Origin of the sequence: Microbacterium sp. 8M (assembly GCF_902506375.1) — a bacterium.
Taxonomy (GTDB): Bacteria; Actinomycetota; Actinomycetes; order Actinomycetales; family Microbacteriaceae; genus Microbacterium.
This window is the reverse complement of the sequence record NZ_LR733284.1, coordinates 2,281,032-2,337,263: the sequence shown is the minus strand read 5'-3', so window position 1 is coordinate 2,337,263 and position 56,232 is coordinate 2,281,032. Positions and strand designations below refer to the sequence as shown.

Below are 56,232 nucleotides of genomic sequence, written 5' to 3'. Positions count from 1 at the left end.
TGGCCGAGCTGGAGCACGCCGAGGCGGCGGTCGCGTTCTCCAGCGGCATGGCGGCGATGACCGCGGCGATCCTGTCGCACACGACCGGGTCCGGCAAGCGCCACATCGTCGCGGTGCGGCCGCTCTACGGCGGCACCGACCACCTGCTCGACTCCGGCCTGCTGGGAGCCGAGACGACCTTCTGCACCGAGGACGAGGTGCGCGCGCACCTGCGCGAGGACACCGGCCTCATCGTCGTGGAGACCCCGGGCAACCCGACGCTCGACCTCGTCGACATCGCCGCAGTCGTCGCGCAGTCCGGCGGGGTCCCGGTGCTCGTGGACAACACCTTCGCCACGCCGCTGCTGCAGAACCCGCTGGATCTCGGAGCGGCGATGTCGCTGCACAGCGCGACGAAGTACATCGGCGGGCACGGTGACGTGATCGCCGGCGTCATCGCGTGCTCGGAGCACACCGCGCAGGCGCTGCGGCGCGTGCGGGCGATCACCGGAGCGCTGCTGCACCCCCTCGGCGCCTACCTGCTGCACCGCGGGCTGGCCACCCTGCCGGTGCGGATGGAGCGTCAGCAGCGCTCGGCGGAGCGGGTCGTGGCGTGGCTCGCCGAGCACCCGGCCGTCGCCGAGGTGTTCTATCCCGGGATCGGCGACGATCGGGGCCTCATCCCGCGCCAGATGCGCGGCGGCGGTGCGATGATCGCGGCCCGGCTGCGCGACGGCTACGCGGCTGCGGAGGCGCTCACCGGATCCGTGCGGCTGTTCACCCACGCCGTGTCGCTCGGCGGCGTGGACTCGCTCGTGCAGCACCCCGCAGCGCTGACGCACCGGCCGGTGGCGGCGGAGGCGCGCCCTGGGGCGGACATCGTGCGGCTGTCGATCGGACTCGAAGACCCGGAGGACCTCATCGGCGACCTCGCGCAGGCGTTCGCACGAGTCGCGGCCGCCGTCCGCTGACCTCGGCCCGGCGTCGCGTCGCCGCCGTCCACGCTCGCGACACGCGGCAGGCGACGGGAGTGTCGGTGGCCTCCGGCAGACTTGTGCGGTGACCGGTATGCGAACGTTCTGGACCGCTCTGCCCGTGGAAGGGCGCTGGCTGCTGTCCACCGTCGCGATCCAGACGCTGGGTCGCGGGTTGACTCTGCCTTTCACGATCATCTACCTGCACGAGGTGCGCGGGTTCGACCTGAGCGTGTCCGGGGCGCTGATGAGCATCATCGCCGTCACCGGCCTCATCGTGACGGGCCCGGGAGGCACGCTCATCGACCGCTACGGCGCCCGCCGGGTGCTGCTGGCCGGGCTCACGGCCATGATCGCGGGCTGCGTCCTGCTGGCCTTCGCCACGACGCCGGTCATCGCGGCGATCGGGCTGGTGATGATGGGCGTGAACTTCGGCGTGTCCTGGCCCGGCTTCAATGCGGTGATCGCGGCGATCGTCGACGGGGATCTCCGTCAGCAGTACTTCGGTGTGAACTTCGCCCTGATCAACCTCGGCATCGGCGTCGGCGGCATCGTGGGCGGCTTCTTCATCGACGTGCACCGCCCGGAGACCTTCACCGCCATCTTCCTCATCGACGCCGCGTGCTCCCTCATCCCGATGGCGCTGCTGCTCGGGCCGCTGCGGCATGTGCGCACCCATGCAGACCCCGCCGAGGCGCACGAGGAGCCGGCCGAGGGGTACCGTCAGATCCTGCGCCGCCCGGCCGTGCTGTGGATGACGCTGCTGACCTTCCTCGCGGTGTTCATCGGCTACGGCCAGATGGAGGGCGGCTTCCCCGCCTTCGCCCGCCAGGTGTCGGGCGTCTCCACGCAGATCATCGGATTCTCGTTCGCGGTGAACACAGCCGTGATCGTGCTGCTGCAGTTCGCCGTGCTGAGGCTCATCCGCGGGCGCCGGCGCACCAGGGTCATGCAGATCATGACCCTGACCTGGGCGCTGTCCTGGGCCGTCCTCGGACTCACCGGGCTGCTGCCGGGATCGGTCGCCGCGGCTGTCGGGGTGCTGCTGTTCATGGGCGTCTTCGCGTTCGGGGAGACCATGCTGCAGCCCACGGTGCCGGCGATCTACAACGATCTGGCGACCGACCGCAGCCGCGGACGCTACAACGCGATCAACGCCGCGGCCTTCCAGGGCGGTGCCATCGCCGGCCCGATCGCGGCGGGCCTGCTGCTCGGGGAGGGGCGTCAGGCGTGGTTCATCGTGGCGATGGTCCTGGGCGCCCTGCTCATCTGCGTGCTAGCTCTCGCGCTGGAGCGCCGTATCCCGTCCGAGGCCAACGGGCTCCCGGCTGCGCAGCCGGCGTCCGACGCGGAGGCTCGTTGACCCATGCGTGCATGATTTCTTTGCACAACTCTTGTGCAAAAAATCTGTGCATGTGATCCTGGGGGCATGGACGAGACTGAAGCGCCGGTGGGAATGCGCCTGGACGAACGGGCCGTGCGCGTGCTGGCGCATCCGCTGCGCTCCCGCATCCTCGGCCGGCTGCGCCTGCACGGCCCTGCGACCGCGACCGAGCTCGCCGCCGCCCTGAGCACCAACAGCGGGGCGACCAGCTATCACCTGCGCGCACTCGAGGACGTCGGACTCGTCGCAGACACCGGCGACGGGGCGGGCAAGCGGCGGATCTGGCGGGCGAGCACCGACTATCACTCGTGGAGCAACTCGGACTTCGCGGACGACGAGGACGCGCAGACCGCCCTCGGCTGGCTGCGGCGCGACTACGTGCGGCAGTACGCCGCGCGCGCGGAGCAGTGGCTCGACGCCGAGGCGGGCTGGCCCGTGGAGTGGGTCGACCGGCTCGGCTTCGGCGACGCGCTGCTCACGGTCACCCCGGGGCAGCTCGCCGCGTTCCAGGACGAGCTGGAGGCCCTCACCGAGAAGTACCGCCGCGCCGGTGAGGGGGATCCGGCCGCGCGCCGGGTGCAGCTCATCGTGCAGAGCATCCCGGTCGACCTCGACCCGACGGTGCAGCCGTGACCACGCGGACGTCCGGGACCCCCGTCGGAACCGGGACGCCGCCGGCCATCCCCGCGGCGCAGCGGCGATTGGTGCTGCTCACGGCGCTGCGGTGGCTGCCCGTCGGCGTGACGCTGGGGCTCACCGTTCTGCTTCCGCTCGAACGCGGGATGTCGATCGCGGCGATCGGATCCATCCTCGCCATCCAGGGCTTCGTCGCGCTGGCCCTGGAACTGCCGACCGGTGCGCTCTCCGACACCCTCGGACGCAGGCCGGTGCTCGCGGCCTCCGGTGTTCTCGCGGTCGTGGCGAGCGTGCTCTTCCTGATCGCCGACTCGTATGCGCTGTTCGCGATCTCGCTGCTCCTGCAGGGCCTGTTCCGCGTGCTCGATTCGGGATCGCTCGAGGCGTGGTTCGTCGACACGGTCCACGAGCACGATCCCCGCGCCGAGGTGGCGCAGCCCCTCGCCCGCGCGGGGACGGCGGTCGGGGTCGCCATCGCGGGCGGCGCGCTGTGCGGTGGCCTCCTCGTGGCCTGGCATCCGCTTGCCGGCCTGTCCGCCCTGATCCTGCCCATGCTCGTGGCGATCGCCCTGTACCTGGGGTACACGGTGCTCGTCGTCGTCCTGGTGCGGGACCCGGCGGTGCGCAGCGCGGGATCCGTCCGGCCTCTCGCAGCGATCGCAGGAGCCGCGCGGCAGACCCCGCGCACGATCGCCGACGGGCTGCGCCGTGCCGTCCGCTCCCGGGTGCTCCTCGGGCTCGTGCTCGTCGAGGTGTTCTGGTCCGTCGCGATGATCGGCTTCGAGACGCTCACGCCGCTCCAGCTGGAGGGGATCCTCGGGGGAGAGGACGCTGCAGCCGCCGTGTTCGGACCGGCCTCGGCCGCCGCATGGGGCCTGTTCGCGGTCGGGTCCCTGCTCGCGAGCCGGTTGAGCGGCGTGATCGGCGTGGCCTGGACCGCGATCCTCAGCCGAATCCTGAACGGCGCGTTCGTGGTGCTGATGGGGCTGTCCTCGGGCGTCGTCGGTCTCCTGATCGGCTACGGCCTCACCTACCTCGCGCATGGCGCGGCCGGACCCATGCACGCGGCGCTGCTGCACCGCGAGGCCGACCGTGCCACCCGGGCGACGATCCTGTCGCTCAACTCGATGGTCTCCGGTGGCGCGTACAGCATCGGGCTGCTCGTGATCACCGCCTTCGCCGGCGCCACGTCGCCCGCCGTGGCGACGGCGGTGGCAGGCGCGTTCAGCATCCTCGGCGCCCTGTGCTACCTGCCGGCTCTGCGCCAGGAGCGGGCGTCGGGCGCGGTGGGGCCGTCCCGGATCGCGGATCCGGCCTGATTCGTCCAGCGCCCGCGGGCCGGGCGCTGTTAGCGTGAACCCATGAGCGAGAACGGCCGGATCGGGGAAGCGGAACCGGTGACGGGCGAATCCTCCGCCGATGGCGGGCCCACCGCGACGACCCGTGCTCCACTCACCGCAGCCGAGGTCGCGGACCGCCGTGCTCGTGGCGAGGGCAACGTCATCGAGGCCCGCACGAGCCGCAGCTTCGGCGAGATCTTCCGCGCGAACGCCTTCACGCGGGTCAACGGCATCTACCTCGTGATGTTCCTGCTGATCCTCGGCACCGGCTACTTCATCGACGGGCTCTTCGGCCTGCTCATCGTCGTGAACAGCGTCGTCGGCATGGTCCAGGAGGTGCGGGCCAAGCGCACCTTGGACCGGCTCGCCCTGCTGAGCAAGGCGCCCGCCAGGGTCGAACGCGCCGAGGGCGTGTCCGACATCGACGTGGAGCAGCTCGTGCTCGACGACGTCGTGCTCGTCGCGGCCGGCGACCAGATCCCGGTGGACGGCATCGTGCTCGATGCCACGGGCCTCGAGGTCGACGAGTCGCTGCTCACCGGGGAGTCCGAGCCGGTGCTCGCCGGCGCCGGCTACGAGCTCAAGTCCGGCAGCTTCGTGGCCGCGGGATCCGCCGCTTTCCGTGCGACGGCGGTGGGGGAGCACGCCTACGCCGCCCGTCTCGCCAAGGAGGCCTCCGAGTTCCGCAAGCCGACCTCGCAGCTGCGCGCGGGGATCGATCAGATCCTGAAGTACGTCACCTGGGCGCTCATCCCGGTCGGCGTGCTCACGATCATCAACCAGATCTGGGGGCACTCGGAGGACTGGCGCAAGGCCGTCCGGGGTCTCGTCGCCGCGCTCGTGCCGATGGTGCCGGAGGGGCTCGTGCTGATGACGAGCGTCGCGATGGCCGTGGGCGTGATCCGCCTCGGCCGCCGCAACTGCCTCGTGCAGGATCTGCCGGCGATCGAGCAGCTCGCCCGCGTCGACGTGGTGTGCACGGACAAGACCGGAACCCTCACCGAGGACGGCATGCGGGTCGGTGCGGTGGAGCGGCTCGGCGAGGCGGACGACCGCATCGAGGGCGCGCTCGCAGCGCTCGGGCGAGCCGAGGGCAAGCCCAACGCGAGCATGGCGGCGATCCTGGAGCACGTGGGCGATGCGCCCGCCCTGACGGTGCAGACCTCCGTCGCCTTCTCCTCCGCGCGCAAGTGGGCCGCCGTGCAGTGTCCCGCCGCCGGCACGCAGCCCGTGGAGAGCTGGGTGCTCGGCGCGCCGGACGTGCTGCTCGCGGACGGCGACGCGGTGCGCACGCGCTCCGACGCGCTCGCGTCCGAGGGGCTGCGCGTGCTCGCCCTGACGCGCACCGATGCGCCGCTGCCGGCGACGGATGCCGCGGGCGACGGGCTGCCGGACGGCCTGAGCGCCGCGGCGCTCGTGATCCTGGATCAGCGCCTGCGCGCCGAGGCCCCGGGCGCGATCGCCTACTTCGCGCAGCAGGACGTGGACATCAAGGTCATCTCCGGGGATAACGCCGCCGCGGTCGGCGCGATCGCGTCCGAGGCCGGAGTGCCGAACGGCCGCGACGCGGTGGATGCGCGCGCGCTGGATCCCGACTCGGCGCACTTCGACACCGAGGTGCAGGAGCGCACCGCGTTCGGGCGGGTGACGCCCACGCAGAAGCGCGCCATGGTGCACGCGCTGCAGCGGGACGGACGCGTCGTCGCGATGACCGGCGACGGCGTCAACGACGTGCTCGCCCTCAAGGACGCCGACGTCGGGGTCGCGATGGGCTCCGGGTCGCCCGCGGCGCGCGCCGTGTCGCGCATCGTGCTGCTGGACAACTCTTTCGCCACGCTGCCGCATGTGGTCGCGGAGGGCCGCCGGGTGATCGGCAACATCGAGCGGGTCGCCACGCTGTTCCTCACCAAGACGCTGTACTCGATCCTGCTCGCGCTGCTCGTCGCGGTCACGGCGGTGCCGTTCCCGTTCCTTCCCCGGCATGTCACCCTCATCGCGTGGTTCACGATCGGGATCCCCGCGTTCTTCCTCGCGCTCGCGCCCAACACGGCCCGTGCGCAGGACGGCTTCGTGCGACGGGTGCTGGATGCGGCCGTGCCGGGCGGCATCGGCGCCGCGCTCGCCTCCTACGGGGCGTATCTCACGGGGCGGGCGGTGCTCGGGACGGGACGCGAGGTCGAGAAGCTCACCGCGTCGACCGCGTTCCTGGCGCTCGTCGTCGTGGCGTTCTTCGTGCTCATCACGGTCGCCCGCCCCTTCCGTCCGTGGAAGATCGTCCTCGTCGGCGCCATGATCGGCGGGATGCTCGTCGCCATCCTCACGCCGTTCGGATCCCGGCTGTTCGACGTCGATCTGCACGATCCGCGCGCCGTCCTCATCGCGTGCGCCTTCGGCGCGGCGGGCATCGGCGTGCGCTACGCGACCCGGGCCGTGCTGCGTGCCGTGTACGGCGCGGTCACCCGGCGCCGCGCGCGGCGCGAGGCGGCAGCCGTCCACTGAGCGGCGATCCCGGAGCCCGCCCGGGCGCTCCCCGTCATTGTCGGGCGAGCGCCGCCTGCCGGGCGGTGCGGATGCGACGCACCGCGGCACGGTCGGCGAGAGCGGCGCCGATGGTGCCGGCCCGGCGTGCGAGCTCCTGCGACTGACGCTCGACGAGCGCATGGAACGCTGCCGCGACGGCGAGGCTCAGCGGCACGCCCACCAGGCACGCCAGCCACCACTGCTCCGCGCCGAGGAGGTAGCAGAGCGTGGCCAGGATCGGCGCGTGCACGAGGTAGAGGCTGAACGACACGCGGCCGAGCCACTGCATCGGGGCCGTGCCCAGGGCGCGCTGGGCCTGAGGCCAGACCACCGCGAGGATCACGAGCAGCGCCGCTCCCGCGCCGGCGAGGGCCCACAGCAGGTCGGCGGCGATGGTGCCCGCGGTGAGGGGCCGGGCGAGCCAGCTCGCGATCAGCAGCGTGCACGCGACCACGGCGACCCAGGGCAGCACGCGCCGCACCTGCGGCCGGGCCGCCCAGTCGCGCAGTTCGGAGAAGCGCACCGCGATGAGCGTGCCGAGCAGGAACACCGGCAGGTAGGCGAGCGCGGAGTTGCCGCCGGCCCGACCGAGGAACATGAGGACGACGGTCAGCGCAGCCACGGGCACGGCGAAGCGACGCACCCGCAGCGCCAGCCACACGTACACGGGGAGCAGCAGCGAGAAGAACAGCTCCCAGCGCAGCGACCACAGCACGTTGTCGATCGGATAGTCGGAGCGCAGCAGCGTCATCTGCGAGAGCACGTCCGCCGCGGAGACGTGCGTCGCCTGGGTGTCCTGCATCCACGAGTCCTCGGGCATCGTCGAGGCGTCGCGCGGCACCAGGCGCACCAAGAGCGTCGCGGCGCCGAGCGCGGCGATCACCGGCACGTAGAGCCGCACCAGCCGCGCAGGGAAGTACCGCGCCCAGGAGAAGCCCGGCCGCAGCGCCGGCAGCGCCACGACGAGACCGGACAGCACGAAGAACACCATGACCGCTTCGGATCCGGCCAGCAGCAGCTTCAGCGGCGACTGCGTGAGCAGCGCCCAGCCGGCCGGATCCAGCCAGGGCTCCGCGATCAGGGAGGCATGGTGGATGAGCACGATCCCCGCGGCGAGGCCGCGGAGGCCGTCGAGCGAACTGATCCTGTTACCGTTCCGTGACATCCCTTTCCACGCTAGGCACGGAGTCTGGACGCCCCCTGAGCCGGGGCCCAGGGCTTGCGGAATGCGGCGCGATCAGCTAGCCGCCACCTCGACGACCTCGCCGCCGGTGAGCGCCACGAGCTCGTCGAAGGTCATCGGCATCACGGTGTGCGGCGTGCCGCCGGCCGTCCAGACCACGTCGTAGTCGCGCAGCGCGGCATCGACCACGGTGCGCACCGGCGCGGGATGGCCGACCGGCGCGACACCGCCGATCGCCTGCCCGGTCACCTCGCGCACGGTGGCCGCGGGCGCCATCGCGACGCTCTCCGCCCCGACCGCCGCAGCGAGCACATCGACGTCGACCCGGTGCCGCCCGCTGGTCATCACCAGCAGCGGCTCGCCGTCGGCGAGGAAGAGCAGGCTGGATCCGATCGCGCCGACCTCGCAGTCCAGCGCGGCGGCGGCCTGCGCCGCGGTGCGCGCGGAATCCGGGAGCTCGCGCACCTGCGACGCCAGCCCGGCGGCGCGCACGTGCTCTTGCACGATCCTGCTGCGTTCGGGAAGGGATTCGGTCGTGGCCTGCTCAGTCATGCGACCATGCTGGCACAGCGTCCATGCCGGAGGCGGAGCATGGAACGATGGATCCATGACCACCGCCAATCTCACCCGCACCGAGACGGCCGCGCGATCCGCGAGCGTCACTCTGCTGCGTTCCCGCCTCGAGCTCGACGTGACCGGCGCCGTGGACGCCGCGACCACGGGGTTCGCCACGTCGAGCACGCTGGAGTTCGACGCGACGGCGCCCGAGACCTGGGTCGACTTCCTCGGCGAGGCGGTGCAAGAGGTCGTCCTGAACGGCACGACGCAGGACGTGGAGTGGGACGGCGCCCGCATCCGGCTCCGCGGGCTGGCCGCGCACAACACGGTGGTGATCCGCGCGACCGGCGCCTACAGCCGGTCGGGTGAGGGACTGCACCGCTTCGTCGACCCGGTGGACGGCGGCGTGTACCTGTACACCCACGACGAGCCGGCCGACGCCCGCCGGTTCATGGCCTGCTTCGAGCAGCCGGACATGAAGGCGCCGCTGACTGTCGTCGTGACCGCACCGGCCGAATGGGAGGTGCTGGGCAACCAGTCGCCGGTGTCCACACGCGTCGAGGACGGCGCGCAGACCGTGGAGTTCGCGCCCACGCTGCCGCTGTCCAGCTATCTCACGTGCATCGCGGCGGGGCCGTACGTGCGCGTGTCGTCCGAGTGGCGTCGTGATGGGCTCGTGGTGCCGCTCTCGGTGCTGAGCCGAGCCTCGATGGCGGAGCACCTTCCCGCGGACGAGATCCTGGAGGTCACCCGCCAGGGGCTGGACTTCTTCGCGGACGCGTTCGCCTTCCCCTATCCCTGGGGCAAGTACGACCAGATCTTCGTGCCGGAGTACAACATCGGCGCGATGGAGAATCCCGGGCTCGTCACCTTCACCGAGGCGTACCTGTATCGCGGCGCGGCCACGCGCGCGCAGCGGCAGGCGCGGGCGAACACGATCCTGCACGAGATGGCGCACATGTGGTTCGGCGACCTCGTGACCATGCGGTGGTGGGACGACCTGTGGCTGAAGGAGTCGTTCGCCGACTACATGGGCTCGCACGCCTCCGTCGCCGCCACGGAATTCACCGACGCCTGGGTCGCCTTCGCCAACCGCCGCAAGGCCTGGGCGTACACGCAGGACCAGCTGCCCACCACGCACCCGATCGTCGCCGACATCACCGACCTCGAGGCGGCGAAGCTGAACTTCGACGGCATCACCTATGCCAAGGGCGCCGCCGTGCTCAAGCAGCTCGTCGCGTTCGTCGGCGAGGACGCGTTCTTCGACGGCGCCCGCCGGTACTTCGCGCGGCATGCGTACGGCAACACGACGCTGGAGGACCTGCTCGTCGAGCTCGAGCAGGCCTCGGGCCGTGACATGCGGGCCTGGGCGCAGGCGTGGCTGCAGACGACCGGCATGAGCACGCTGCGTATCGAGCGGGATGCCGACGGCGCGGCCGTCGTGGTGCAGAGCGACCCCCGACCGCACCGACTGCAGATCGGCCTGTACGACCTTCGCGGCGATGCGCTCGTGCTGCGGGAGCGGGTGCCGGTCGAGCTCGTCGCGGAGCGCACCCCCGTGACGCTGCCGGACGCCGACCTCGTGCTCCTCAATGACGGCGATCTCACCTACGCCAAGGCGCGCCTCGACGACCGCTCTCTGGCCGCCGTGGAGCGCGGGCTGTCCTCGCTCGACGATGCGCTGGCGCGCGGTCTCATCTGGGCGGCACTGTGGAACGCGGTGCGGGACGGAGACCTCGCCGTGGCGCGCTACCTCGAGATCGTCGTCGCCCATGCGCCGGCCGAGAGCGACAGCGCTCTGCTCGGCGGCGTGGTGCTGAACGCCGCCTCCGCCATCGGGCACTACCTGCCGGAGGCGGACCGCGCCGCGGCACGCCGGGCGTGGCTCGACGCCACGTGGCGGGCGCTCGGGGGCGCGGAGCCTGCCAGCGACGCGCAGCTGGTCTGGGCGCGCGCGTTCGCCGCCGCTGCCTCGTTCGACGATGCACGCCGGCTCGACGTGTCCACGCTGCTCATCGGAGCGGGCCCTTCGGGGCTTCCGATGGATGCGGATCTGCGCTGGGAGCTGCTCACCGCGCTCGTCACCACGGGTCACGCCGGGGCGGAGGAGATCACGGAGGAGCAGCTGCGCGACAACACCGCCAGCGGCCGCACCGCGGCGCTCGCCGCGGCCGCGTCGACGCCGAACGCCGCCGTGCGCGCCGCGGACTGGCGCGCAGCGTGGGGCGATCTGACACTCAGCAACGACCACCTCGACGCGACGATCCGCGGCTTCCGGGCGGGCGGGCGCCGCGATCTCGTCGAGCCCTTCGATGCCGACTACTTCGCGCTGATCGAACCGGCCTGGGCGCAGCGCTCGATCGAGATCGCCCGTCGTCTCGTGATCGGCCTGTATCCCGACACCGAGTCCACGGAGCTGGTGGACGCGTGGCTGGACGCGCATCCGCAGGCCCCGCCCGCGCTGCGCCGCATCGTGCTCGAGCAGCGGGACCACCAGCAGCGGGCGATCCGCGTGCGTCAGGCGCAGGGCGCCCTCGTCTGAGCGCCCCGGTCCCTGAGCCTGTCGAAGGGGCCCGACCGGGGGAGCGGCCGGCCCCGGTCCCTGAGCCTGTCGAAGGGTCCCGGCCGGGGGAGCGGCCGGCCCCGGTCCCTGAGCCTGTCGAAGGGGCCGGAGGCGGACGCGGTTCTAGAGTTCTCGCATGACGTTCGCGACGCTCGCGCTCCTCGTACTGGTGGGGCTGGCGGGACCGCTGCTGTCCGCACGGCGGGCGTGGCGGGTGCCGCTGATCGCAGGGGAGCTGCTGGCCGGCCTCGTCATCGGCGCGACCGGTTTCCGCTGGGTGGATGCGTCGGAGCCGACGCTGACCCTGCTCGCGCAGATCGGCTTCGGGCTGATCATGCTCGTGATCGGATCCCACATCCCGATCCTGGACCGCCGGGTGCGTGCCTCGGTGGGCAGGGGCGCGTCAGGGGCGCTCCTCGTCGCCGTCGCTGCGGTCGGACTCGGGATCGCGGTCGCTGCGCTGTTCGGCAACCGGCACGGCGCGGTGTACGCGGTGCTGATCGCCTCGTCGTCGGCGGCGCTCGTGCTGCCGATGCTGCAGTCCTTGCGCGTCTCGGCCGCATCGGCGGCGCAGCTGATCGCGCAGATCGCGATCGCCGACGTGGCCTGCATCCTCGCCCTGCCGCTCGTGCTCCAGCCCGGGCGCGTCCCGCTCGTGGCGATCGGCGGGATCGGGATCGCCGCGGCCGGTCTGGTGATCGTCATCGTGCTGCGCCGGATCGGGCCGAGGCGGCTGCATCTCGTGCACGCGGTGTCGGAGTCGCGCCAGTTCGCACTCGAGCTGCGGGTGAGCCTGCTCCTGCTCTTCGCCCTGGCCGGCATCGCCCAGTTCACCCACGTCTCGGTGATGATGGCGGGATTCACGCTCGGCCTCGTGCTGGCGGCGGTCGGGCAGCCGCGCCGCCTGGCACGGCAGCTCTTCGGGATGACCGAGGGCTTCTTCGGCCCGCTCTTCTTCGTCTGGCTCGGATCCTCGATCGACCTGCGCCAGCTGGCGACGCATCCGCAGATGGTCCTGCTCGGCCTCGCGCTCGGCGCGGCGGCGGTCCTCGCGCACCTGCTGGGGCGCGTGGTGGGACTGCCGTGGTCGCAGACGGTGGCCTCGGCAGGGCAGCTGGGCGTGCCGGTGGCGGCCGTGGCGCTCGGCGTGGAGGCGCGTTCGCTCCTGCCGGGCGAGGGGGCGGCGATCCTGCTGGGCGCGCTGGTGGCGGTCGTGTCGTCGACCGCCGCCGTCGCAGCGGTCTCCCGGGGGACGACCGCCGAGCCGACGGAGCCGTCCGGCTCTGCTCCGTCGGCCGATCGGCCGTCCTGAGCCGGAGCCCGGTCAGACCTCGAGGTCGTCGCCCGGGTTCAGCTCGAAGAACTCTCCGCCGTTCTGCTCCGTCGCCCACTTCAGGCGGGCCCGATGCATGTTGGCGCCGATCACGGACAGTGTCATGTCGTGCGTGCCGAAGGCGCGGCGTGGGCGCACCGCGAGCACGAAGTCCATCGCGTCGCCGATCTTCAGCCACGGAGCGCCGGCCGGAGCGGCGAGCGTGCCCACTGCGACGCCCTCCGGCACCGCGTAGGAGTCGCCGGGGTAGTACAGCTCGTCGTCGACGAGCACGCCCACGTTCTCGATCCGGGGGATGGAGGAGTGGATCTCCGCGTGCACGCCGCCGAAGAACCGCAGGGTGAACTCACCCGCGGTCACCGTGTCGCCGGGAGCGACCTCGGTGATCTCGTAGCCGTCTCCGGCCGCGCGGACCACGCCCGCGGGGGCGAAGATCGGCGTGCCGGGTGCATCCCTGAGGATCCGGTCGAGGTGATCGGGGGTCCAGTGGTCCGGGTGCTCGTGGGTGATGACGACGCCGACGAGGCGGTGCAGGTCGTCCAGGGGGAGGGTGAAGCTGCCGGGGTCGATGAGCAGGGTCTGGCCGTGGTCGTCGACGCGGAGTGCCGCGTGCTCATGCTTCGTGATGCGCATGCTCCGAGCGTAATCCGGCGGAGCGCGACACTCCCGGGGGTCGCGGCGGAGCGGCCTCGATTTGGCGGGCGCTGTGCGTCATGTCATACTTGAACGGTTGTCGCGAGACGGAAACGGATCGCAAAGACGGCCCCATCGTATAGCGGCCTAGTACGCCGCCCTCTCACGGCGGTAACGCGGGTTCGAATCCCGCTGGGGTCACAGACAGCACACGAAAGCCCTCGGTTCGCCGAGGGCTTTCGTGGTCTCCGGCGCCGAACGCCGGTGCCGCGCTCAGGCGCGACGGTCGGCGTCCGCGCCGGCTCCCGATGCCCGACGGGCACGGGCCGTGCGGCGCAGCCGCAGCACGCCCCGCACGATCGCGGCGAGGACGGCGGCGACCGCGAGCCAGGGGAGCAGGAACCCGAGCGCGATCACCAGCGCGTTCAGCGAGACGATGAGCCCGTTCCAGCCGGCGGCCAGTCCGTCGCCGAAGCCTCCGGGGTCTGCGGCCGCCGGGGCCTGCCGCATCAGCGTGACCTGCACCGAGGACATCGCCACCTGGGTTTCGAGATCCTTCAGCTGCTGCTGCGCGGACTGCAGCTGCCCCTGGCGCTCGGTGAGCGCGGTCTCGGCGGTGAGCAGGTCGGACACGCTGCTCGCCTGGGCCATCAGCTGGGTCAGCCGCTGCACCGACGCGGTGAGGGAGTCGACCTGAGCGCGCAGGTCCGTGGTGGTGGTCGTCACGTCGCTGGCGGCGAGGGAGGTGGCCAGCACCGTGCCCTCCGAGCGCAGCTCGTCCATCACGGCGGGGAGGTCCGCGGCGGGCACGCGCAGCGTCACCCAGCCGTCGCCGGCCGGAGGCACGATCCCGTCGGTGGCGGCGGGCGCGGAGGAGGAGCCGATCTGCTCGCTCTCGATGAACCCGCCGTGCTTCTGCGCGAGCGCGGCGAGTGCGTCGGCAGCCTTGCGCACGTCGTGCACCTGCACGGTGGCCGATCCGGTGCGGATGACGTCCCGCGGCGTCGTCGCGGATGAGGCGGCGCCTCCCGCGTTCCCCGTGGCGCTCTGCGCGAGCTCCTTGGAGGATCCGCTCATCGGCTTCGCTCCCGAAGAGCTGTCGTAGGGCGCGGAGATCGCGGATGATCCGGATGAGGATCCGGTCAGGTGCAGGATCGACGGGGTGACGAGCACGCCGACGACGAAGGCTGCGGCGATCCCGCCCGCGGTGAGCCAGCGGCGCCGCCGCGTACGCCCACGGGACGCGGAGGCGCGCTCCTGCTGCGCCTGCCGCTCCTCGGCGATCTGGGTGAAGACGGCCTCCTCGATGCGGTCCACGGCGTCATCGGACAGTTCCGGCAGTGTGATCGGGGTGGTGGTCATGATGCGGGCTCCGTTTCGGTCACAGCGCCGCGCAGGCGGGTGCGCACGCGGGAGAGACGGTTGCGGACGACGCCGTGCCCGACGCCGAGCTCCTCGGCCGCGGCGCGGTAGTCGTAGCCCTCGGTCGCGCACAGCCGGAAGATCTCGCGATCGAGAGTGCTCATCCCGCCGAGCTCCTCGGCGATGCGCTCGGCGAGCTCGGAGGCGATGACCTGCTGCTCGACGTCGATGAGCGCGGGGAGCCGCTCATCGGCCTCCCCGGTGGTGTGGGCCGCGTCACGCTGCCGGCGGCGCAGGCGGTTGGCCGCCTGGAACCGGCACACGGTCGCCAGCCAGGGCAGCAGCGACTCGCCCACCAGCTCCAGGCCGGGCAGCTTCCGCCAGGCGACGACGAACGTCTCCTGGGTCACGTCCTCCGCATCGCCGGCGTCGCCGAGGATGCCGTACGCGATCCAGTAGACGGGTCGGACGTGCGCGCGATAGAGCGAGCGGAAGGCGGATTCGCTTCCCGCCGCCGCCCGCGCGACGAGCGTCCTGTCGTGTGCGTCGTGTGCCATGCCGGCTCCGTTCGGTGTCTCTCACCTAGCAGTGTCGGGGGCGGCGGGTTCGTCTCACTCAGCCTTTGCTGACGATCGGGACGTGCGGATCCTTCTGGTGCCGCAGCCAGATCGTCGAGAGCGCCGGCACGGTCAGCGTGGCCCGGGGCGAGCCGTTCTCGACCTCGGACGCGTACACCAGGCCGAGGTTTCCCTCGCCGTGGCCGCCGAACTCGCTCGCGTCCGTGTTCAGCACCTCGGTCCAGCCGCCCGCGAGCGGAAGGTCCAGCGGCATGCCGTGGCGGGTCGCGCCCGAGAAGTTGCTGATCACCGCGAGGTGCCCGCCGTGGGCGTCGCGGCGGACGAAGGCGACGATGTTCGGATCCCATTCCGGCGCGCCGATCCGGGTGAACGACGACGCGTCGTGGTCTCGCTCCCACAGCGGCGCGTTGGCCCGGTAGACGCGGTTCATCGCGCCGACGAAGCCCTGCAGCTGCTGGTGCGAGGGCTGATCGAGCAGCCACCAGTCCAGGCCGCGGTCGACCGACCACTCCGAGAACTGGCCGAACTCCTGGCCCATGAACAGCAGGTTCTTGCCCGGGTGCCCCCACATGTAGCCGAGGTAGGCGCGCACGTTCGCGAGCTTCGCGGTGTGATCGCCCGGCATCTTCGAGATCAGGCTGCCCTTGCCGTGCACGACCTCGTCGTGGCTGATCGGCAGGATGTAGTTCTCCCCGAAGGCGTAGACGAACGAGAACGTCATCTCGCCCTGGTGGTGCGAGCGGTACAGCGGGTCGCGCTCGATGTAGACGAGCGAGTCGTTCATCCAGCCCATGTTCCACTTGAACCCGAACCCGAGACCGCCGTGATCCGTGGGCGCGGTGACGCCGGGGAAGCTCGTCGACTCCTCGGCGACCATGACGATGCCCGGGTGCCTGCGGTAGGCCGTGGCGTTGACCTCCTGCAGGAACCGGATGGCCTCGAGGTTCTCCCGTCCGCCGTGGATGTTCGGCTCCCACTCGCCCTCGTTGCGCGAGTAGTCCAGGTACAGCATCGAGGCGACCGCGTCGACGCGCAGGCCGTCGGCGTGGAACTCGTCCAGCCAGTACAGCGCGTTCGCGACGAGGAAGTTGCGCACCTCGTTGCGGCCGTAGTCGAAGATCAGGGTGCCCCAGTCCTTGTGCTCGCCGCGGCGCGGATCCGGGTGCTCGTAGACCGCCTCCCCGTCGAACTTCGCGAGTGCGAAGGAGTCGCGGGGGAAGTGCCCGGGCACCCAGTCGATGATCACGCCGATCCCCGCCTGGTGCAGCCGGTCGATCAGGTAGCGCAGGTCGTCCGGCTCGCCGAAGCGGTGCGTGGGCGCGTAGTAGCCGGAGACCTGGTAGCCCCACGACGGCGCGAACGGGTGCTCGGCGACCGGCATGAGCTCCACGTGGGTGAAGCCGATCTCGGTGACGTGCCCGATCAGCTGATCGGCGATCTCGCGATAGCCGAGCCCCGGACGCCACGAGCCGAGGTGCACCTCGTACACGCTCATCGGCTGCGCGACCGCGTGCGTGGCCGCGCGGCGGGTCATCCACGCGCCGTCCCCCCACGTGTACCCCGACTCGGTGACGATCGACGCCGTCGCCGGGGGAGTCTCCGCGAGCTGCGCCATCGGGTCGGCCTTGAGGATCCATTGCCCGCTGCGGGTCAGGATCTCGTACTTGTACTGTGCGCCGACGCCCACGCCGGGCAGGAACAGCTCCCACACGCCGCTCGAGCCCATCGAGCGCATCGCGTCGAGCCGGCCGTCCCAGCCGTTGAAGCTGCCGACGATGCGCACGGCCTGCGCGTGCGGCGCCCACACCGCGAACGCCGTCCCTTGCTCGCCGTCGACCACGCGCGGGTGCGCGCCGAGCGCCTCCCACAGCCGTTCGTGCCGGCCCTCGCGGATCAGGTGCAGATCGAGCTCGCCGATCGTGGGGACGTGCCGGTACGGATCCCCGGAGATCCAGTCCGGGGCGTCCGCGTAAGTGGCCTTGATCCGGTACGCGCCGGCGGGGCCGCTCAGCTCGCCCTCCCAGATGCCGTCGGCGAGATGGCTGAGGGGCACGTCGGCGCCGCCGTCGACCAGCACAGAGACGCTCTTCGCGAGCGGTCGCAGTGCACGCACGACGGTGACCCGTCTGCCGTCCGCGTCCTGCCGCGGATGCGCGCCGAGCACGGAATGCGGGTCGTGGTGCGAGCCCGACGCGACCGCCCCGAGCACAGCCGCATCGATCGTCGTGGTGATCATGGCTGCCCCTTCACATGGAGGATGTGCACCGGCTCCGTGAAGGCGTCCAGGCGCACGAAATTGTGGTCCGTCCAGGTCCAGACGGATCCGGTGACGAGGTCTTCGACCTCGTACGTCGTCCCCGGCTCGACGCCCCAGGCGCGGGTGTCGAGATGCACGGTGGTCTGCCGCACCGAGTGCGGGTCCACGTTGGCGATGACGATGATCGTGTCGTCGGCGCCCGTGCCGGTGAAGGTCGCGTCGAGGTGCTTGGAGAACACCAGGATCGCGTCGTCGTCGCTCCAGTGCACGCGCAGGTTGCGCAGCTGCCGCAGTGCGGGATGTGCGCGGCGGATCTCGTTGAGGCGGGTGAGGTAGGGGGCGAGCGAGCGTCCCTCCGCCTCGGCCTTGGCCCAGTCGCGCAGCTTGTACTCGTACTTCTCGTTGTCGATGTTCTCCTCGGATCCCGGCCGGGCCACGTTCTCGATCAGCTCGTAGCCGGCGTAGACGCCGTAGAGCGGGGCACCGGTGGCGGCGATCGCGGCGCGGATCTTGTACGCCGCGCGGCCGCCGAACTGCAGGTACTCGGTGAGGATGTCCGGGGTGTTCACGAACAGGTTCGGCCGCATGTAGTCCGCGGTCTCCTGCGAGACGGAGAGCAGGAACTCCTCCAGCTCGGCCTTGGTGTTGCGCCAGGTGAAGTAGCTGTAGCTCTGCTGGAAGCCGACCGCCGCGAGCCCACGCATGGGGGCGGGGCGGGTGAACGCTTCGGCCAGGAACACGACGTCCGGGTGCTTGGTGTTGACGGTGCGGATCAGCCATTCCCAGAACCGCAGCGGCTTGGTGTGCGGGTTGTCGACGCGGAAGATCCGCACCCCCTGCGCGATCCAGTGCTCGACGATGCGCAGCACCTCGGTGTACAGCCCCACCGGATCCCGGTCGAAGTTCAGCGGATAGATGTCCTGATACTTCTTCGGCGGGTTCTCCGCATACGCGATGGAGCCGTCGGGCAGCTCCGTGAACCACTCGGGATGGGCCTCGACCCAGGGGTGGTCGGGTGCGGCCTGCAGGGCCAGGTCGAGCGCGATCTCGATGTTCAGCTCGTTCGCCTTCTTCACGAACCGGCGGAAGTCGGCGAGGGTGCCCAGATCGGGGTGCACCGCGTCGTGACCACCCTCGGCGGCGCCGATGGCCCACGGGGAGCCGGGGTCGCCCGGGCCCGCGACCAGCGTGTTGTTGCGGCCCTTGCGGTTGAGGCGGCCGATGGGGTGGATCGGAGGGAGGTACAGCACGTCGAAGCCCATCGCGGCGACCGCGGGCAGGCGCTTCTCGGCCGTCTTGAACGAGCCGCTCGTGATCGTGCCGTCCGGGTTCTGCACGGCCCCCTCGGACCGCGGGAAGAACTCGTACCACGCGGCGGCGCCCGCGATCGTGCGCTCCACGACGATCGTCTGCCACGCCGTCGCCGAGTCGAGCGCGGTCAGCGGGCGCACCGCGAAGAGTGCGGCGAGCTCGGGGTCCGTCGCGACGGCGAGCGCCTCCTCCGCGGTGCCGTCGGGGGAGCCCAGCGACTCCGCGACCGCCGCGAGGTGCTTGCGCTCGGGCTTGGGGCGCGTCTTGTCCGCGGCGGCGCGGGTGAGCAGCTGCGCGCCGAGGGCGCGCATCACCTCGACGTCGACGCCGGCGGCGATCTTCAGCTCCGCGGCGTGCGCCCAGGTGGCGAACTCGTCCGCGAACGCCTCGAAGCGGAAGGTCCAGGCGTGCTCCTCGTCGAGGGCGACGTCGACCTGCCAGCGGTCGGTGCCGTCCTGCAGCGGCGTCAGGCGGTGCAGGCTCTCCTGGTGGTTCGGGGTGCGCAGTCGGAGGTGCACGCCGATGATGTCGTGCCCTTCGCGGAACGCCACCACCCGGAACGGGATCACCTCGCCCGCGAAGGCCTTCGGGTGGAACCCTCCGGGGGCCGCCGGAGACGGATCCAGCAGCGGGATCCGGGTCGTCTGAGCATCCGCGGCGTCGATGTCCGGCAGTGCTCGCACCGGGATCTGGGCGGTGCTGCGGAGAGCATCGGGCGAGGGCTGTGTGGCGGTTCGTTCGGACACACCCTGAACCTACCGCGCCGGAGCCGACGGGAGGTAGCCGTGTGTCACTCGGCGCGGAAGAGTCGCATCGACGTGCCGGGAAGCGCGATCACGTCGCCCGGACGGTGCACCGTCTCGACCGGCGACGGACGCTCATCCGCGCTCGACCAGAGCGCGATGTAGCGCGTCACGCCCTCGATCACGGGCAGGCGCACATCGATCGGCGACTCCGTGCCGTGCACGATCAGCAGGATGCGATTGAAGGCCTCCTTGTCGGGCGTGGACGCGGCCGCGTACTGCAGGGTGCGGTTGCGCGGGTCGTTCCACTGCTCGACCTCCATCGTCTCGCCGTCCTGATCGAACCAGTCCATGACCGACGCGTTCGGGATGTGCTCGCCGAGCCGCGCGTACAGGAGGGGACGCAGGGCGGGGTTCTCGTCCCGCAGCCGGATGAGCCGGGCCGTGTGCGCGAGGAGGTCCTTCTGCCAGGGCTCGTGGTCCCAGTTGAGCCAGCTGATCGCGGAGTCCTGGCAGTAGGCGTTGTTGTTGCCGCGCTGCGTGCGCCCGAATTCGTCGCCGGCCGTCAGCATGGGCACTCCGGCCGAGAACAGCAGCGTGCCGAGCAGGTTGCGCATGGCTTTGCGCCGGGCGGCGAGGATGCCGGGATCGTCGGTGGGACCTTCGGCGCCGTGGTTGAACGAGCGGTTCATGTCCGCGCCGTCCCGGTTGTCCTCGCCGTTGGCCTCGTTGTGCTTGACGTCGTAGGCGACGAGGTCGTGCAGCGTGAAGCCGTCGTGCGCGGTGACGAAGTTGATGCTGGCGAGGGGCCCCCGCTCGTCGCTGAACGTGTTCGCCGATCCCGCGAGACGGTTGGCGAAGCCGCCGATGCCGGTCGGCGCCGAGGCGCGGCGGGCGTAGTCGATGTCGCTGAGCCAGAAGTTGCGGACGCGGTCGCGGTAGCGGTCGTTCCACTCGCTCCACCCGGCCGGGAAGTTGCCGGTCTGCCATCCGCCCATGCCGACGTCCCAGGGCTCCGCGATGATCTTGGCGTCGGCGAGCGCCGGATCCGTCCTGATCGCCTGCAGCAGCGGATGCTCCGGGGTGTAGGTGTTCGACTCGTCGCGGCCGAGCGCCGTGGCCAGGTCGAAGCGGAAGCCGTCGATCTGCATCTCGGTGGCCCAGTAGCGCAGCGAGTCCAGGACGAGGCGCGCGGCGGCCGGAGTCGCGGTGTTCAGCGTGTTGCCGCAGCCCGTCGTGTCGACGTAGCTGCCGTCCTCGAGCTGGCGGTAGTAGAGGGCGTTGTCGATGCCGCGCAGGCTGCTGCGGGGACCGCCGATGCCCTCTTCGCTCGTGTGGTTGTACACGACGTCGAGGATCACCTCGATTCCGGCCAGGTGCAGGAGCTTCACCATGCCCTTGAACTCGCGCAGCACGGCCTCCGGACCGGCCTTGCGGGCCTCCTCGGTCGCGTAGGCCGCATGCGGAGTGAAGAAGTTCAGGGTGTTGTAGCCCCAGTAGTTCGTCAGGCCGCGGTCGAGCAGCCGGGGCTCCGAGGCGAACGCGTGCACCGGCAGCAGCTCGACGGCGGTGATGCCGAGTTCGCGGTAGTACTCGATCATCGCGGGGTGCGCGAGCCCGGCATAGGTGCCGTGCAGCGCCGGCGGCACGCCGGGATGGCGCTTGGTGAGCCCCTTGACGTGCCCTTCGTAGATCACCGTGCGATCCATCGGGGTCTGCGGCTTGGTGACGTCGCCCCAGTCGAAGCCGTCCTCGATGACCACCGAGCGCCACTCCTCGTAGCCGTCGCCCTGCGCGAGGCCGCGCGCATAGGGATCCAGGAGGAGGGTCTCGGGGTTGAAGGTGTTGCCGGGGCCGTGTGCGCCGTCCACGCGCAGCGCATAGCGCGTGCCGGGCCGCAGGAGCTCCGTCGTGATCTCCCAGACGCCGCCGGGACGGCGCTCGAGCGCGAGCTGGGCGGTCTCCCAGTCCAGGTCGGTCTCATCGAAGATCACGAGCTCGATCGACGACGCGTTCTGAGACCAGACGCGCAAGGTCGCGACCCCGTCATGGAGGCGGACGCCGAGATCGTCCAGGGAAGGGCTGCACAAGGAGCAGCTTTCGCCGTCGGGTACCGGCGCCTTGTCCTCTATCGCATGCGGACACATGACGGACAGAATACGCGGCCTGACGGGCTCGGGATGCCACGCGGTCCCGCGATCCCTGCCACCGGGTCCCGCGAGGGGGGGTGACCGGATCCTGTCGGCGCGGGAGGTGCGAGAGTGGAGGTGTGCACTACCTGGATCACGCCGCCACCACCGATCTGCGTCCCGAGGCCGCGGACGAGTGGCTGCGGGTCGCGCGGACGACGGGCAATGCCTCGTCCACGCACGGCGCCGGCCAGCAGGCCCGCCGGATCCTGGAGGAGTCCCGGGAGCGGCTCGCGGAGGTGCTCGACTGCGATCCCATCGAGGTGGTGCTGACCTCGGGCGGCACGGAGTCGGTGAACCTCGCCGTGCAGGGGCTGTGGCGCTCTCGGCAGGCGGCGGCCGACGCCGTCGTGCTGCCGGACGGCGAGCACCACGCGACCCTCGACACCGTCGCCGCGCTCGCCGCGGACGGCGCGACGGTGCGCCCCGTCCGCCTCGATGCGGTCGGCCGCATACCCGTCGGCGAGTTCGCCCGGGCGGTCGCCGCGTCGGGTGCCGCCCTGGCCACGGCCCTCGTCGCGAACAACGAGGTGGGCACCCTCAACGACGTGGCGGGTCTGGCGGGCGCGGCCGCGGCGGCCGCGGTTCCGCTGCACCTCGACGCCGTGGCGGCCCTGGGCCACGTGCCCGTGTCGTTCCGGTCGTGGCGGGGCGATGCCGCGGCCGGGGCCGGGCTGGTCGCGCTCAGCGTGGCGGGCCACAAGATCGGCGCGCCGGTGGGGACGGGCGCGCTCGTGGTCGCCCGATCGGCGCGCCTTTCTCCGCTGCTGCACGGCGGAGCGCAGCAGCGGGGCCTGCGGTCGGGCACGCAGGACGTGGCCGGCGCCGCCGCGTTCGCGCGCGCCGCGGAGCTCGCCGAATCCGAGCGTGACGCGGAGGCCGCCCGCCTGGGCACGTTGCGCGACCAGCTCGTCGCGGGCGTCCTCGCGCGCGTTCCCGCGGCGCGGCTGCTCGGCGACCCGGCGCCGGAGGGGCGCCTGCCCGGCAACGCCCACCTGCTGTTCCCCGGGGCGCCCAGCGAGAGCCTGCTGTTCCTCCTGGATGCGGCGGGGATCTCGGCATCCGCGGGCTCCGCGTGCCAGGCCGGTGTCGCCGAGCCGTCGCACGTCGTCCAGGCGCTCGGCCGCAGCGAGGCCGAGGCCCGCAGCGTCATCCGCTTCACGCTCGGGCGCACGTCGGGCGACGCCGACGTCGACGCGGTGCTCGCGGTGATCGGCGAGGCCTACGAACGGGCCTCCGGGGCGGCCCGTTGAGCCGTCCCGGTCCGCGCTCAGCCGACCGCTCCTAGACTGGATCCATGCGTGTTCTGGCGGCGATGAGCGGGGGAGTGGACTCCGCGGTCGCTGCGGCGCGCGCCGTCGAGGCGGGTCACGACGTGGTGGGCGTGCATCTCGCGCTGTCCCGAGCCGGCGGCACGCTGCGCACCGGCAGCCGGGGCTGCTGCACCATCGAGGATGCGATGGACGCGCGGCGCGCGGCGGATCGGCTCGGGATCCCGTTCTACGTGTGGGATTTCTCGGAGCGATTCCGCGAGGACGTGATCGAGGACTTCGTGTCGGAGTACCGGGCGGGCCGCACGCCGAACCCGTGTCTGCGCTGCAACGAGAAGATCAAGTTCGCGGCGCTCCTGGAGCGCGCCCTCGAGCTGGGCTTCGACGCGGTGTGCACCGGTCACTACGCCACCCTCGTCGACGGGCCGGACGGCCTCGAGCTGCATCGCGCCTCGGACGCGGCCAAGGACCAGTCCTATGTGCTCGGCGTGCTCACCGCCGAGCAGCTCGCGCACACGTACTTCCCGCTCGGATCCACGCCGTCCAAGGCGCTCGTGCGCGCGGAGGCCGCGGAGCGCGGGTTGAGCGTGGCGCAGAAGCCGGACAGCCACGACATCTGCTTCATCCCGGACGGCGACACGCGCGGGTGGCTGGCCGAGAAGGTGGGCGCGGAGCAGGGCGAGATCGTCGACCGCGACGGTGCGGTGGTCGGCACGCACGACGGCGCGCACGCGTTCACCGTGGGCCAGCGCCGCGGGCTGCGCCTCGGCGTGCCCGCGCCCGACGGCAAGCCCCGTTTCGTGCTCGAGGTGCGTCCGGTCTCGAACACCGTCGTGGTCGGGCCCAAGGAGGCGCTCGCGATCGCCGAGATCTCGGGGGAGCGGCGCTCCTGGGCGGGCGCTGCGCCTGCGCAGTCCGAGTTCGCGTGCCAGGTGCAGATCCGCGCCCATGCGGATCCTGTCCCGGCGCGCGCGTTCGTGTCCGGCGATGGCGTGCGGGTGATCCCGGACCAGCCGCTGGACGGCGTCGCGCCGGGACAGAGTGCTGTGCTCTACATCGCAACGCGCGTGCTCGGGCAGTTCACGATCGATCGCACGGTGTCGGCGGTGCCCGCCGGCGTGTGATGTCCCACCCCGCTCGTAGACTTCAGGGGTGCCGGAGAACATCTCGCTGGAAGACGCCCGTGCCGAGGCGGAGGAGCTGACCACCCGCATCCTGGAGGCGAAGGACGCGTACTACGGGCGCGACACCTCGCTGGTGGACGACGCCACCTACGACTCCTGGATGCACCGGCTCGAAGAGCTCGAGCGGCTGCACCCCGAGCTGCAGGGGCAGGACTCGCCCACGCAGATGGTCGGCGCCGCCGAGACGACCGGATTGCAGACGATCGAGCACGCCGAGCGGATGCTCAGCCTCGACAACGTGTTCTCGCTCGACGAGCTGCGGGACTGGGCCGCGAAGACCCGCGCCGCGGCGGGGCGCGACGTGGCCTGGCTCACCGAGCTCAAGATCGACGGACTCGCGATCAACCTGCGCTACGAGAACGGCGTGCTCACCTCGGCGGCGACCCGCGGGGACGGTCGGGTCGGCGAGATCGTCACGGAGAACGCCCTGCGCGTCGCCGGCATCCCCGAGCGCCTGAGCGGATCCGGTCATCCTCCGGTCGTGGAGGTGCGCGGCGAGGTGTTCATCCCGGTCGCGGCCTTCGAGCGGCTGAACGCTGCGCAGGCCGCCTTCCGCGACCGCGCGTACGCCGAGGCCCTGGAGCGGTTCCAGGCGCGGGCCGGCACCAAGAAGCCGTTCGACGAGGAGAAGGCGCGCACCGCCGCCGCGCGGCGCTTCCCCTCGTTCGCGAACCCGCGCAACGCGGCGAGCGGCGGGCTACGCCAGCAGCTGGACAAGAAGGACGGCATGGAGCTCGAGGCCGGCCTGCTGCGGGTCGACTCGCTGGCGCTGTATGTGCACGGCATCGGCGCGTGGCCGGACCCGCCGGTCGCGGCGCAGAGCCAGGTCTACGACCTGCTCGCGGAGTGGGGCCTTCCCACGAGCCCGCACACGAAGGTCTGCGCCACGATCGACGAGGTCGCCGACTTCGTCGCGTACTACGGCGAGCACCGGCACGACATCGAGCACGAGCTCGACGGCATCGTCGTGAAGGTCGACGAGCTCGAGCTGCACGAGGAGCTGGGCGCCACGAGCCGTGCCCCGCGGTGGGCGATCGCCTACAAGTACCCGCCGGAGGAGGTGCAGACGAAGCTGCTCGACATCGTCGTCTCGGTCGGGCGCACCGGGCGGGCCACCCCGTTCGCCGTGATGGAGCCCGCACATGTCGCGGGCTCGGTGGTGCGTCAGGCCACGCTGCACAACAAGGACGTGGTGAAGGCCAAGGGCGTGCTGATCGGCGACACCGTCGTGCTGCGCAAGGCCGGCGACGTGATCCCGGAGGTGCTCGGCCCGGTGGTCGAACGGCGCGACGGCACTGAGCGCGAGTTCGTGATGCCCGAGCGCTGCCCCGAGTGCGGATCCGTCCTGGCGCCCGCGAAGGAAGGCGACATCGACCTGCGCTGCCCGAACACGCGCTCCTGCCCCGCGCAGGTGCGCGGCCGGGTGGAGCACATTGGATCCCGCGGGGCTCTCGACATCGAAGCTCTGGGCGAGGTGACGGCCGCGGCGCTCACCCAGCCGAGCCATCCCGCCGTTCCGCCGCTGGAGACCGAGGCGGGCCTATTCACCTTGACGCTCGAGCAGCTCGTGCCGATCGAGGTGGTCGTCCGCGACGCCGAGACCGGGCTGCCGAAGGAGGACGAGGACGGCGTCGTGAAGACGCGTGCCCCGTTCCGGCGCAACCCGACGGCAGCGGAGAAGAAGGACGGGATCACCGGGCCGCAGCCGTCCTCCCAGGCGGTGAAGCTGCTGGCGGAGTTGGAGAAGGCGAAGACCAAGGAGCTGTGGCGCCTGCTCGTGTCGCTGAACATCCGCCACGTCGGTCCCGTCGCCGCCCGGGCGCTCGCGCAGTGGTTCGGCTCGCTCGACGCGATCCGTGGTGCCACGCGGGAGGAGTTGGCCGCGGTCGAGGGCGTCGGCGGGATCATCGCCGACTCGCTCCTGGACTGGTTCGCCGTGGATTGGCACCAGGAGATCGTGCAGCGCTGGGCCGACGCGGGTGTGCAGTGGGCGACGCCCGGCCACCCCGGACCCGGAGCAGCCGTGTCGGAGGGCGGAGTGCTCGACGGGCTCACCGTCGTCGCCACGGGCTCCCTCGAGGGCTACACGCGTGAGGGGGCGCAGGAGGCGATCATCAAGGCCGGAGGCAAGGCGGCCTCGAGCGTCTCGAAGAAGACCGACTTCGTCGCGGCCGGTCCGGGAGCCGGGTCCAAGCTCGCGAAGGCGGAGGAGCTGGGCATCCGGATCCTGGACGCCGCACAGTTCCATGTCCTCGTTACTGAGGGGCCGGACGCGCTCGGCTGAGTGGCGTTGTCTTCCCGCGGACTTCCGTGTGGTTCTGCGGATCAGTTCTTCTGTTCTTCGAACATAAGTGCTAAACTGGGGCATGGCCTCCACCACTCCGATCCCCGCCCCGCATGCTGCGGGTGTGCGTGAGGTCGTGGGGGAGGATGTGGTCGCGCGGGTGCTGCTGGATCGGTTGCAGGAGGACGACGTCGCGATCAACCGGCGTGCCGTGGCGCGGGCGGAGGGGATCCTCGAGGCGGTGGCGTTGACGCGTCGGCATCCGGAGATCTACACGGTCGGCGATCGTGCGGATGATGTGGAGCATGCGGTGCGGGCGGTGGTGTTCGATATCGCGTTGCGGTTGCAGGTGTCGGAGAACGAGGTGCGGTCGCTGCTGTGCACCGCGGAGACGGCGCGGGAGTTCCTGCCGTTGTTGTGGGAGCGGGCGCGGGACGGGTTCGCCGGGTTGCGGTTCGTGGAGGCCGCGGTCGGTGCGGTGCTGCGGTTGCGGGCCCCGGTGGGGGCGGATCCGGTGGCGCGAGAGTATGCGGCGGAGGCGATCGGGCTGGTGGATCGGGCGGCGTCGGAGTGGGCGCTGCACCTGCCGGTCGGCGCGTTCCGGCGGCGTTTGAGGGTGCTTGTGGAGCGGCTCGATCCGGCCCTGGCGGAGCAGAAGCATGCGCGCGGGATGGCAGATCGGCGCGTCGTGGTGGAGGAGGCCGACGATGGCATGACCTGGTTGATGGCGTTGGTGCCGACCGTGCAGGCGGTCGCGATCAAGCGCCGGTTGACGTCCGCGGCGAAGCACCTGCAGAAGGACCGGCGGGAGGGGCGTACCCGGGATCAGGTGCGTGCGGATCTGTTCTGCGACTGGCTCACCGGGACGGGCACGGACAAGGCGGTGACCACGACCGTGTTCGTCACGGTCCCGGTCGGCCTGCTCACCGGTGCCGGCTCTGGATGCGGGTGCGGTTCCACCGCGTCGGGCGCGTTCGGGAACCCGGTCGCGTCGGCGACGCGGGCGCAGCTGGTCGGGCACGGGCCGATCGATGCGGTGACCGCGCGGCAGGCGTTCCTGGATGCGTCCGGGTTCCGGCGGGTGATCACGGATCCGGTCCGCGGGGTGGTCCTGGACATGGACCGCCGCACCTACCGGCCGACGAAGGCGCAGCGGGACTGGCTGGTGCTGCAGCACGGCACCTGCGCCCGCGACGGCTGCGACCGGCTCGCCCTGGACGCGGACCTCGACCACGAACGGATGTGGGCCCGCGGCGGGCCGACCGATATCGGGAACCTGCGTCCGCTGTGCCCGGCGGATCACACCCGCCACCACCGCACCCGGATGATCTACCGCAGCCGGCCCGACCGCACCGTCGAAGTCACCACACCCACCGGCCACCACACCACCGACCCACCACCCTTCTAGGGCCGCTCGTCGTTCGGATCCGCTCCCGGACATAGGGTTGTCCCGGAGGACGCATGACGGTGAACGGGATCGCGCTGGCGCCGACGGTGATCGGTGTGATCTCCCTCGCCGCGATCGCCACGATCGCTCTGACCCTCTTCCGCGTGCCGGGACGGTGGGCCCCCGCGCTTGCGATCCTGCGGGGTGCCGTGCAGCTGGCGGCCATCAGCGTCGTCCTCACCGGCATCGTGACGCAGCCGGCATGGATCGGCGTCGCGTTGCTGGTGATGTTCTCGATCGCGACCGGCGTCGCCGTCCGGCGCACGGGCGGCGGCCGCCGGACCATCCTCGTGATGGCGACCTCGATCGGCGCCGGCGCGGTCGTGTCGATCGGGACGGTCTTCGCAACCGGCGCCCTGCAGCCGACGCCCCGTTACCTGCTCGCGATCGGGGCGATCCTGATCGGCAACTCGATGAGCATCGCGACGCTCGCCGGGCGACGCTTCACGGCGTCGGTGGTCGATCGCTGGGAGGAGGTCGAAGGCTGGCTCGCCCTGGGCGCCACTCCGCGCCGTTCCACGCTCGATCTCGCGCGCAGGGCAGTGCGTGAAGCGCTCATCCCTTCGGTCGATCAGACGAAGACGACGGGCCTCGTGGTGCTGCCCGGAGCCTTCGTCGGCGCGATCTTCGGAGGTCTGTCCCCACTGGAGGCGGGGCGCTTCCAGATCGTCGTGCTTGCCGCGATCATGGCCGCAGGATCGATCACTGCGGTGCTGATCGCGAGCTGGCTCGGCCCGGTCCGCACCAAACCCGTCGTCCTGCGCTGATCGCTGCCGGTCGGAGAGCAGGCCGGGGGCGAGCCCCTTCTACGACCGGTCCGGGAAGCGTTGAATACTCCCATGGATGAACGCGACGAGTTCCTGCAGTGGTTCGGCACGACCTGGCAGGCGGCGGAGACCGCGTTGTATCGAGGCGACGCCGCGCCCCGCTCGGAGACGTGGTCGTCGCGGGAGCCGGTCACCCTCTTCGGCGCCTCTCTCAGCGCATCCGGCGCCGATCAGGTGCGCGACGTGTTCCGGCGATTGGGGGAGTCGTTCTCCGATCTCACCTCGATCACCGTCGAGCTCATCGCCGCCGAGGTGCACGGCGACCTCGCCTACACCGCGCACAGGGAGCTCTTCTCGCTGAGCGTGAACGGACGTCCGGGCGACCACGTCCTGCGCGTGACCCAGGTGTACCGCCGCGACAACGGAGAGTGGAAGGTCGTGCACCGGCACGGCGACGAGGAGCGGCCGGCCGCCGCGACGCCCTGATCGCTCAGTGCCGAGCCGCCCGGCTCAGTCCTTGTGACGCGGCTTGCGCGGGGGCCGCTCGTCCGAGCGCCGGTCGTCGCGCGGACGCTCACCGTGACCGCGGTCGTCGCGCCGCGGACGGTCGCCGTACCCGGGGTCGTCGCGCCGCGGCCGCTCGCGGAAGCCGCGGTCGTCGCGCCCCCGGTCGTCGCGTCCTCGGTCGTCCCGGTCCCGGCGCGGGCCGCGGTTGGGGCGGCCGCCGTCGCGCTGGATCTCGATGAGCCGGCCCGAGATCCGGGTGTCGCGCAGCCGGTCCAGCACGGACGGATCCAGGTTCGCCGGCAGCTCGACGATCGAGAAGTCCGGGCGGATCGTGATGGCGCCGAAGTCGTCGCGGCCGAGACCGCCCTCGTTCGCCAGGGCGCCCACGATCTGCCGGGGCTCGACGCGATGGCGTCGGCCGACCTCGATCCGGTACGGGGTGTAGTCGCCGCGGCTGCGCCGCTCCGGCCGGGGACCGCGGTCGTCACGATCCCGCGCATCGCGGCCGCCGGACCGTTCGGCGCGGTCCGCGCGCGGCGGGCGGTTGTCCGCGGCGACGGCGGCGGACAGCGCGTCGTCCTCGGGATCCAGCAGCAGCGGGGTCTCGCCCTGGGCGACCACCGCGAGTGCGGCGGCGACGTCGGCCTCCGGCACGTCGTGGTGACGCACGTAGTGGGCGATGATGTCGCGGAACCCCTCGATCCGGCCCGTCTCCTCCAGCGCCGCGGTGATGGCGTCGTCGAAGCGCGCCAGGCGCGTGCTGTTCACGTCCTCGGTCGTCGGCAGCTGCATCTGCGCGGGCTGCTGTCGGGTGGCGCGCTCGATGTGCTTGAGCAGGTAACGCTCGCGAGGCGTGATGAAGCTGATCGCGTCGCCGGAACGGCCGGCGCGGCCGGTGCGACCGATGCGGTGCACGTACGACTCGGTGTCGGTGGGGATGTCGAAGTTCACCACGTGGCTGATCCGCTCCACGTCCAGGCCGCGCGCGGCCACGTCGGTCGCGACGAGGATGTCGAGCTTGCCGTCCTTGAGCTGGTTCACCGTGCGCTCGCGCATGGGCTGCGGGATGTCGCCGTTGATCGCGGCGGCGGAGTAACCGCGGGCGCGGAGCTTCTCGGCGAGCGTCTCGGTCTCGTTCTTGGTGCGGACGAACACGATCATGCCCTCGAAGTTCTCCACCTCGAGGATCCGCGTGAGCGCATCCACCTTCTGGGCGTAGGAGACGACCAGATAGCGCTGCGTGATGTTCGCGTTGGTGGTGGTCTTCGCCTTGACCGAAATCTCCTCGGGGTCGTGCAGGTACTGCTGCGCGAGGCGGCGGATGGTCGCGGGCATCGTGGCCGAGAACAGCGCCACCTGCTTGTCCTCCGGCGTCTGGGCGAGGATCTGCTCCACGTCCTCCGCGAAGCCCATCTTGAGCATCTCGTCGGCCTCGTCCAGGACGAGGTTCTTCAGCTCGGACAGGTCGAGCGTGCCCTTGGCGAGGTGGTCCATGATGCGGCCCGGAGTGCCGACGACGATGTGCACGCCCCGGCGCAGCGCGGACAGCTGCACGCCGTAGCCCTGGCCGCCGTAAACGGGCAGCAGGTGCACGCCGGGCATCTGGGCCGCGTAAGCCTCGAACGCCTCCGCCACCTGGAGGGCGAGCTCGCGGGTGGGGGCGAGCACGAGCGCCTGCGGCTTCTGCTGCTGCAGATCCAGGTTCTCCAGGATCGGAAGCGCGAACGCGGCGGTCTTGCCCGTCCCGGTCTGTGCGGTGCCGAGAACATCGCGGCCGCCAAGCAGCAGCGGAATGGTCTCGCGCTGGATGGCGGACGGGGTCTCGTAGCCGAGGGCCTTGATGGCGGCGAGCACGGGACCGGTGATGCCGAGCTCCTCGAATCCTGGGGTCGATTCGGTCTCGGCGGGGGCGTCTTCGTGAGTCGCGGCGTCTTCAGTCACATCTCAGAGTACCGTCCCGGCCGGTGCCGACGCTGGGAGCGCACCCGCCGGCGCTCAGCTCCCGGAGGTCAGCGCGACCAGGCGTTCCTTCACCTGCCGGCGCAGCACCTTGCCGATCAGCGACTTCGGCAGCTCGTCGACGACGAAGATGCGCCGGGGCACCTTGTACGGGGTGAGGATCCCGCGGGCGAACTCGCGGATCGCCTCGACGTCGACGTCCGTGCCCGGATCCACGACGATCGCCGCGACGACCTCCTCGCCGGAGTGCTCGTTCGGAAGGCCCACGACGGCGGCGTCCACGACGTCGGGGTGCTGGCGCAGCGCCCCCTCGACCTCGGTGGGCGCGACATTGAACCCGCCCGTGATGATCAGCTCTTTGATGCGGTCGACGATCCGGACGAAGCCGGCGTCGTCGATCGTGACGATGTCGCCAGTGCGGAACCAGCCGTCCACGAACACGGCCTCGGTCTCCTCGGGCTTGCCGTAGTAGCCGGAGAACACCTGCGGTCCGCGCACGACGAGCTCGCCGGGCTGGCCCGGCTCGACGTCGTTCGTCGGCTCGTCCGGATCCACGACACGGCACTCGGTTCCCGGCAGCGGCAGCCCCACCGTGCCCGGCACGCGGTTCGCGGCGACCGGGTTGGCCATCAGCACGGGGGAGCACTCGCTGAGTCCGTACCCCTCGACGAGGTACCCGCCCGTCGCCTGCTCGAACGGCACGACGAGCTCGTGCGGCAGCGCCATCGCGCCGGAGATCGCGATCTCCGTGCCGGCGAGCGACACGCCCTTCGCGGTGGCCGCGGCCAGCAGCCGGTCCGCGATCGGGGGAACGAGCGGCAGGAAGGTCGCCGGGTGCTTCTTCGTGACCTCGAGCACGAGCTCAGGGTCGAACTTCGGGAACAGCACGAGCCGCGCGCCCATCGACATGGCGAACGTGAGGCACAGGGTGAGCCCGTACGCGTGGAACATCGGCAGCACCGCGTAGACGACGCAGCCGTCTCCGCGGGTGATCGACGGCACCCACGCCTGCGCCTGTGCGGCGTTGGCGAGCAGGTTGCGGTGCGTCAGGGAGGCGCCCTTCGGGGTGCCCGTGGTGCCGGAGGTGTACTGGATGATCGCGAGGTCGTCGGTCACGGGGCGCGGATGCGCCGCGGGCAGTGGGGCATGGCCGACCACCGACTCCCAGGCCACGGTGCCGCGCACCTTCGTCGTGAGGGCATGGCGGGACTCCCGCGCCTTCGCGACCGGCAGGCGGAGCGCGAGCCGGGTGAGCGCGGGCATCGCGCGCGTCACGTCGACGGAGACGAGGTTCGTGACGGCGAGGTCCGACGGGAACTCCTGCACGGTGGCGACAACCTTGTTCCAGACGATGGCGTGCTTCGCGCCGTGGTCCTCGAACTGCTTGCGCAGCTCCCGCGGCGTGTAGAGCGGGTTGTGCTCGACCACCACGGCGCCCAGGCGCAGCACGGCGTAGAACGCCACGATGTGCTGGGGGCAGTTGGGCAGCACGATCGCGACCGGATCCCCGGCCTTGACGCCGAGCGCCCGCAGGCCGGCGGCGGCCCGCTCGATCGACGCCTGCAGGTCGCGGTACGAGGTCGTGCGGCCGAAGAACTGCAGCGCCGGCGCATCCGGATAGTCGCGCGCGGACGCCTCCACGATGTCGACCAGGGATCCGGTGACCTCCTCGAGGTCCTCCGGCACCCCCTCGGCGTAGCTGGCGGTCCAGGGGCGCGGAGGAACGAACGTCGTCACGTGCTCAGCCTATGCCGCTCGCGGGGAACGCCTCACCGGCGCTGCTGCTCGCTGCCGGACAGCTTCTGGGCGAGGGCGATCGGAACGATGGACACCACCACGAGCACCACGGCGATCACCGAGACGATGGGCGCCTGATTCGGGCGCGCGACGTTGTCGATGATGAACATGGGCAGGGTGCGCACGCCGGATCCCGCCGTGAACGTGGTCACCACGATCTCGTCGAACGACAGCGCGAACGCCAGCAGCCCACCCGTGAGCAGGGCGGAGCGCAGCTGCGGGAACGTCACGAGGCGGAACGTCGTCCAGATCCCCGCGCCGAGGTCCGCCGATGCCTCCTCCAGCGACGTGCCCATGCGGCGCAGCCGCGCCACGGCGTTGTTGAACACCGTGACGATGCAGAACGTCGTGTGCGCGACGATCACGGTCCAGATGGACAGCGGCACGCCCAGGATGGTGCGGAACAGGTTGTTCAGCGCGATGCCGGTGATGATGCCGGGCAGCGCGATCGGCAGGATCACCAGCAGGTTCACCGTGTTCCTTCCGAAGAACGAGAAGCGCTGCAGGGCGAAGGCGAGCATGGTCCCGAGGATGAGGGCGAGGATCGACGAGATCAGTGCGACGAGGGCGCTGGTGCCCACGGCCTCGAGCGCGCCGTCGCTGCGGAACGCCCTGCCCCACCACTGGAGGGTGAACCCCGGCGGCGGCCAGGTGAGCGACGCCGACGTGGAGAAGGAGTTGACGAGGACCACGAGGAGCGGCACGTACACGAGTGCCAGGATGACCGCCGTGATGACACCGAGGGTCACCCTGGTGCCGGGGGAGATGCGCACGAGTGCCTCCTAGAGGTTGTCCAGGGCGCCGGTGCGGCGCACGAGGAACAGGTAGCCGAAGATGATGACGATCGGGATCAGCGCGATGGCCGCCGCGAGGGGCAGGTTGTTCGCCGCGCCGATGTCCTGGAAGACGAGCGTGCCGAGCATCTGCGCGCCGCCGCCGACGATGCCGATCGTGATGTAGTCGCCGAGCGAGAGCGAGAAGCTGAAGATGGTGCCGGCGATGATGGCGGGCAGCGCCATCGGCCAGACCACCAGACGCAGCGTGGCCCAGCTCCGCCCGCCGAGGTCGCCGGACGCCTCCAGCAGCGAGCTCGGCACGCGCTCCAGGCCGGCGTAGATGGGCAGGATGACGTAGGGCAGCCACAGGTACGACAGCGTGATGATCGTGGCGGCGATGCCGTAGCCGGGCGTGTGACCGCCGAGCGGTCGCAGCAGCCACTCCAGGATCCCGTCGCTGGAGAGCACGGAGCGCCAGGCGAACGCCTTCACGAGATACGAGGCCCACAGCGGGGTGAGCACGAGCACCACCAGGACACGCTGCAGCGCCGGCGAGGCGACCATCGCCATGAAGTAGGCGATCGGAAGGGCCAGGGCGACGTCGATAGCCGTGACCGCGAGGGCGATCCCGACGGTCCGCAGCGTGATGCCCTGGTAGAACGCGTCCGTGACGACGGTCACGACGTTGTCGGCCGTGAACTCGGTGCGGATCTGCCCGGTGTAGGTGTCGGTCGTCCAGAAGGCCGTGACGAGCAGCAGCGCCAGCGCCACGACGTACACGGCGCAGAGCCAGAACAGGGGAGCGGAGAGCAGGAGGGCGAGGCGGGCGCGCGGGTGCGCGGTGAGGAAGGCGGATCCGCGCCGCGCCGAGGTGCGGCGCGGAGACGGCACCGCGGTGCGCGGCGGCTCCGTCGAGACGATGGCGCTCATGAAGGGTCCTTTCGAAGACCGGTCCCGGTCGCCCGGAGCACGACGCCCCGGGCGACCGGATCCGCTCAGTTGCGGATCTGCTGCCAGGCCGTGGTCCAGCCGGCGTAGTCGATGCACTTCACGTCGGTCCGCCCGTCCAGGCACTTCGCGATCGGCGTGGTCCAGTACCAGATCTTCTTCGCGTACTCGGCGTCGCCGGCGTGGTACGCGGCGCAGTCGTCGCGGAAGTCGCAGGCCTTCTCGCTCGACGGCGCTTCGCCGAAGAACGCCGTGGCCTGCGCGTTGGCCTTCGGGCTGGAGATGTAGTCGAGCCACGCGTAGGCGCAGTTCGGGTTCTTCGCCTTGGAGGAGATCATCCAGGTGTCGCTCCAGCCTGTCGCGCCCTCGTCGGGCAGGACCACGGCGGTCTTCCCGCCCTCGCCTTCCAGCGTGTTCTGGATCACCTGCCACGTGGTGCCGGCGACGCTGTCACCCGACTGGAAGGACTGCACCTCCTTGAGATAGTCGCCCCAGTACTCGCTGATGTTCGGGCGCTGCTCCTTGAGCAGGTCCACCGCCGCGTCGAACTGCTTCTGGTCGAGGGCGTAGGGGTTGGTGATCTTGAGCTCCGGCTTGTGCGCCATGAGGTAGAGCGCGGCATCGGCGATGTAGATCGGCGAGTCGTATGCCGTGATCTTGCCCTTGTGCTCCGACGCCTTGTCGAACACGACGTCCCAGGAGGTCGGCGCCGTCGGGAACGTCTCGGTGTTGTACATCAGCAGGTTGGCGCCGTAGCCGTGCGGAACGCCGTAGTGCTTGCCGTCGACCGTGTTCCATGCCCGGTCCTTGAGGAACGGGAAGATGCCGTCGTAGTTCTTCAGCAGCTTCGTGTTCACCTCGACCACGTCGCCCGACGCGATGAGTCGCAGCGACGCGTCACCGGACGCGGACACCACGTCGTAGTCTCCCGTCTTCATCAGATTGAGCGCCTCGTCGGAGGTGCCGAACGTCTTGGCCTCGACGTTGCAGCCGGTGCTCTTCGTGAACTCCGAGACCCAGTCGACGTTCGGATCGTTCGAGCCGTCCTCCACGTAGCCGGGCCACGCGAGGATCTTGACGGCGCCTTCGTTCTTGCCCAGCTTGTCGACCGGGCCGGCGCCGCCTCCGCCGGACGAGCCGGCGGTCCCGCAGCCGGTGAGGGCCGCGATCACCGCGGCGGACAAGCCGACGGCGGCGAGGGTCGTGAGAGCGGTCTTGCGCATGGGATACTCCTTCGTTCTTCTGCGTTCGCGGATGCGAGGACTGGTCAGCGGGTGCCGACCGTGCGGATGGTGCGGGAGGGGGTGTCGTTCTGCTCGGCCGCCGGCGCGTCCCCGAGCGCGACCACATCGGCGTCGCGCCACGAGACGAACACGCGGTCGCCGTGGTCGTTGTGGGCGTGCCCGCCGATGTTCTGCTGCAGGATCGCGACCCGCGGACCCTGGTCGAGATCCACGACCAGCCGCACGCCCGAGCCCAGGTAGATCGCCTCGGCGACCACGCCGGCGGCGGAGCGGAACCCGGGTTCCGCGGAGGGCCCGGAGGCGACCAGGAGCTTCTCGGGGCGGAGCGAGTGGTGTCCTCGGCGGCCGAGCACGAGCTCGCTGGTCGCATCGTCGAACAGGTTCGAGGTGCCCACGAAGTCGGCGACGAAGCGGGATACCGGCCGCTCGTACAGCTCGAAGGGGGTGCCGAGCTGCTCGATCCGTCCCGCGCTGAAGACCGCGATGCGGTCGGACAGGGTGAGCGCCTCCTCCTGGTCGTGAGTGACGAAGATGAACGTGATGCCGAGATCGCGCTGGATCTGCTTGAGCTCGACCTGCATCTGCTCGCGCAGCTTCAGGTCCAGCGCGCCCAGCGGCTCGTCCAGGAGCAGCACCTTCGGCTCGACGACGGTGGCGCGGGCGAGCGCCACTCGCTGGCGCTGTCCACCCGACAGCTGACTCGGCTTGCGGTCGGCCACGTGCTCGAGCCGCACGCTCGCCAGCGCCTTCCGGGCGCGCTCCCGGCGCTCCCTCTTGCCGACGCCGCGCACGCGCAGTCCGTACGCCACGTTCTCGAGCACGGTCATGTGCGGGAACAGCGCGTAGTCCTGGAAGACCGTGTTCACGTCGCGGTCGAACGGCGCCTTGCGCGTCACATCCTCTCCGAACAGCTCGACCCTCCCGGAGGTGGGCTGCTCGAAGCCGGCGATGAGGCGCAGCACGGTGGTCTTGCCGGATCCCGACGGCCCGAGCATGGAGAAGAACTCTCCTTCGGCGATCTCCAGATCCACGCCGTCGACGGCGGTGACGGATCCGAAGGCGCGGGTGAGTCCGCTGAGTCTGATCGCGACGGGCTTGCCGGTCATCACATCCCCTTCGATGCGAGGACGAATCCTCTGCTAGTAGATGTTTGGAATCATATGGGAACAGAGGATTTTGTCAACACTCGTGTTACGGTCGTCTCACGGCCTCGAGAGGAGAGCGGCGTGGCGCAGGTGTCGGCGGGAGTGGATCCGGCGAGATCCGCCGTGTTCGCGCCGCTGACGGATCTCGGCCGGGCGGAGCTGGTGGAGCGGCGTCTGCAGGACGCGATCACCTCGGGCGTGCTGCACGACGGGGAGCGCCTTCCCAGCGAATCGCAGCTCGGCCGCCGGCTCGGGGTCGCCGTCGTGACCGTGCGGGAGGCGCTCGAGGCGCTCCGCGATGCCGGACTCATCCAGACCCGTCGTGGACGCGACGGCGGCAGCTTCGTCACCTTCGACCCGGACACGGCGCGCCGCTTCACCGACGAGCGGATCCGTGCGCTGAGCAGGGTCGAGCTCCGCGACGCGTCCACGCACTACTCGGCCATCGCGGGCATGGCTGCAGAGCTCGCCGCCGACCGGGCCGGCGAGGAGGACGTGCGGGGGCTGCGCGAACTCGTGGACAGCGAGGATCTGAAGAGCGCAGGCGGAGCACGGCGGGCCGTCGCGCGATTCCAGCTCGAGGTCGCCGCGCTCAGCCAGTCGCCGCGGCTGGTGCGGGAGGAGCTGCGCCTGCAGGCCGAGATCGGCTCGTTGATCTGGCTCGGCCTGCGCGAGGCGGACAACCGCGCCCGCAGCCGCGCCCTGAGGAGCGCGCAGCTGGACGCCATCGCGGACGCGGACACGGAAGCGGCGCGGGCCATGGCCATTCGCCGGATCGCGGGAGGCGTCGAATGGCTGCTGGACGAGAAGACCCGGCTGGAGGCGGCGGCGGAGTCCGCCGTGCAGCCCGTGCGGTCGCCGCGCTGACGGATTCCCATTCACAGGATTCCCATTTACAGAAGGAGCGGGAGATGACCGGCACCGTCGCCGAGCATGATGAGCGCATCGCCGCGCGGATCGAGGGCACGTTCGCCCCTCTGTTCGCGCTCGTGGACACCTGGCGCAGCGCGGTCGAGGAGCAGTTCCGCTCCTTCGCCGGGCAGGGCACCGCGCCCACCGCCGCGGCGCTGGATCCGTTCATGGACGCGCTGGCACGGCCGGCGTTGAGCGCGCCCGGCGGACTGGTCACCGGATCAGGCTTCGTCGCGACACCGGGCGTACTGGCCGATGCGCCGTGGCATCTGGCGTGGTGGTTGCGGGAGATCCACGGGCTGGACCGGGGAGATCGCGGCAGCGTGCGCCGCCTGGACACGGTCGACGACCCCGAGTCCGATCAGTTCCGGGACTACCGGCAGCTGGAGTGGTGGAAGGTGCCGGAGCGCACCGGCGGACGACACGTCACGGGGCCCTACGTCGACTACCTCTGCACCGACGACTACACGGTGACCGTGACCGCGCCCGTCGCCCACGAGGGGCGGATGGTGGGCGTCGTCGGCATCGACGTGCACGTGTCCCGGCTCGAGCGCGCGATCCTCCCGATCCTTCGCGATGCTGCGGGCACGGGCACGGTCGTGAACGGATCCGGTCGCGTCGTCGCCTCGAACGACTCGCACCGGGTGACCGGCACGCTGCTGCGCGGGCAGGACGTGCAGCGCGCGCTGACCATCGTGCGCGATGAGGGAGGGGTCGGCACATCCGGCGGCACCAGGGCGGTGCGCTGCGGCGACACGACGTTCGCGCTCGTGCTCGAGGACTGAACCGGCGCAGCGCGGTGCCCCGACCGCTCCCGCGGGCGACAGGGCGGGACGCGGCCGCTGGCTAGACTGGGCGGGTGTCTGAAATCACCCCCGATCTTGTACGCCATCTCGGCGTGCTCGCGCGCATCCAGCTCACCGACGACGAGGTGACGCAGCTGACCGGTCAGCTCGACGCCATCGTCGACAACATCGCCAAGGTGTCCGAGGTCGCGACGCCCGACGTGGTCGCCACGAGCCACCCGATCCCGATGCACAACGTGTTCCGCGAGGACGTGGTGGGCCAGACGCTGACCACCGCGCAGGCGCTGCAGAACGCGCCCGATTACGACGGCGACCGCTTCCGCGTGACGGCGATCCTGGGGGAGGAGCAGTGAGCGAGATCATCCGCTGGACCGCCGCCGAGCTCGGCGCCAAGCTGGCCGCCGGCGAGCTGTCGAGCGTCGAGGCGACGCAGGCGCATCTGGACCGCATCGCGGCCGTCGACGGCGATGTGCACGCCTTCCTGCACGTGAACGAGCACGCGCTCGACGCGGCCGCCGAGGTCGACCGCCGTCGTGCCGCCGGTGAAGAGCTCGGCGAGCTCGCCGGCGTCCCGCTGGCCATCAAGGACGTGCTGGTCACCACCGACCAGCCCTCCACGAGCGGCTCGCGGATCCTCGAGGGCTACCGTTCGCCGTTCGACGCGACCGTCGTCGCCCGCGCCCGCGCCGCGGGCCTGATCGGCATCGGCAAGACGAACATGGACGAGTTCGCGATGGGCTCCTCCACCGAGCACTCGGCCTACGGCCCCACGCACAACCCCTGGGATCTGGATCGCATCCCCGGCGGCTCCGGCGGCGGCTCGGCCGCGGCCGTGGCGGCGTTCGAGGCTCCGATCGCGCTGGGCTCCGACACCGGCGGCTCGATCCGTCAGCCCGCGCACGTGACCGGCACCGTCGGGATCAAGCCCACCTACGGCGGGGTGAGCCGCTACGGCGCCATCGCCCTCGCCTCCAGCCTGGACCAGGTCGGCCCGGTCTCGCGCACGGTGCTCGACTCGGCCCTGCTGCACGACGTGATCGGCGGCCACGACCCCAAGGACTCCACGTCGCTGCCCGACGCCTGGCCGTCGTTCACCGCGGCCGCGCGCGAAGGGGCGACCAGGGAGGTCCTGAAGGGCCTCAAGGTCGGTGTGATCCGCGAGCTCCCCGACTCCGGCTTCCAGCCCGGCGTCGCGAGCTCGTTCCACGCCGCGCTCGAGCGCATGCAGCAGCAGGGTGCGGAGATCGTGGAGATCTCGGCCCCGCACTTCGAATACGGCGTCGCCGCCTACTATCTGATCCTCCCCGCCGAGGCGTCCAGCAACCTGGCGAAGTTCGACTCCGTGCGCTTCGGCCTGCGGGTCACCCCCGACGGCGGAGGCACGGTCGAGGACGTGATGTCGCTCACCCGCGAGGTCGGCTTCGGCCCCGAGGTGAAGCGGCGCATCATCCTCGGCACCTACGCGCTGTCGGCCGGCTACTACGACGCCTACTACGGCAGTGCGCAGAAGGTGCGCACGCTCATCCAGCGCGACTTCGATGCCGCCTTCGGGCAGGTCGACGTGATCGCCACGCCGACTGCGCCGACCACGGCGTTCAAGCTGGGGGAGCGTGTCGGCGACCCGCTGCAGATGTACCTGAACGACCTCACGACCATCCCGGCCAACCTCGCCGGCGTCCCCGGAATCTCGATCCCGTCGGGTCTCGCAGACGAGGACGGCCTTCCCGTGGGCATCCAGTTCCTCGCGCCGGCGCGCGAGGACGCCCGCCTGTACCGGGTGGGCGCCGCGCTGGAGACCCTGCTCGTCGACGCGTGGGGCGGGCCGCTGCTCGACCGCGCACCTGAGCTCGCTGAGAAGCCCGTGCTGGGAGGAACCCGCTGATGTCCGCCGTGAAGCTGATGGATTACGACAAGGCGCTCGAGCTCTTCGAGCCCGTGCTCGGCTTCGAGGTGCACGTCGAGCTGAACACCGAGACCAAGATGTTCTCGGACGCCCCGAACCCTGCGAACGCGCGCAACCACGACGCCGAGCCGAACACGCTCATCGCGCCGGTGGATCTGGGCCTTCCCGGATCCCTGCCGGTCGTGAACGCGACGGCCGTGCGGTCCTCGATCAGCCTGGGCCTGGCGCTGGGCTGCTCGATCGCCGAGTCGTGCCGGTTCGCGCGGAAGAACTACTTCTACCCGGACCTCGGCAAGAACTACCAGATCTCGCAGTACGACGAGCCGATCGCGTTCGAGGGCTCCGTCGAGGTCGAGCTCGAGGACGGCACGCTCGTGACGATCCCGATCGAGCGGGCGCACATGGAGGAGGACGCCGGAAAGCTCACCCACATGGGCGGATCCACCGGCCGGATCCAGGGCGCCGAGTACTCGCTCGTCGACTACAACCGCGCCGGCGTGCCCCTCGTCGAGATCGTCACCAAGCCCATCTTCGGCGCCGAGCACCGGGCTCCGGAGATCGCCAAGGCGTACGTCGCGACCATCCGCGACATCGTGCGCGGGCTCGGCATCTCGGAGGCGCGCCTGGAGCGCGGCAACCTGCGCTGCGACGCGAACGTGTCGCTGCGTCCGCGCGGGCAGGAGAAGCTCGGCACGCGCACCGAGACGAAGAACGTCAACTCGATGCGCTCGGTCGAGCGCGCCGTGCGCTACGAGATCCAGCGCCAGGCGGCGATCCTCGCCGAGGGCGGGACGATCACCCAGGAGACGCGGCACTGGCACGAGGACACCGGCACCACCTCGCCGGGGCGTCCCAAGTCGGACGCCGACGACTACCGCTACTTCCCGGAGCCCGACCTGCTGCCCGTGCAGCCGCCGCGCGAGCTGGTCGAGGAGCTGCGTGCCGCGCTGCCCGAGCAGCCGGTCGCCCGTCGCCGCCGGCTCAAGGCCGAGTGGGGCTTCGGCGACATCGAGTTCCAGGGCGTGGTGAACGCCGGGCTGCTCGACGAGGTCGAAGCGACGATCGCCGCCGGCACGACCGCCGACGCCGCCCGCAAGTGGTGGACCGGTGAGATCAGCCGCATCGCGAACGAGCGCGAGGTCGACGCCGCATCCCTGGTCAGCGCGGCGAACGTCGCGGCTCTGCAGCAGCTCGTGGATGCGGGCACGCTGACCGACAAGCTCGCGCGTCAGGTGCTCGAGGGCGTCATCGCCGGCGAAGGCTCGCCCCAGGAGGTCGTGGACGCGCGTGGCCTGGCGGTGGTGTCCGACGACGGCGCGCTCATCGCCGCGATCGACGAGGCCCTGGCCGCGCAGCCGGACGTGCTCGCCAAGATCAAGGACGGCAAGGTGCAGGCCGCCGGCGCCGTGATCGGTGCCGTCATGAAGGCGATGAAGGGTCAGGCGGACGCGGCCCGGGTGCGCGAGCTCATCCTGGAGCGCGCCGCCCAGTAGGCGCTGCGGAGGCCGTCGGCGCGATGTCGGCGGCCTCGGCGAGGATGGGGTCATGGGAAGAGGCGACGGATCCGGGCGGATCGTCTCGGCCCCGGGCGCTGACGACACCGGCACCGGGATCCTGCATGTCGACATGGACGCGTTCTACGCGGCGGTCGAGGTGCTGCATGACCCCTCTCTGCGCGGGCTGCCGCTGATCATCGGGTCTCCGGACGGGCGTTCGGTGGTCTCCAGCGCGTCGTACGAGGCGCGGCGCTACGGCGTGCGCTCGGCGATGCCGGTGTCGCAGGCCGTCCGGCTGTGCCCGACCGCACGGATCGTGCCGCCCGACTTCACGAAGTACCGGGACGTCTCGCAGAGGGTGATGGCGATCTTCGAGCAGATCACGCCTCTGGTCGAGCCGCTGTCGATCGACGAGGCGTTCCTCGACGTGCGCGGCGTGCGCCGGCTGTGGGGCAGCCCCGGCACCATCGGCGCGATGATCCGGCAGCGGGTGCAGGACGAGGTCGGGATCACCTGCAGCGTCGGCGTGGCGGCGACCAAGCACGTCGCCAAGATGGCGTCCACGATGGCGAAGCCGGACGGCCTGCTCATCGTCGCCGAGCCCGACACTCTCGGATTCCTCGCCACCAAACCCGTGCGCGCCATGTGGGGCGTCGGCCCGAAGACGGCGGAGACGCTGGAATCGCGCGGCATCCGGCTGATCCGCGACATCCTGGCGACGCCCGCGTCGGCGCTCGAGCGCGCGGTCGGTCCCGCCCTCGCCCAGCGGCTGCAGGAACTCGCCGCCGGCCGGGACCCGCGCGGCGTCGAGACCAGTCGGGTGGAGAAGAGCGTCGGGCACGAGGAGACGTTCGACGTCGACGTCGCCGACCGCGAGGCGCTGCGGTCGGAGCTGCTGCGACTTGCGGACCGCGTGGCCGCCCGCCTGCGCCGCGCGGGCTGGGAGGCCGGCACCGTGGCGATCAAGGTGCGCTTCTCCGACTTCACCACGATCAGCCGCTCCCAGACGCTGCCCGAGCCGACGTCGGTGGGGCAGCGCATCGGCGAGGTCGCGCGCACGCTGTTCGACGCGATCGACCGTCGGGACCCTGTGCGTCTCGTCGGCGTGCGCGCCGAGCGCCTGACCGACGCCGGAGGAGCGCTCGGGCTCTGGGACGACGACGCCGAGTGGCGGCGCGTGGAGGACGCGCTGGACAGCGCGCAGGCGCGCTTCGGATCCGGCACCGTCACGCGCGCCCGCCACCTTGGCGCCCGACCGGGCCGCGGCTCGGCACCGCACCCCCGCGCGCACGGGCTCGACTGACGGCCCCGCGGGCCCGCGACCGGGCGGTGGTCGTCGCCGCCGGGGTGGGTTAGCGTGGACCCATGCCGCACATCGCACTCGAACTGGGCAAGAACTCCGCGTCCTTCGGCGTCAAGAGCGCCTATGGCGAACCACAGGAGGTGGACGGCGCGCAGTTCACCCCGGTGGCGCTGACGATCTCCGGCTTCGGTGGCGGATCCGGAGGCGCCGAGGGGACGGCCGAGGGGGAAGGCGGCGGCGGAGGCGGGATCGCGATCCCGCTGGGCGTCTACGTGCGACGCGAGGAAGGTCTGCGGTTCGAGCCGAACTTCGTCTCGCTGCTGGCGGTGGCGGTGCCCTTCGTGTGGGTGACCGGCCGCGCGATCTCCCGCATCATCCGTGCCCTCAAGAAGTGACGATCCGGTCGCACGTGCGCTGAGCGAGGCGGTCGCCCGCGTCGCCGATGCGGTGCGGGCTGTGCAGGCGTCCAATCCGGTCGTGCTCATCGACGGGCGCAGCGGCGCCGGCAAGTCCACGCTGGCGCGGCTGCTCGCCGACCGCTGGCCGCTGCGCACGGATCCGCAACTCATCGCGCTGGACTCGATCTACCCCGGCTGGGACGGCATGGACGCCGGCGTCGAGCGGGCCTACGACCAGATCCTGCGACCGCACGGCCGCGACCTCGTCGGCACCTGGCAGCGCTACGACTGGGAGGGCGGCGAGTACGCGGAGAGCTACGCGGTGGATCCGGCGCGCGGGGTGATCCTGGAGGGGTGCGGCGCGCTCACACGCCGCACGGCGCGCGTCGCCGACGTGCGGGTGTGGGTGGAGTCCCCTGAGGCGAGCCGCAAGCGGCGCGCGCTGGACCGCGACGGCGATCTCTTCCGTCCGCACTGGGACCGCTGGGCGCTGCAGGAAGTCGTGCACCTGCGGCGAGACGACCCCATCGGTCACGCGACGCTGGTGGTGTCGGTCCCGTAGCGGACGCCTCAGCCGTCGGGCGCGCTCTCGTCGAGTGCGTCCGCCGCCTCGACGAGCAGATCGAGGCGATACCCCAGCCACTCGTACACCCCGAACCGGGGATCCTCGGGATCCGGTGCGGGATCGTCCTCGATGCCCAGGCGCGAGGCGATGACGAGCCTCAGGGCGGCGAGTGTGCGCAGCCACGCGTCGACGTCGGCGGCCCGGATCGTGAGGTCCCCCGGCACGGTGCCGGTGTCGTCCGGCCCGACTCGGAGCGCTTCGCGCACCACGCGCGCGTCGGCGGCGCGGCGATCCAGGAGGTCGGCGCTCGTGGCGTCGGCGAACTCTGCCGACGCGTCGGGATCCTGAGGGTAGACGGACGGGGTCAGGCGGTCCAGGGCGGCATCCTCGCCGATCTCGATGTCGCGGAGCAGGTCGAGGAACTGGTCCACGAGGCTCGCGAGCTGCTCCGCCTCGATCGCCTCCATCGGCACGCGGAGCACGGGGTCGGTCACGCCGCTCACTCGCCGGCCCGCCGCACGGTCGCCCACAGTCCGTAGTCGTGCATCGCCTGGGCGTGCACCTCCATGGTCTCGCGCGGTCCGGTGGCCACGACCGCGTGCCCTTCGTTGTGCACCGCCAGCATGAGCCGGGTGGCGCGATCCTTCGGATAGCCGAAGTAGGTGCGGAACACCCGCACCACGTAGCTCATGAGGTTGACCGGGTCGTCCCACACGACGAGCTCCCAGGGCACGGCGGGAGCGGCCTGCAGGTCGATGCTCTCGTCGACATCCGGCGTGGTCAGCGGCGTGCTCATGCCCACCCCATCTCGTGCAGCTGGGCGTCATCGATGCCGTAGTAGTGGGCGATCTCGTGCACGAGCGTGGTGTGCACCTCGGCGCGGAGCTGCCGCTCGTCGGCGCATTGCGCGAGATGCGGCTCGCGATACACGATGATCCGGTCCGGCAGCTCGCCCATGCCGTAGTTGCCGCGTTCGGTGACGGCGAGACCGTCGTACAGGCCGAGCAGATCGAGCGACCCGTCTTCGGGGCGGTCCTCGACGACGAAGACGACGTTCTCCAGGCCGTCGACCATGTCGTCCGGGAGCCGGTCGAGCTCTTCGGTGACGAGTTGCTCGAACTCGTCCGGATCCATCGTCATCCCGCCGTGCACATCGATCCTCATGTGCACTCGCCGGCCCAGGTCGTCCAGACCGAGACGGCGCTCGGCGTCCATGAGTTCGCGGTAGAAGGGCGAGTCGGGGGAGTCCGCCTCCACGAAGCCCAGGGACGCGTAGAACGGCGCGTTCCAGGGCACATCGGCGAACGTGCGGAGGGTGACACTGCGGTGCCCCCGTTCGGCCGCCTCGTCCAGAGCGGCCTCGACCAGCCCGCGCCCGTGCCCCCGGCGGGCGTATGCCGGCAGCACGGAGACCTGCTCCAGATGGGCGATGCCGTCGTCCTCCAGGACGTGCGCGAATCCCACGGCGGGGCCGTCCTCCTCCTCGGCGGCGACGAGGAGGAACCCGCGTTCCGCAGCGCGGGCGGCACCCGAAGGCGCAGCATGTCCGAGCGCTGTTCCGAAGCGCTCTGCGAAGACGGCGTCGGCCTCCTCCTCGATGCGGGAGAGCTCTGCGAGGTCGGCGTCGGTCGCGGTGCGCACGAAGGAAGCCATGTCTCGATGCTAGCCGCCGGATCCGGGCGCGCGGCCCGGATCCGGGTCTTCGCGGACACGGCTCAGTCGATGAGAAAGAGGCCCGGATCCAATCGGATCCGGGCCTCCTGTGGGGTGGCTAACGGGGCTTGAACCCGCGACCCCCGCGACCACAACGCGGTGCTCTACCAACTGAGCTATAGCCACCATGTGCCTGCCGGAGCGGGCAACCTGACCAGTGTATTACAGGTTCGGACCGAACTTTGACACGACGGCGTCGGAGAGCGCCTGCGCGTCTTCACTGGTGGGTCCGGGCAGTTCCACGAACACCGCCTGGCGGTAGTACTCGAGCTCGCGGATCGACTCCAGGATGTCGGCGAGGGCGCGGTGGCCGCCGTCCTTGGCCGGTGCGTGGAAGAACACTCGCGGGTACCAGCGGCGCGACAGCTCCTTGATGCTGGAGACGTCGACGTTGCGGTAGTGCAGGTACTGGTCGACCTCGGGCATGTACTTGGCGAGGAACATGCGGTCGGTGCCGATCGTGTTGCCGGCCAGGGGCGCCCTGCGCTCCAGCGGTACGAACCGGCGGATGTACTCCAGGGTCTGCGCCTGCGCCTCGGCGAGGGTCACGCCCGTCGGGATCTCCTCGTACAGCCCCGAGGTGCGATGCATGTTCGTGACGAACTCGCTCATCTGACTCAGCGCATTGTCGCTCGCGCGGATGACGACCTGGAACCCCGGATCCACCAGGCGCAGTTCGAAATCGGTGATCACGACGGCGATCTCGACGAGCTCATCGACCGAGAGATCGAGCCCTGTCATCTCGCAGTCGATCCAGACCAGCCGATCGTTCTCGGACGAAGAAACCATGCCGCCATCCTACTGACGCGACCTCGGGCGTCCGGGCTATCGTCCCCCAGGCACGATTCGAACGTGCGACCGGCGACTTAGAAGGTCGATGCTCTTCCGCTGAGCTACTGGGGGTCGCTGCTCAGCATATCGGGACTGCTTGATCGAGGATCCGCCAGCGCTTGCGAGATCAGGTACTTGCGCGTTCTGGCGCGCATGGCTGTCCGGCGCCGGTGGCAATTGGCGCAGACCACGTCGCACTTGGCGATCTCCTCAGCGATCGTCGACCAGGAGCGCGTCGACGCGGTGATCGCGCGCGCGATCTCGAAGGTCTTCGTGAACTGGGGGAGATGATCGAACGACGCTAGTGAGGGCCTCCGACGTTCGGCGGGAGAATCGTGCGTCACTCGGTGCGGCGGCGGCCGATGCGCGCGGCGATCACGTCGACGATGAGCCAGCGTACCGCTGCGGCCGTGGTGAGGGCCCAGATCACGGAGCCGAGCACGTCGGTGGGGAAGTGCAGGCCGTCGCTGACGACGGCGAGGCCGATGACCGCCGTGGCGATGACGCCCAGGACCACGGGAAGCCACGCGAACCGGGTGCCCCGCAGCAAGAACCAGAACGTGATCGCGAGGGCGACGACGTAGGCCGTGTGGCCGCTGGGGAAGGACCCGTCGGTCTGCAGCGGCGAGAACGGGTGCGCGAGCAGCGCTGCGTCGGGGCGCGGTCGGTCGACGAGGACCTTGACCGCCGCGACCGGCAGCCAGGTGAACGCCACGGTGAGGCCGAACAGGATCGCCGTGCGCAGAGATCGCGACACGACCCAGACCAGAACGGCGATGACCAGGGTGATCACGACGGCGGGCACGGGCTCGATCCCGCGGTAGACCGCGGAGCCGAGCGCGCCCCACCATCCCGTGTGGCTCCGGTTCAGCGCGACGACGATACCCTCGTCGGCCTGGGTCGCCTTCATCACGAGCCCCAGGACGATGACCGCGACCGCGCCGACGACGGCGGTCGCGATGTCCACGAGCGGCCGGGAGGACGCGCGCTCGATTCCGATGCTCGTCGCGTGCTGGGCGTTGTGCGCGTGGGCCATCGAGGATCCTCATCCCTTGCAGCGGCGCAGAGGCCGGCGTGGGCGCGCTCCGATCGACGCGCCGAGGATCCATGTTCGCCGAGGCCCGCTAAGGATTCGCCAAGAACCGGCCGTCGAGAGACGGACGGGGGCGGTGCGAGGGACGGGGCGCGGTGCTAGAACCGGAGAGCCGCGACGGCATCGTCGGCGCTCCAGAAGTCGCCGACGATGCGGAACATCCCCGACGGCAGGTGGAGCCGCTCGGCGCGGTAGCGCAGACCGAGGTCGTGCGGCACGATGCGGAGGTGACCCCGGATCGTCCCGCGGTCGTCGACGACGCGCCAGAGTCGTTCACCGGCGGGCTGCAGGGTCTCGACGGCGCGGCTGAGAACGGGCGTGGCCCAGCGGATGGTGGGTGCGGGGGTGGTGTTCGTGGTCATGGCTCCTCCTTCACCTTCGAACATAAGGACGGCCACCGACATTCGCTCCCCGCGGCTCGGCCCGTGCACATGCGAGCGCGCGGAAGTCCCTACACTGTGCTGGTGACCGTGACTGTGTGGCTCTCCCTGGTGGTGGCGTGCCTGGTGATCAGCCTCACGCCGGGGGCCGGTGCCATCAACACGATGACCAACTCCCTGAACGAGGGGTGGCGGCGTTCCATCTGGGGCATCGTGGGCCAGCAGCTTGCGCTCGTCGTCCACGTGGCGATCGTCGCTGCCGGTGTCGGCCTGCTCGTCGCACGCATCCCCTGGCTGTTCGAGACGATCCGCTATGTCGGCGCGGCATATCTGGTCTATCTCGGGATCCGGCTGATCATCGCGCGCGTTCCTGATGCGGTCGAGGAGCAGGATCTGGAGAGGTCGCGGGAGGGCCGGTGGCCGATGCTGCGCCGCGGGTTCTGGGTGAACCTGCTCAACCCGAAGGCGATCATCTTCTTCCTCGCTTTCGTCCCGCAGTTCATCCGCCTCGACCGCGACCCCTGGCCGCAGTACCTGATCCTCATCGGGACGACCGTGGTGATCGACGTGATCGTGATGTGGTTCGTCTTCGCTGCGACCGCTCGGAGCTTCCGCAGGCTCACCTCAGGCCGCCGGGGCCAGCGGACGCTGAACGTCGTGTTCGGCGCACTGTTCATCGCGGTCGCTGCGCTGCTGCTCGTCGTGCACTGAACAGGTTCTGCTGCTTCACGGAACGGACGTCCTGCACAGCCTCGGCGCCGTGCCGCTTTCACACGGGTTGCGCTGATCGCTCACAATGCCCCGCGCCGGAGCGTCACGATCTCTGCAGGTCGGAGTCGATGCGGGCTCCGCGACAGCAGAGGAGAGCAACCATGGCCGACACCATCACCGTCGTGGGCAACATCGCCACGGCGCCGGAGCGGGGCAGTACGACGACCGGAATCGCCACGCTGAGCTTCCGGATGGCGACCAACCACCGGCGCCAGGACAGCACGGGCGCGTGGGTCGATGCCAGCACGAACTGGTTCGAGGTCAAGGCGTACCGCGCCCTGGCCGAGAACGCCGCCGCCTCCCTGAGCAAGGGGGACGCCGTCATCGTCACCGGGCGTCTGCGGCTGCGCGAGTGGGAGAACAAGGAGGGCCGGCGCAACCTGAGCGTGGAGATCGATGCGGACAGCATCGGCCCGGACCTGCGTCGCGGACGCGGCACCTTCCATCGCACGGCGCACCCGGGATCGCCGGAACCGGCCGATCCCGAGACGTCCGGCCTCGCCGCGGTCGGCGCGTCGGGCGGATCCGGTGATGCATGGGCGACGCCCGGCTCCGAGCAGGTGCCCTACTGAGCCGCGCGGCGAGGGGCGCATGCAAAGGACCGGGCCCCGGCACTGGCCAGGACCCGGTCCGGTAGGAGAGCGTTCAGCTGAACTGGTTCATCGTGTTGTCCTTGCCGCCCGCCTTGAGGGCGGCGGCGCCGGCGAAGTACTCCTTGTGGTTGTCGCCGATGTCGCTGCCCGCCATGTTCTGGTGCTTGACCGTCGCGATTCCCTCCCGGATCTCGCGGCGCTGCACGTCGCGGACGTAGGTGAGCATGCCCTCGTCGCCGAAGTAGCCCTTCGCCAGGTTGTCGGTCGACAGCGCTGCCGTGTGGTAGGTCGGCAGGGTGATGAGGTGGTGGAAGATCCCCGCACGCGCCGAGCCGTCGCGCTGGAAGGTGCGGATCTTCTCGTCCGCGAGCCGGGCGAGCTCGGTGCCGTCGTATTCGACGCTCATCAGGTTGCCGCGGTCGTAGGCCGACACGTCCTCGCCCTGCGTGGCGAGCTGGTCGAACACCTGCTGGCGGAAGTTGAGGGTCCAGTTGAACGACGGGCTGTTGTTGTACACGAGCTTCGCGTTCGGGATGACCTCGCGGATCCGGTCCACCATTCCGGCGATCTGCTCCACGTGGGGCTTCTCGGTCTCGATCCAGAGCAGGTCGGCACCGTGCTGCAGCGACGTGATGCAGTCCAGCACGACCCGGTCCTCACCCGTGCCGGGGCGGAACTGGTAGAGGTTGCTGGCCAGGCGCTTCGGGCGCAGCAGGCGTCCCTCGCGGCGGATCACGACGTCGCCGTCGTTCAGGTCGTGCTCGCTGATCTCCTCGACGTCGAGGAACGCGTTGTACTGGTCGCCGAGGTCGCCCGGCACCGCCGAGACGGCGAGCTTCTGGGTGAGACCCGCTCCGAGGGAGTCGGTGCGCGCGACGATGATCCCGTTGTCGATGCCGAGCTCGAGGAACGCGTAGCGGACCGCGTTGATCTTGGCGAGGAAGTCCTGATGCGGAACGGTCACCTTGCCGTCCTGGTGGCCGCACTGCTTCTCGTCCGAGACCTGGTTCTCGATCTGGATCGCGCAGGCCCCGGCCTCGATCATCTTCTTGGCGAGCAGGTAGGTCGCCTCGGGGTTGCCGAAGCCCGCGTCGATGTCGGCGATGATCGGCACGACGTGGGTCTCGTAGTTGTCGATCTGCGACTGGATGAACTCGACCGCCGTCTCGTCGCCCGCGGCGCGGGCCTCGTCGAGCTTCGTGAAGAGAAGGTCGAGCTCGCGCGCATCGGCCTGACGCAGGAACGTGTAGAGCTCCTCGATGAGGGCGGGAACCGAGGTCTTCTCGTGCATCGACTGGTCGGGGAGCGGGCCGAACTCCGAGCGGAGCGCGGCGACCATCCAGCCGGAGAGGTACAGGTAGCGCTTGTTGGTGCTCTTCAGATGCTTCTTGATCGAGATCAGCTTCTGCTGGCCGATGAATCCGTGCCAGACGCCGAGCGACTGGGTGTAGACCGACGAGTCCGCGTCGTACTCGTCCATGTCCCGACGCATGATGTCGGCCGTGTACTGGGCGATCTCCAGGCCCGTCTTGAAGCGGTTCTGCGCCCGCATGCGGGCGACGGACTCCGGGTTGATCGCATCCCAGCTGGATCCGTACTGCTTCTTGAGGGCTTCGATGGCCTCGATGTCGTCCTGGAAAGCGGTCATGATTTCCTCCGTGTGATGGTGCGCTGCGGGAGCGGCTGTCCCGGCGGGTTGGTTCCACCATGCCTAATGAGTCTCGGTCCTTTCGGACGTTTGCGACGTGAAGATCGGGCAAAATTCTGCGAACCGCAAGCCCGCCCGCACCGTAGACTCGATCCGTGCTCAGACGACCGGCGATCGCCGCGCCGCGGGCGGCCCTGGCCGCCGCCGGCGCTGTGGCGTTGGCCCTGACGCTGGCGGCGTGCAGCACTGTCTCGCACCCGGGCCCGAGTGCCTCTGCGATGCCGTCCACCACGGCGCAGTCCTCCCGCCCGGCGACCGTTCCGACGGCCCCGGTACTGGTGCCGTCGGGCAGCGCCGACGACAACCTTCCGCTGTTCCGTGCCGTAACCGTCCGGGTCTGGGCCTCCGAACAGCGCGCCTCGGGGCGTGCCTACATCGACGCGCTGGTGGCCGCGGGGTTCGACCGCAGCGCGATGCAGCTGACCGAGGATCATTCGACGGTCGGCAATCCGGCCGAGAGCATCCAGTTCTCGGTGCGCTGGGGCGACCGCGAGTGCCTCGTGGGACAGGTCGGCCCCTCGACCGGCGACCCGGTCGCCGCGGTGCTGCCGCAACTGGACGGCGGCGCATGCCTCGTCGGCAGGACGGCGACGCTCGGACCGTAGCCACCCCGGGTAGGCTGGAGTGTCGATCCCGAGGCTGCGAGCCGGAATCCCCGCAGTCGTCCGCCTGGTCACCACGATCGTCGTCATCACGACAGAAGGAGCGCCCTCGTGGCCGAATACATCTACTCCATGGTCCGCGCCCGGAAGGCCGTCGGCGACAAGCTCATCCTCGACGACGTCACCATGGCATTCCTCCCCGGCGCGAAGATCGGCATGGTCGGTCCGAACGGCGCCGGAAAGTCCACGATCCTCAAGATCATGGCGGGACTCGACACGCCGTCGAACGGCGAGGCCAAGCTCACCCCGGGGTACAGCGTCGGCATCCTCATGCAGGAGCCGGAGCTCGACGAGACGAAGACGGTCCTGGAGAACATCCAGGAGGGAGTGGCGATCAAGGCCAAGCTCGACCGCTTCAACGAGATCTCCGCGCAGATGGCGGATCCCGATGCCGACTTCGACACCCTGCTCGCCGAGATGGGCGTACTGCAGGAGGAGATCGACGCGGCGGACGGGTGGGACCTCGACTCCCAGCTCGAGCAGGCGATGGATGCGCTGCGCACACCGCCGGCCGACGCGGCGGTGACCAACCTGTCGGGCGGTGAGAAGCGCCGCGTCGCGCTCGCGAAGCTGCTGCTGCAGAAGCCGGACCTGCTGCTGCTCGACGAGCCCACCAACCACCTCGACGCCGAGAGCGTGCTGTGGCTGGAGAAGCACCTCCAGGCCTACAAGGGCGCGGTGATCGCGATCACCCACGACCGGTACTTCCTCGACAACATGGCCGAGTGGATCGCGGAGGTCGACCGGGGCCGGCTCATCGGCTACGAGGGCAACTACTCCACGTACCTGGAGAAGAAGGCCGAGCGTCTCGACATCCAGGGCAAGAAGGACGCGAAGCTCGCCAAGCGCCTCAAGGACGAGCTCGAGTGGGTGCGCTCGAGCGCGAAGGGCCGCCAGACGAAGTCCAAGGCGCGTCTGGCCCGCTACGAGGAGATGGCGGCCGAGGCGGAGCGGACGCGGAAGCTCGACTTCGAGGAGATCCAGATCCCGGCGGGGCCCCGCCTGGGCAACGTCGTGATCGAGGCCAAGAACCTGAAGAAGGGCTTCGACGGTCGCTCCCTGATCGACGGTCTCAGCTTCAGCCTGCCCCCGAACGGCATCGTCGGCGTGATCGGCCCGAACGGCGTCGGAAAGACCACCCTGTTCAAGACGATCGTCGGCCTCGAGCCGCTGGACGGCGGCGACCTCAAGATCGGCGAGACGGTCAAGATCAGCTACGTCGACCAGTCCCGCGCCAACATCGACCCCGACAAGACGCTGTGGGAGGTCGTCTCCGACGGCCTGGACATCATGCTCGTCGGCAAGACCGAGATCCCGTCTCGGGCGTACGTCTCCAAGTTCGGGTTCAAGGGCCCGGACCAGCAGAAGAAGGCCGGCGTGCTCTCCGGCGGTGAGCGCAACCGCCTGAACCTCGCCCTCACCCTCAAGGAGGGCGGCAATCTGCTGCTCCTCGACGAGCCGACCAACGACCTCGACGTCGAGACCCTGAGCTCGCTCGAGAACGCGCTGCTGGAGTTCCCCGGCTGCGCCGTCGTGATCACGCACGACCGGTGGTTCCTGGACCGCATCGCCACGCACATCCTCGCGTACGAGGGCACCGATGAGAACCCCGACCAGTGGTACTGGTTCGAGGGCAACTTCGAGGCGTACGAGAAGAACAAGATCGAGCGGCTCGGGCCGGATGCGGCCAACCCGCACCGTTCCACCCACCGCCGGCTGACCCGTGACTGACCGTTCGACGGTGTCGGACGCGGACGCTCCCGACGCCGCGGCCCCCGACGGGGCTGCGGCAGGCGAGCGCCTGCACATCCCGATCCAGCTGCGCTGGGGCGATCTGGACGCGTTCAACCACGTCAACAACACCTCGATGCTGAAACTGCTCGAGGAGGCGCGGGTACGGGCGTTCTGGCGCCCGGGCGAGGGGGAGCACGGCCCGAGCACCGCTGTGCTCGACTCGGGGCTCGACGCGGGCGCGCTGACGCTCGTGGCACGTCAGGAGATCGAGTACTTCGCACCGGTGCCGTATCAGCGGCACCCGCTCGAGGTACAGATGTGGTTCGGCAAGATCGGCGGATCCAGCGTCGAGGTCTGCTACGAGGTGTTCAACGACCCGTCGTTCGAAGAGCGGGTGATCTACGCGCGGTCGACGGCGGTGATCGTGCTCGTCGACGCCGCGACGGGGCGGCCGACCCGGATCTCGCAGGAGATGCGGGACGCCTGGGCGCCGTACGTCGGGCCGCCGATCACCTACGCCCACCGCTGAGGGCCCGTAGCGTCACGGGCAGGGGTGTGACGACTGCCGAGCAGGCGGGGCTCAGGCCTCGGGCACGCGGATGGTGATCTCCTGCGCCACGCTGGCCACCAGGTCGCCGTCGCGCGTGTAGATCCGGCCCTGCGCCAGCCCGCGTCCGCCGCGGGCGTTGGGGGAGTCCTGCACGTACAGCAGCCACTCGTCGACCCGGCCAGGGCGATGCCACCACATGGCGTGGTCGAGGCTCGCGACCTTCAGTCCCGGTGCCGCCCAGCTCAGCCCGTGAGCGCGCAGGATCGACTCCTGGATGGACATGTCGCTGAGATAGGCGAGAGCGGCCCGGTGCAGCGCGGGGTCGTCGGGGAACGGCGCGCGCAGGCGCATCCACACCGCCTGACGCGGGATCCGCTCCGCCCCGGCGCCGAGGAAGATCGGCCCCTCGACGTGGCGCATGTCGACGGGACGCTCGGCCAGCATGCGCTGCGAGAGCGGGTGGATCCCGTCCGAGAGCTCCTCGTCCGGCAGCAGCGTCTCAGGATCCGGGATGCCGTCCGGCATCGGCTCGGCGTGCTCGATCCCCGGGTTCTCGTCCTGGAAGGACGCGATCATCGAGAAGATCGGCACGCCGTTCTGGTAGGCCTGCGATCGGCGGGTCGAGAACGAGCGGCCGTCATGGATCCGGTCGACGGCGAAGGTGAGACCCTGTGCGGCGTCCCCCGGGCGGAGGAAGTAGCCGTGCATGGAGTGCGGGACCCGGCCGTCGGGCATCGTCCGCTCCGCCGCGATGATCGACTGCCCGAGCACCTGGCCGCCGTAGATCCTGCCCGTGGGCATCGGGTGCGAGGCCCCGGTGAAGATGTCCTCGGTGGTGCGGGCGTCCGTCGAGCCGAGATCCAGGATCCCGAGCAGCATGTCCACCGAGCGCCGGGCGTCCTCATCCGAAGCCATGGGGTCCTCTCCGCCGCGGTCTCGGGGCGGTTCCGCCGCGGGCCGATTGCTAGTTTAGAGGGCGTGCCCACGCCTCTGATCCTCGCCGACGCGGAGACCGCGCGCGACACGCTCACCTTCGTCTCCCGGGCCGCCAGGGCCGGCGACGAAGGCGTACGGCTGCAGGCCGACGGCGGAGTACTCGCGATGACCGCGGCCGCCCTCGCCCCGCAGACGCTGTTCGACGCGACCCCGACGATCCTGGCGATGCGCATCGTGCGCGCGGACCCCGAACTGCGCTGCGACATCGTCATCGACGAGCTCACTGCCACCGAGGATCCGCGCGCGCTCGCCCTGCCGGACACCGGGCGCAGCCCCGCATGGGCGGGAATCGCGCCCCCGCGCGGCGGCTGGGCGCAGGCGGGCACTCTCGGCGCCGACGAGATCGCGCAGCGCGCGCAGTGGGGGATCTCGGCGGTCGCGCACGGATCGCCCGCGGGCGCAGGCGAGGACGCGGTGCGCGCCCTCCGCGCCGCGATCTGGGGCGAGCCGGACGACGACCTCCTCGGCCTGCCGCGAGGCGTGGCGTTCGCCGCGCACGCGTTCGGGTTCATCTCCGGCGCCGAGCGGGTGGCGGTCACGACGTCGGGCCGCTGGAGCCGGCTCGCCTTCGCGCGCGGCCACGTGCTGAGCCGCGGCCCGGCCGCCGTCGGGCTGACGGCCGTGCGGGCGACCGGCGCGGCCGGCTGAGCGCTCTCGCCGAGGTCGCGTTCGTTCTCAGCCCTGTGCCCGGCGGGTCCTGTCGGACGCCGTCGCCTCCGTCGCGGACGTCCCGTCCCACACGGGGCTGACCAGTTCATCGAGCCCCACGCCGAACGTCGCGGAGAGCTTCAGCCAGGTCTTCAGATCTCCGTAGTGCCGGCCTTGCGAGAGGTTGATCAGCGTCTGGCGGCTCACGCCCGAGCGCTCCGCGAGCTGATCGAAGGTGAGGCTGGCCGCGTGACGGGCTTTGTTGAACGCCACTCGAAGCTGATTCATGTCGGGCTCG

General features: G+C 70.8%; 51 protein-coding genes, 3 tRNA genes and 1 pseudogene (2 of these 55 running past the window's edge). 29 read left to right on the top strand and 26 right to left on the bottom strand.

Annotated features, from left to right (window positions below; genetic code table 11):
- The 5 genes from AERO9AM_RS11230 to AERO9AM_RS11210 all read left to right on the top strand — a co-directional run.
- Positions 1-950: the 3' portion of a trans-sulfuration enzyme family protein gene (locus tag AERO9AM_RS11230; RefSeq protein WP_159576213.1), read on the top strand. It extends 256 nt beyond the left edge of the window; the window shows 950 of its 1,206 coding nt (coding positions 257-1,206); its start codon lies off the left edge, out of view; its stop codon occupies positions 948-950.
- A gap of 97 nt (positions 951-1,047) precedes the next feature.
- Entirely contained in the window at positions 1,048-2,316 is a 1,269-nt protein-coding gene (locus AERO9AM_RS11225) for an MFS transporter (protein WP_159577500.1), read from the top strand.
- Positions 2,317-2,382: 66 nt separating this feature from the next.
- A complete protein-coding gene (locus AERO9AM_RS11220; protein ID WP_236602584.1) occupies positions 2,383-2,970 on the top strand; it encodes a winged helix-turn-helix domain-containing protein in 588 nt (195 codons plus the stop codon).
- Positions 2,967-4,292: an MFS transporter gene (locus AERO9AM_RS11215; protein ID WP_236602583.1), complete on the top strand. Its 1,326-nt coding sequence runs from the start codon at positions 2,967-2,969 to the stop codon at positions 4,290-4,292. Before AERO9AM_RS11220 ends, AERO9AM_RS11215 begins: the two co-directional genes overlap by 4 nt.
- Positions 4,293-4,334: 42 nt before the next feature.
- Positions 4,335-6,812, top strand: a complete 2,478-nt coding sequence (locus AERO9AM_RS11210) for an HAD-IC family P-type ATPase (protein WP_159576212.1) — start codon at positions 4,335-4,337, stop codon at positions 6,810-6,812.
- A 34-nt stretch (positions 6,813-6,846) separates the two neighbouring features.
- Here the strand turns inward: AERO9AM_RS11210 and AERO9AM_RS11205 are convergent, their stop codons facing one another.
- Together AERO9AM_RS11205 and AERO9AM_RS11200 are read right to left on the bottom strand one after the other, a co-directional pair.
- Positions 6,847-7,998: an acyltransferase family protein gene (locus tag AERO9AM_RS11205; RefSeq protein ID WP_159576211.1), complete on the bottom strand. Its 1,152-nt coding sequence runs from the start codon at positions 7,996-7,998 to the stop codon at positions 6,847-6,849.
- Between the two features lie 72 nt (positions 7,999-8,070).
- Complete coding sequence (locus AERO9AM_RS11200) at positions 8,071-8,568, bottom strand: YbaK/EbsC family protein (RefSeq protein ID WP_159576210.1); 498 nt, start codon at positions 8,566-8,568, stop codon at positions 8,071-8,073.
- 55 nt (positions 8,569-8,623) lie between these two features.
- On the opposite strand from AERO9AM_RS11200, the gene pepN reads away from it, so the two are divergent.
- Both pepN and AERO9AM_RS11190 read left to right on the top strand, forming a co-directional pair.
- Complete coding sequence (gene pepN, locus AERO9AM_RS11195; RefSeq protein ID WP_159576209.1) at positions 8,624-11,116, top strand: aminopeptidase N; 2,493 nt, start codon at positions 8,624-8,626, stop codon at positions 11,114-11,116.
- Positions 11,117-11,273: 157 nt separating this feature from the next.
- Positions 11,274-12,449 carry a cation:proton antiporter gene (locus tag AERO9AM_RS11190; protein ID WP_159576208.1) on the top strand — a complete coding sequence of 392 codons (1,176 nt, stop codon included), beginning with the start codon at positions 11,274-11,276 and terminating at the stop codon, positions 12,447-12,449.
- 12 nt (positions 12,450-12,461) lie between these two features.
- Here the strand turns inward: AERO9AM_RS11190 and AERO9AM_RS11185 are convergent, their stop codons facing one another.
- On the bottom strand, positions 12,462-13,103 hold the full coding sequence (locus AERO9AM_RS11185) for an MBL fold metallo-hydrolase (protein WP_159576207.1): 642 nt from the start codon (positions 13,101-13,103) through the stop codon (positions 12,462-12,464).
- A gap of 128 nt (positions 13,104-13,231) precedes the next feature.
- Here AERO9AM_RS11185 and AERO9AM_RS11180 point away from each other — a divergent pair.
- Positions 13,232-13,304 (top strand) — tRNA-Glu (locus tag AERO9AM_RS11180).
- Positions 13,305-13,376: 72 nt separating this feature from the next.
- Here the strand turns inward: AERO9AM_RS11180 and AERO9AM_RS11175 are convergent.
- The 5 genes from AERO9AM_RS11175 to glgX are packed head-to-tail and all read right to left on the bottom strand — an operon-like array spanning position 13,377 to position 21,501.
- Positions 13,377-14,465 (bottom strand): DUF4349 domain-containing protein, encoded by a 1,089-nt coding sequence (locus AERO9AM_RS11175; RefSeq protein ID WP_159576206.1) that lies wholly within the window; start codon positions 14,463-14,465, stop codon positions 13,377-13,379.
- Positions 14,462-15,022: an RNA polymerase sigma factor gene (locus AERO9AM_RS11170; RefSeq protein ID WP_159576205.1), complete on the bottom strand. Its 561-nt coding sequence runs from the start codon at positions 15,020-15,022 to the stop codon at positions 14,462-14,464. The genes AERO9AM_RS11175 and AERO9AM_RS11170 overlap by 4 nt, the downstream gene beginning before the upstream one ends.
- Positions 15,023-15,080: 58 nt before the next feature.
- Entirely contained in the window at positions 15,081-17,279 is a 2,199-nt protein-coding gene (gene glgB, locus AERO9AM_RS11165; RefSeq protein ID WP_159576204.1) for a 1,4-alpha-glucan branching protein GlgB, read from the bottom strand.
- A complete protein-coding gene (locus AERO9AM_RS11160) occupies positions 17,276-19,357 on the bottom strand; it encodes an alpha-1,4-glucan--maltose-1-phosphate maltosyltransferase (RefSeq protein WP_236602582.1) in 2,082 nt (693 codons plus the stop codon). Before AERO9AM_RS11160 ends, glgB begins: the two co-directional genes overlap by 4 nt.
- Before the next feature lie 44 nt (positions 19,358-19,401).
- Positions 19,402-21,501: a glycogen debranching protein GlgX gene (glgX, locus tag AERO9AM_RS11155; protein WP_159576203.1), complete on the bottom strand. Its 2,100-nt coding sequence runs from the start codon at positions 21,499-21,501 to the stop codon at positions 19,402-19,404.
- 122 nt (positions 21,502-21,623) lie between these two features.
- On the opposite strand from glgX, the gene AERO9AM_RS11150 reads away from it, so the two are divergent.
- From AERO9AM_RS11150 to AERO9AM_RS11125, 6 genes are all read left to right on the top strand, one after another.
- Positions 21,624-22,796, top strand: a complete 1,173-nt coding sequence (locus tag AERO9AM_RS11150) for a cysteine desulfurase family protein (RefSeq protein WP_159576202.1) — start codon at positions 21,624-21,626, stop codon at positions 22,794-22,796.
- Between the two features lie 44 nt (positions 22,797-22,840).
- Entirely contained in the window at positions 22,841-23,938 is a 1,098-nt protein-coding gene (gene mnmA / locus AERO9AM_RS11145) for a tRNA 2-thiouridine(34) synthase MnmA (protein WP_159576201.1), read from the top strand.
- Positions 23,939-23,966: 28 nt separating this feature from the next.
- Positions 23,967-26,282: an NAD-dependent DNA ligase LigA gene (gene ligA / locus AERO9AM_RS11140; protein WP_159576200.1), complete on the top strand. Its 2,316-nt coding sequence runs from the start codon at positions 23,967-23,969 to the stop codon at positions 26,280-26,282.
- 82 nt (positions 26,283-26,364) lie between these two features.
- Positions 26,365-27,690 carry an HNH endonuclease signature motif containing protein gene (locus AERO9AM_RS11135; RefSeq protein WP_159576199.1) on the top strand — a complete coding sequence of 442 codons (1,326 nt, stop codon included), beginning with the start codon at positions 26,365-26,367 and terminating at the stop codon, positions 27,688-27,690.
- Between the two features lie 53 nt (positions 27,691-27,743).
- Entirely contained in the window at positions 27,744-28,496 is a 753-nt protein-coding gene (locus AERO9AM_RS11130) for an ABC transporter permease (protein WP_159576198.1), read from the top strand.
- 72 nt (positions 28,497-28,568) lie between these two features.
- Positions 28,569-28,982, top strand: coding sequence for a nuclear transport factor 2 family protein (locus tag AERO9AM_RS11125; protein WP_159576197.1), 414 nt, complete (start codon positions 28,569-28,571; stop codon positions 28,980-28,982).
- A 24-nt stretch (positions 28,983-29,006) separates the two neighbouring features.
- Here the strand turns inward: AERO9AM_RS11125 and AERO9AM_RS11120 are convergent, their stop codons facing one another.
- The 6 genes from AERO9AM_RS11120 to AERO9AM_RS11095 form a co-directional block, all read right to left on the bottom strand.
- A complete protein-coding gene (locus AERO9AM_RS11120; RefSeq protein ID WP_159576196.1) occupies positions 29,007-30,944 on the bottom strand; it encodes a DEAD/DEAH box helicase in 1,938 nt (645 codons plus the stop codon).
- Positions 30,945-30,998: 54 nt separating this feature from the next.
- Positions 30,999-32,699 carry a long-chain-fatty-acid--CoA ligase gene (locus AERO9AM_RS11115; RefSeq protein ID WP_159576195.1) on the bottom strand — a complete coding sequence of 567 codons (1,701 nt, stop codon included), beginning with the start codon at positions 32,697-32,699 and terminating at the stop codon, positions 30,999-31,001.
- A gap of 32 nt (positions 32,700-32,731) precedes the next feature.
- Entirely contained in the window at positions 32,732-33,532 is an 801-nt protein-coding gene (locus AERO9AM_RS11110; RefSeq protein WP_159576194.1) for an ABC transporter permease, read from the bottom strand.
- 9 nt (positions 33,533-33,541) lie between these two features.
- A complete protein-coding gene (locus AERO9AM_RS11105; RefSeq protein ID WP_159576193.1) occupies positions 33,542-34,465 on the bottom strand; it encodes an ABC transporter permease in 924 nt (307 codons plus the stop codon).
- Positions 34,466-34,530: 65 nt separating this feature from the next.
- The gene (locus AERO9AM_RS11100; RefSeq protein WP_159576192.1) at positions 34,531-35,706 is read right to left on the bottom strand and encodes an ABC transporter substrate-binding protein; all 1,176 of its coding nucleotides are present in this window, start codon (positions 35,704-35,706) and stop codon (positions 34,531-34,533) included.
- Positions 35,707-35,750: 44 nt separating this feature from the next.
- Complete coding sequence (locus tag AERO9AM_RS11095) at positions 35,751-36,833, bottom strand: ABC transporter ATP-binding protein (protein WP_159576191.1); 1,083 nt, start codon at positions 36,831-36,833, stop codon at positions 35,751-35,753.
- 120 nt (positions 36,834-36,953) lie between these two features.
- On the opposite strand from AERO9AM_RS11095, the gene AERO9AM_RS11090 reads away from it, so the two are divergent.
- The 8 genes from AERO9AM_RS11090 to AERO9AM_RS11055 all read left to right on the top strand — a co-directional run bounded on the left by AERO9AM_RS11090 (position 36,954) and on the right by AERO9AM_RS11055 (position 44,252).
- Entirely contained in the window at positions 36,954-37,739 is a 786-nt protein-coding gene (locus AERO9AM_RS11090) for a FadR/GntR family transcriptional regulator (RefSeq protein WP_159576190.1), read from the top strand.
- A gap of 44 nt (positions 37,740-37,783) precedes the next feature.
- A complete protein-coding gene (locus AERO9AM_RS11085) occupies positions 37,784-38,569 on the top strand; it encodes a cache domain-containing protein (RefSeq protein WP_159576189.1) in 786 nt (261 codons plus the stop codon).
- Between the two features lie 74 nt (positions 38,570-38,643).
- Positions 38,644-38,943 (top strand): Asp-tRNA(Asn)/Glu-tRNA(Gln) amidotransferase subunit GatC, encoded by a 300-nt coding sequence (gatC, locus tag AERO9AM_RS11080; RefSeq protein ID WP_159576188.1) that lies wholly within the window; start codon positions 38,644-38,646, stop codon positions 38,941-38,943.
- On the top strand, positions 38,940-40,472 hold the full coding sequence (gene gatA, locus AERO9AM_RS11075) for an Asp-tRNA(Asn)/Glu-tRNA(Gln) amidotransferase subunit GatA (protein WP_159576187.1): 1,533 nt from the start codon (positions 38,940-38,942) through the stop codon (positions 40,470-40,472). The genes gatC and gatA overlap by 4 nt, the downstream gene beginning before the upstream one ends.
- Positions 40,472-41,986, top strand: a complete 1,515-nt coding sequence (gene gatB / locus AERO9AM_RS11070; protein WP_159576186.1) for an Asp-tRNA(Asn)/Glu-tRNA(Gln) amidotransferase subunit GatB — start codon at positions 40,472-40,474, stop codon at positions 41,984-41,986. Before gatA ends, gatB begins: the two co-directional genes overlap by 1 nt.
- Before the next feature lie 52 nt (positions 41,987-42,038).
- Positions 42,039-43,292: a DNA polymerase IV gene (dinB, locus tag AERO9AM_RS11065; protein WP_159576185.1), complete on the top strand. Its 1,254-nt coding sequence runs from the start codon at positions 42,039-42,041 to the stop codon at positions 43,290-43,292.
- 62 nt (positions 43,293-43,354) lie between these two features.
- The gene (locus AERO9AM_RS11060; protein ID WP_159576184.1) at positions 43,355-43,687 is read left to right on the top strand and encodes a hypothetical protein; all 333 of its coding nucleotides are present in this window, start codon (positions 43,355-43,357) and stop codon (positions 43,685-43,687) included.
- Entirely contained in the window at positions 43,671-44,252 is a 582-nt protein-coding gene (locus AERO9AM_RS11055; protein WP_159576183.1) for a hypothetical protein, read from the top strand. Before AERO9AM_RS11060 ends, AERO9AM_RS11055 begins: the two co-directional genes overlap by 17 nt.
- 8 nt (positions 44,253-44,260) lie before the next feature.
- Here the strand turns inward: AERO9AM_RS11055 and AERO9AM_RS11050 are convergent, their stop codons facing one another.
- The 7 genes and pseudogenes from AERO9AM_RS11050 to AERO9AM_RS11025 all read right to left on the bottom strand — a co-directional run bounded on the left by AERO9AM_RS11050 (position 44,261) and on the right by AERO9AM_RS11025 (position 46,871).
- Positions 44,261-44,749 carry a DUF2017 family protein gene (locus tag AERO9AM_RS11050; RefSeq protein WP_236602581.1) on the bottom strand — a complete coding sequence of 163 codons (489 nt, stop codon included), beginning with the start codon at positions 44,747-44,749 and terminating at the stop codon, positions 44,261-44,263.
- 5 nt (positions 44,750-44,754) lie between these two features.
- Positions 44,755-45,051 carry an ATP-dependent Clp protease adapter ClpS gene (gene clpS, locus AERO9AM_RS11045; RefSeq protein ID WP_159576182.1) on the bottom strand — a complete coding sequence of 99 codons (297 nt, stop codon included), beginning with the start codon at positions 45,049-45,051 and terminating at the stop codon, positions 44,755-44,757.
- Positions 45,048-45,395: a metallopeptidase family protein gene (locus AERO9AM_RS17505; protein ID WP_236602704.1), complete on the bottom strand. Its 348-nt coding sequence runs from the start codon at positions 45,393-45,395 to the stop codon at positions 45,048-45,050. Before AERO9AM_RS17505 ends, clpS begins: the two co-directional genes overlap by 4 nt.
- 114 nt (positions 45,396-45,509) lie before the next feature.
- Positions 45,510-45,908 (bottom strand): annotated as a pseudogene (locus tag AERO9AM_RS17500) (GNAT family N-acetyltransferase); the annotation flags it as partial.
- Positions 45,909-46,018: 110 nt separating this feature from the next.
- Positions 46,019-46,094 (bottom strand) — tRNA-His (locus AERO9AM_RS11035).
- A 36-nt stretch (positions 46,095-46,130) separates the two neighbouring features.
- Positions 46,131-46,757 carry an oligoribonuclease gene (gene orn, locus AERO9AM_RS11030; RefSeq protein WP_159576180.1) on the bottom strand — a complete coding sequence of 209 codons (627 nt, stop codon included), beginning with the start codon at positions 46,755-46,757 and terminating at the stop codon, positions 46,131-46,133.
- Between the two features lie 42 nt (positions 46,758-46,799).
- Positions 46,800-46,871: transfer RNA gene (locus tag AERO9AM_RS11025), tRNA-Arg, on the bottom strand.
- A gap of 81 nt (positions 46,872-46,952) precedes the next feature.
- Here AERO9AM_RS11025 and AERO9AM_RS11020 point away from each other — a divergent pair.
- Positions 46,953-47,090, top strand: a complete 138-nt coding sequence (locus tag AERO9AM_RS11020) for a hypothetical protein (protein WP_159576179.1) — start codon at positions 46,953-46,955, stop codon at positions 47,088-47,090.
- 49 nt (positions 47,091-47,139) lie between these two features.
- On the opposite strand, the gene AERO9AM_RS11015 is transcribed toward AERO9AM_RS11020, so the two are convergent.
- Together AERO9AM_RS11015 and AERO9AM_RS11010 are read right to left on the bottom strand one after the other, a co-directional pair.
- Positions 47,140-47,835, bottom strand: coding sequence for a phosphatase PAP2 family protein (locus AERO9AM_RS11015; RefSeq protein WP_159576178.1), 696 nt, complete (start codon positions 47,833-47,835; stop codon positions 47,140-47,142).
- Positions 47,836-47,990: 155 nt separating this feature from the next.
- Positions 47,991-48,254 (bottom strand): hypothetical protein, encoded by a 264-nt coding sequence (locus AERO9AM_RS11010; protein ID WP_159576177.1) that lies wholly within the window; start codon positions 48,252-48,254, stop codon positions 47,991-47,993.
- A 102-nt stretch (positions 48,255-48,356) separates the two neighbouring features.
- On the opposite strand from AERO9AM_RS11010, the gene AERO9AM_RS11005 reads away from it, so the two are divergent.
- On the top strand, positions 48,357-48,983 hold the full coding sequence (locus tag AERO9AM_RS11005) for a LysE family transporter (RefSeq protein ID WP_159576176.1): 627 nt from the start codon (positions 48,357-48,359) through the stop codon (positions 48,981-48,983).
- A 161-nt stretch (positions 48,984-49,144) separates the two neighbouring features.
- Positions 49,145-49,615, top strand: coding sequence for a single-stranded DNA-binding protein (locus tag AERO9AM_RS11000; RefSeq protein WP_159576175.1), 471 nt, complete (start codon positions 49,145-49,147; stop codon positions 49,613-49,615).
- Between the two features lie 73 nt (positions 49,616-49,688).
- Here the strand turns inward: AERO9AM_RS11000 and AERO9AM_RS10995 are convergent, their stop codons facing one another.
- On the bottom strand, positions 49,689-51,284 hold the full coding sequence (locus AERO9AM_RS10995; protein ID WP_159576174.1) for an isocitrate lyase: 1,596 nt from the start codon (positions 51,282-51,284) through the stop codon (positions 49,689-49,691).
- Between the two features lie 155 nt (positions 51,285-51,439).
- Here AERO9AM_RS10995 and AERO9AM_RS17495 point away from each other — a divergent pair, with 155 nt between their 5' ends.
- The 3 genes from AERO9AM_RS17495 (at position 51,440) to AERO9AM_RS10980 (ending at position 54,269) form a co-directional block, all read left to right on the top strand.
- On the top strand, positions 51,440-51,949 hold the full coding sequence (locus AERO9AM_RS17495) for a DUF6993 domain-containing protein (protein ID WP_236602580.1): 510 nt from the start codon (positions 51,440-51,442) through the stop codon (positions 51,947-51,949).
- Between the two features lie 108 nt (positions 51,950-52,057).
- A complete protein-coding gene (ettA, locus tag AERO9AM_RS10985; RefSeq protein WP_159576173.1) occupies positions 52,058-53,737 on the top strand; it encodes an energy-dependent translational throttle protein EttA in 1,680 nt (559 codons plus the stop codon).
- A 10-nt stretch (positions 53,738-53,747) separates the two neighbouring features.
- Positions 53,748-54,269: an acyl-CoA thioesterase gene (locus tag AERO9AM_RS10980; RefSeq protein ID WP_159577494.1), complete on the top strand. Its 522-nt coding sequence runs from the start codon at positions 53,748-53,750 to the stop codon at positions 54,267-54,269.
- Between the two features lie 51 nt (positions 54,270-54,320).
- On the opposite strand, the gene AERO9AM_RS10975 is transcribed toward AERO9AM_RS10980, so the two are convergent.
- Complete coding sequence (locus AERO9AM_RS10975) at positions 54,321-55,205, bottom strand: acyl-CoA thioesterase (protein WP_159576172.1); 885 nt, start codon at positions 55,203-55,205, stop codon at positions 54,321-54,323.
- A 63-nt stretch (positions 55,206-55,268) separates the two neighbouring features.
- Here AERO9AM_RS10975 and AERO9AM_RS10970 point away from each other — a divergent pair, with 63 nt between their 5' ends.
- On the top strand, positions 55,269-55,934 hold the full coding sequence (locus AERO9AM_RS10970; protein WP_159576171.1) for a hypothetical protein: 666 nt from the start codon (positions 55,269-55,271) through the stop codon (positions 55,932-55,934).
- Positions 55,935-55,961: 27 nt separating this feature from the next.
- On the opposite strand, the gene AERO9AM_RS10965 is transcribed toward AERO9AM_RS10970, so the two are convergent.
- On the bottom strand, positions 55,962-56,232 hold the 3' portion of the coding sequence (locus AERO9AM_RS10965) for a helix-turn-helix transcriptional regulator (protein ID WP_236602579.1). The gene runs 17 nt beyond the window's last position; only the last 271 of its 288 coding nucleotides appear in the window; its start codon lies beyond the right edge, outside the window; it ends in the stop codon at positions 55,962-55,964.

Bases quoted from the DNA above. Each gene is read 5' to 3' on its own strand.
- AERO9AM_RS11015 (WP_159576178.1), bottom strand. From the start codon at position 47,835: ATGGCCCACGCGCACAACGCCCAGCACGCGACGAGCATCGGAATCGAG.
- AERO9AM_RS11185 (WP_159576207.1), bottom strand. From the start codon at position 13,103: ATGCGCATCACGAAGCATGAGCACGCGGCACTCCGCGTCGACGACCAC.
- AERO9AM_RS11010 (WP_159576177.1), bottom strand. From the start codon at position 48,254: ATGACCACGAACACCACCCCCGCACCCACCATCCGCTGGGCCACGCCC.
- AERO9AM_RS11125 (WP_159576197.1), top strand. From the start codon at position 28,569: ATGGATGAACGCGACGAGTTCCTGCAGTGGTTCGGCACGACCTGGCAG.
- clpS (WP_159576182.1), bottom strand. From the start codon at position 45,051: ATGAGCACGCCGCTGACCACGCCGGATGTCGACGAGAGCATCGACCTG.
- gatB (WP_159576186.1), top strand. From the start codon at position 40,472: ATGTCCGCCGTGAAGCTGATGGATTACGACAAGGCGCTCGAGCTCTTC.
- AERO9AM_RS11020 (WP_159576179.1), top strand. From the start codon at position 46,953: ATGGCTGTCCGGCGCCGGTGGCAATTGGCGCAGACCACGTCGCACTTG.
- AERO9AM_RS11100 (WP_159576192.1), bottom strand. From the start codon at position 35,706: ATGCGCAAGACCGCTCTCACGACCCTCGCCGCCGTCGGCTTGTCCGCC.
- mnmA (WP_159576201.1), top strand. From the start codon at position 22,841: ATGCGTGTTCTGGCGGCGATGAGCGGGGGAGTGGACTCCGCGGTCGCT.
- AERO9AM_RS11105 (WP_159576193.1), bottom strand. From the start codon at position 34,465: ATGAGCGCCATCGTCTCGACGGAGCCGCCGCGCACCGCGGTGCCGTCT.
- AERO9AM_RS11095 (WP_159576191.1), bottom strand. From the start codon at position 36,833: ATGACCGGCAAGCCCGTCGCGATCAGACTCAGCGGACTCACCCGCGCC.
- AERO9AM_RS11135 (WP_159576199.1), top strand. From the start codon at position 26,365: ATGGCCTCCACCACTCCGATCCCCGCCCCGCATGCTGCGGGTGTGCGT.
- pepN (WP_159576209.1), top strand. From the start codon at position 8,624: ATGACCACCGCCAATCTCACCCGCACCGAGACGGCCGCGCGATCCGCG.
- AERO9AM_RS11170 (WP_159576205.1), bottom strand. From the start codon at position 15,022: ATGGCACACGACGCACACGACAGGACGCTCGTCGCGCGGGCGGCGGCG.
- glgX (WP_159576203.1), bottom strand. From the start codon at position 21,501: ATGTGTCCGCATGCGATAGAGGACAAGGCGCCGGTACCCGACGGCGAA.
- orn (WP_159576180.1), bottom strand. From the start codon at position 46,757: ATGGTTTCTTCGTCCGAGAACGATCGGCTGGTCTGGATCGACTGCGAG.
- AERO9AM_RS10995 (WP_159576174.1), bottom strand. From the start codon at position 51,284: ATGACCGCTTTCCAGGACGACATCGAGGCCATCGAAGCCCTCAAGAAG.
- AERO9AM_RS11000 (WP_159576175.1), top strand. From the start codon at position 49,145: ATGGCCGACACCATCACCGTCGTGGGCAACATCGCCACGGCGCCGGAG.
- AERO9AM_RS11130 (WP_159576198.1), top strand. From the start codon at position 27,744: ATGACGGTGAACGGGATCGCGCTGGCGCCGACGGTGATCGGTGTGATC.
- AERO9AM_RS11060 (WP_159576184.1), top strand. From the start codon at position 43,355: ATGCCGCACATCGCACTCGAACTGGGCAAGAACTCCGCGTCCTTCGGC.
- AERO9AM_RS11210 (WP_159576212.1), top strand. From the start codon at position 4,335: ATGAGCGAGAACGGCCGGATCGGGGAAGCGGAACCGGTGACGGGCGAA.
- AERO9AM_RS11220 (WP_236602584.1), top strand. From the start codon at position 2,383: ATGGACGAGACTGAAGCGCCGGTGGGAATGCGCCTGGACGAACGGGCC.
- AERO9AM_RS11200 (WP_159576210.1), bottom strand. From the start codon at position 8,568: ATGACTGAGCAGGCCACGACCGAATCCCTTCCCGAACGCAGCAGGATC.
- AERO9AM_RS11190 (WP_159576208.1), top strand. From the start codon at position 11,274: ATGACGTTCGCGACGCTCGCGCTCCTCGTACTGGTGGGGCTGGCGGGA.
- AERO9AM_RS10975 (WP_159576172.1), bottom strand. From the start codon at position 55,205: ATGGCTTCGGATGAGGACGCCCGGCGCTCGGTGGACATGCTGCTCGGG.
- AERO9AM_RS11205 (WP_159576211.1), bottom strand. From the start codon at position 7,998: ATGTCACGGAACGGTAACAGGATCAGTTCGCTCGACGGCCTCCGCGGC.
- AERO9AM_RS11225 (WP_159577500.1), top strand. From the start codon at position 1,048: ATGCGAACGTTCTGGACCGCTCTGCCCGTGGAAGGGCGCTGGCTGCTG.
- AERO9AM_RS11085 (WP_159576189.1), top strand. From the start codon at position 37,784: ATGACCGGCACCGTCGCCGAGCATGATGAGCGCATCGCCGCGCGGATC.
- dinB (WP_159576185.1), top strand. From the start codon at position 42,039: ATGGGAAGAGGCGACGGATCCGGGCGGATCGTCTCGGCCCCGGGCGCT.
- glgB (WP_159576204.1), bottom strand. From the start codon at position 17,279: ATGATCACCACGACGATCGATGCGGCTGTGCTCGGGGCGGTCGCGTCG.
- AERO9AM_RS11175 (WP_159576206.1), bottom strand. From the start codon at position 14,465: ATGACCACCACCCCGATCACACTGCCGGAACTGTCCGATGACGCCGTG.
- AERO9AM_RS17505 (WP_236602704.1), bottom strand. From the start codon at position 45,395: ATGACGATGGATCCGGACGAGTTCGAGCAACTCGTCACCGAAGAGCTC.